The 57671-nt window shown below is 49.0% G+C and carries 55 protein-coding genes, 3 tRNA genes and 1 pseudogene; 21 read left to right on the top strand and 38 right to left on the bottom strand.

Translation table 11 applies throughout. The features are described 5' to 3' along the window. From BUB38_RS13170 to BUB38_RS13195, 6 genes are all read right to left on the bottom strand, one after another. The coding region (locus BUB38_RS13170) for a GTP-binding protein (RefSeq protein ID WP_139258098.1) at positions 1–95 on the bottom strand (95 nt) is incomplete at its 3' end. Between the two features lie 22 nt (positions 96–117). Then, positions 118–189: transfer RNA gene (locus tag BUB38_RS13175), tRNA-Thr, on the bottom strand. 51 nt (positions 190–240) lie between these two features. After that, positions 241–323 (bottom strand) — tRNA-Tyr (locus tag BUB38_RS13180). 8 nt (positions 324–331) lie between these two features. Next, positions 332–404, bottom strand: a tRNA-Thr gene (locus BUB38_RS13185). A gap of 298 nt (positions 405–702) precedes the next feature. Beyond that, positions 703–1377 (bottom strand): hypothetical protein, encoded by a 675-nt coding sequence (locus BUB38_RS13190; RefSeq protein WP_073161205.1) that lies wholly within the window; start codon positions 1375–1377, stop codon positions 703–705. Positions 1378–1386: 9 nt separating this feature from the next. Then, on the bottom strand, positions 1387–2235 hold the full coding sequence (locus BUB38_RS13195) for a TIGR02147 family protein (protein ID WP_073161206.1): 849 nt from the start codon (positions 2233–2235) through the stop codon (positions 1387–1389). A 1043-nt stretch (positions 2236–3278) separates the two neighbouring features. Here BUB38_RS13195 and BUB38_RS13200 point away from each other — a divergent pair. Together BUB38_RS13200 and BUB38_RS13205 are read left to right on the top strand one after the other, a co-directional pair. Further along, positions 3279–3674: an acyl-CoA thioesterase gene (locus tag BUB38_RS13200; RefSeq protein ID WP_073161207.1), complete on the top strand. Its 396-nt coding sequence runs from the start codon at positions 3279–3281 to the stop codon at positions 3672–3674. Between the two features lie 33 nt (positions 3675–3707). Further along, positions 3708–5042, top strand: a complete 1335-nt coding sequence (locus BUB38_RS13205; protein ID WP_073161208.1) for a replication-associated recombination protein A — start codon at positions 3708–3710, stop codon at positions 5040–5042. Between the two features lie 83 nt (positions 5043–5125). Here BUB38_RS13205 and BUB38_RS13210 read toward each other — a convergent pair whose 3' ends face one another. The 7 genes from BUB38_RS13210 to BUB38_RS13240 all read right to left on the bottom strand — a co-directional run bounded on the left by BUB38_RS13210 (position 5126) and on the right by BUB38_RS13240 (position 9989). After that, positions 5126–6199, bottom strand: a complete 1074-nt coding sequence (locus tag BUB38_RS13210; protein WP_073161209.1) for a M48 family metallopeptidase — start codon at positions 6197–6199, stop codon at positions 5126–5128. A gap of 79 nt (positions 6200–6278) precedes the next feature. Further along, positions 6279–6839: a LemA family protein gene (locus BUB38_RS13215; protein ID WP_073161210.1), complete on the bottom strand. Its 561-nt coding sequence runs from the start codon at positions 6837–6839 to the stop codon at positions 6279–6281. Between the two features lie 93 nt (positions 6840–6932). After that, positions 6933–7412 carry a nuclease-related domain-containing protein gene (locus BUB38_RS13220; RefSeq protein ID WP_083542198.1) on the bottom strand — a complete coding sequence of 160 codons (480 nt, stop codon included), beginning with the start codon at positions 7410–7412 and terminating at the stop codon, positions 6933–6935. Then, a complete protein-coding gene (locus BUB38_RS13225) occupies positions 7331–7744 on the bottom strand; it encodes a hypothetical protein (RefSeq protein WP_073161212.1) in 414 nt (137 codons plus the stop codon). The genes BUB38_RS13220 and BUB38_RS13225 overlap by 82 nt, the downstream gene beginning before the upstream one ends. Positions 7745–7750: 6 nt before the next feature. Next, a complete protein-coding gene (locus tag BUB38_RS13230) occupies positions 7751–8554 on the bottom strand; it encodes a YggS family pyridoxal phosphate-dependent enzyme (protein ID WP_073161213.1) in 804 nt (267 codons plus the stop codon). Positions 8555–8670: 116 nt separating this feature from the next. Further along, on the bottom strand, positions 8671–9381 hold the full coding sequence (locus BUB38_RS13235; RefSeq protein WP_073161214.1) for a fibrobacter succinogenes major paralogous domain-containing protein: 711 nt from the start codon (positions 9379–9381) through the stop codon (positions 8671–8673). An 89-nt stretch (positions 9382–9470) separates the two neighbouring features. Continuing rightward, complete coding sequence (locus BUB38_RS13240; RefSeq protein WP_139258454.1) at positions 9471–9989, bottom strand: hypothetical protein; 519 nt, start codon at positions 9987–9989, stop codon at positions 9471–9473. 212 nt (positions 9990–10201) lie between these two features. Between BUB38_RS13240 and BUB38_RS13245 the strand changes: the two genes are divergently transcribed. Further along, entirely contained in the window at positions 10202–10726 is a 525-nt protein-coding gene (locus BUB38_RS13245) for a phospholipase D-like domain-containing protein (protein ID WP_073161216.1), read from the top strand. A 2-nt stretch (positions 10727–10728) separates the two neighbouring features. Here BUB38_RS13245 and BUB38_RS13250 read toward each other — a convergent pair whose 3' ends face one another. From BUB38_RS13250 to BUB38_RS13260, 3 genes are all read right to left on the bottom strand, one after another. After that, positions 10729–11385, bottom strand: coding sequence for a fibrobacter succinogenes major paralogous domain-containing protein (locus BUB38_RS13250; protein WP_083539823.1), 657 nt, complete (start codon positions 11383–11385; stop codon positions 10729–10731). Positions 11386–11505: 120 nt separating this feature from the next. Beyond that, positions 11506–12414 (bottom strand): hypothetical protein, encoded by a 909-nt coding sequence (locus BUB38_RS13255; protein ID WP_139258455.1) that lies wholly within the window; start codon positions 12412–12414, stop codon positions 11506–11508. Between the two features lie 725 nt (positions 12415–13139). Continuing rightward, positions 13140–14459, bottom strand: coding sequence for an aspartate kinase (locus tag BUB38_RS13260; protein WP_073161218.1), 1320 nt, complete (start codon positions 14457–14459; stop codon positions 13140–13142). A 241-nt stretch (positions 14460–14700) separates the two neighbouring features. Here BUB38_RS13260 and BUB38_RS13265 point away from each other — a divergent pair, with 241 nt between their 5' ends. Beyond that, positions 14701–15669, top strand: coding sequence for a sigma 54-interacting transcriptional regulator (locus BUB38_RS13265; RefSeq protein ID WP_249269393.1), 969 nt, complete (start codon positions 14701–14703; stop codon positions 15667–15669). Here BUB38_RS13265 and BUB38_RS13270 read toward each other — a convergent pair. After that, complete coding sequence (locus BUB38_RS13270) at positions 15658–16584, bottom strand: PorV/PorQ family protein (protein WP_073161220.1); 927 nt, start codon at positions 16582–16584, stop codon at positions 15658–15660. The genes BUB38_RS13265 and BUB38_RS13270 overlap by 12 nt on opposite strands. 115 nt (positions 16585–16699) lie before the next feature. Then, positions 16700–18238 carry a phosphomannomutase gene (locus BUB38_RS13275; RefSeq protein ID WP_073161221.1) on the bottom strand — a complete coding sequence of 513 codons (1539 nt, stop codon included), beginning with the start codon at positions 18236–18238 and terminating at the stop codon, positions 16700–16702. A gap of 58 nt (positions 18239–18296) precedes the next feature. On the opposite strand from BUB38_RS13275, the gene BUB38_RS13280 reads away from it, so the two are divergent. Genes BUB38_RS13280 through rsmA form a run of 3 tightly spaced genes read left to right on the top strand, consistent with a single transcriptional unit; the run spans position 18297 to position 21691 of the window. Further along, on the top strand, positions 18297–20003 hold the full coding sequence (locus BUB38_RS13280; RefSeq protein ID WP_073161222.1) for a hypothetical protein: 1707 nt from the start codon (positions 18297–18299) through the stop codon (positions 20001–20003). A 36-nt stretch (positions 20004–20039) separates the two neighbouring features. Further along, positions 20040–20909, top strand: a complete 870-nt coding sequence (locus BUB38_RS13285) for a patatin-like phospholipase family protein (RefSeq protein ID WP_073161223.1) — start codon at positions 20040–20042, stop codon at positions 20907–20909. Between the two features lie 2 nt (positions 20910–20911). Beyond that, positions 20912–21691 (top strand): 16S rRNA (adenine(1518)-N(6)/adenine(1519)-N(6))-dimethyltransferase RsmA, encoded by a 780-nt coding sequence (rsmA, locus tag BUB38_RS13290; protein WP_073161224.1) that lies wholly within the window; start codon positions 20912–20914, stop codon positions 21689–21691. Between the two features lie 13 nt (positions 21692–21704). Here the strand turns inward: rsmA and BUB38_RS13295 are convergent, their stop codons facing one another. Next, positions 21705–22790 (bottom strand): glycoside hydrolase family 5 protein, encoded by a 1086-nt coding sequence (locus BUB38_RS13295; RefSeq protein WP_073161225.1) that lies wholly within the window; start codon positions 22788–22790, stop codon positions 21705–21707. Positions 22791–22938: 148 nt separating this feature from the next. Between BUB38_RS13295 and BUB38_RS13300 the strand changes: the two genes are divergently transcribed. Both BUB38_RS13300 and BUB38_RS13305 read left to right on the top strand, forming a co-directional pair. Next, positions 22939–24516 carry a ribonuclease E domain-containing protein gene (locus tag BUB38_RS13300; protein ID WP_139258456.1) on the top strand — a complete coding sequence of 526 codons (1578 nt, stop codon included), beginning with the start codon at positions 22939–22941 and terminating at the stop codon, positions 24514–24516. Positions 24517–24614: 98 nt separating this feature from the next. Beyond that, entirely contained in the window at positions 24615–25175 is a 561-nt protein-coding gene (locus BUB38_RS13305; RefSeq protein ID WP_073161227.1) for a flavin reductase family protein, read from the top strand. Here BUB38_RS13305 and BUB38_RS13310 read toward each other — a convergent pair. Continuing rightward, a complete protein-coding gene (locus tag BUB38_RS13310) occupies positions 25168–25761 on the bottom strand; it encodes a hypothetical protein (protein ID WP_249269395.1) in 594 nt (197 codons plus the stop codon). The two genes, BUB38_RS13305 and BUB38_RS13310, sit on opposite strands and share 8 nt — an antisense overlap. Positions 25762–25793: 32 nt before the next feature. After that, positions 25794–26633: a metallophosphoesterase gene (locus BUB38_RS13315; RefSeq protein WP_073161229.1), complete on the bottom strand. Its 840-nt coding sequence runs from the start codon at positions 26631–26633 to the stop codon at positions 25794–25796. Between the two features lie 44 nt (positions 26634–26677). Between BUB38_RS13315 and BUB38_RS13320 the strand changes: the two genes are divergently transcribed. Further along, the gene (locus BUB38_RS13320) at positions 26678–27250 is read left to right on the top strand and encodes a GNAT family N-acetyltransferase (RefSeq protein WP_199505719.1); all 573 of its coding nucleotides are present in this window, start codon (positions 26678–26680) and stop codon (positions 27248–27250) included. 3 nt (positions 27251–27253) lie between these two features. Continuing rightward, positions 27254–29140 carry a hypothetical protein gene (locus BUB38_RS13325; protein WP_073161230.1) on the top strand — a complete coding sequence of 629 codons (1887 nt, stop codon included), beginning with the start codon at positions 27254–27256 and terminating at the stop codon, positions 29138–29140. 3 nt (positions 29141–29143) lie between these two features. Here BUB38_RS13325 and BUB38_RS13330 read toward each other — a convergent pair whose 3' ends face one another. From BUB38_RS13330 to BUB38_RS13350, 5 genes are all read right to left on the bottom strand, one after another. Next, positions 29144–30226 (bottom strand): PDDEXK nuclease domain-containing protein, encoded by a 1083-nt coding sequence (locus tag BUB38_RS13330; RefSeq protein ID WP_073161231.1) that lies wholly within the window; start codon positions 30224–30226, stop codon positions 29144–29146. A gap of 155 nt (positions 30227–30381) precedes the next feature. Then, positions 30382–31041, bottom strand: a complete 660-nt coding sequence (locus BUB38_RS13335) for an HAD family hydrolase (protein WP_073161232.1) — start codon at positions 31039–31041, stop codon at positions 30382–30384. An 18-nt stretch (positions 31042–31059) separates the two neighbouring features. Then, positions 31060–32082, bottom strand: coding sequence for a polysaccharide lyase (locus BUB38_RS13340; RefSeq protein ID WP_139258457.1), 1023 nt, complete (start codon positions 32080–32082; stop codon positions 31060–31062). Positions 32083–32168: 86 nt separating this feature from the next. Then, positions 32169–33347, bottom strand: a complete 1179-nt coding sequence (locus tag BUB38_RS13345) for a hypothetical protein (RefSeq protein ID WP_073161234.1) — start codon at positions 33345–33347, stop codon at positions 32169–32171. Next, positions 33344–34174 (bottom strand): TIGR02147 family protein, encoded by an 831-nt coding sequence (locus BUB38_RS13350; protein ID WP_346348721.1) that lies wholly within the window; start codon positions 34172–34174, stop codon positions 33344–33346. Before BUB38_RS13350 ends, BUB38_RS13345 begins: the two co-directional genes overlap by 4 nt. A 238-nt stretch (positions 34175–34412) precedes the next feature. Here BUB38_RS13350 and BUB38_RS17050 point away from each other — a divergent pair. The 5 genes and pseudogenes from BUB38_RS17050 to BUB38_RS13380 all read left to right on the top strand — a co-directional run. Then, a pseudogene (locus tag BUB38_RS17050) lies at positions 34413–34517 on the top strand (DUF763 domain-containing protein); the annotation flags it as partial. A gap of 618 nt (positions 34518–35135) precedes the next feature. Then, the gene (locus BUB38_RS13365; RefSeq protein WP_139258458.1) at positions 35136–35795 is read left to right on the top strand and encodes a hypothetical protein; all 660 of its coding nucleotides are present in this window, start codon (positions 35136–35138) and stop codon (positions 35793–35795) included. Between the two features lie 98 nt (positions 35796–35893). Continuing rightward, positions 35894–36466, top strand: coding sequence for a S41 family peptidase (locus BUB38_RS13370; protein ID WP_256382243.1), 573 nt, complete (start codon positions 35894–35896; stop codon positions 36464–36466). A gap of 286 nt (positions 36467–36752) precedes the next feature. After that, on the top strand, positions 36753–37760 hold the full coding sequence (locus tag BUB38_RS13375; RefSeq protein ID WP_073161239.1) for a virulence RhuM family protein: 1008 nt from the start codon (positions 36753–36755) through the stop codon (positions 37758–37760). Between the two features lie 41 nt (positions 37761–37801). Further along, positions 37802–39091, top strand: a complete 1290-nt coding sequence (locus BUB38_RS13380) for a DUF763 domain-containing protein (protein WP_073161240.1) — start codon at positions 37802–37804, stop codon at positions 39089–39091. A gap of 3 nt (positions 39092–39094) precedes the next feature. Here BUB38_RS13380 and BUB38_RS13385 read toward each other — a convergent pair whose 3' ends face one another. The 5 genes from BUB38_RS13385 to BUB38_RS16805 form a co-directional block, all read right to left on the bottom strand. Further along, positions 39095–39310 (bottom strand): BrnA antitoxin family protein, encoded by a 216-nt coding sequence (locus tag BUB38_RS13385; protein ID WP_073161241.1) that lies wholly within the window; start codon positions 39308–39310, stop codon positions 39095–39097. Then, a complete protein-coding gene (locus BUB38_RS13390; protein ID WP_199505716.1) occupies positions 39307–39621 on the bottom strand; it encodes a BrnT family toxin in 315 nt (104 codons plus the stop codon). The genes BUB38_RS13385 and BUB38_RS13390 overlap by 4 nt, the downstream gene beginning before the upstream one ends. 272 nt (positions 39622–39893) lie before the next feature. Then, positions 39894–40505 (bottom strand): DUF1349 domain-containing protein, encoded by a 612-nt coding sequence (locus BUB38_RS13395; protein ID WP_073161243.1) that lies wholly within the window; start codon positions 40503–40505, stop codon positions 39894–39896. Further along, the gene (locus BUB38_RS13400; protein ID WP_073161244.1) at positions 40505–41092 is read right to left on the bottom strand and encodes a fibrobacter succinogenes major paralogous domain-containing protein; all 588 of its coding nucleotides are present in this window, start codon (positions 41090–41092) and stop codon (positions 40505–40507) included. The genes BUB38_RS13395 and BUB38_RS13400 overlap by 1 nt, the downstream gene beginning before the upstream one ends. A gap of 113 nt (positions 41093–41205) precedes the next feature. Next, positions 41206–42771: a sialate O-acetylesterase gene (locus tag BUB38_RS16805; RefSeq protein WP_254794963.1), complete on the bottom strand. Its 1566-nt coding sequence runs from the start codon at positions 42769–42771 to the stop codon at positions 41206–41208. Positions 42772–42903: 132 nt separating this feature from the next. On the opposite strand from BUB38_RS16805, the gene BUB38_RS13410 reads away from it, so the two are divergent. Beyond that, on the top strand, positions 42904–43809 hold the full coding sequence (locus tag BUB38_RS13410; protein ID WP_073161246.1) for an MBL fold metallo-hydrolase: 906 nt from the start codon (positions 42904–42906) through the stop codon (positions 43807–43809). A gap of 92 nt (positions 43810–43901) precedes the next feature. Continuing rightward, positions 43902–45320 (top strand): Na+/H+ antiporter NhaC family protein, encoded by a 1419-nt coding sequence (locus tag BUB38_RS13415; protein WP_073161247.1) that lies wholly within the window; start codon positions 43902–43904, stop codon positions 45318–45320. A 506-nt stretch (positions 45321–45826) separates the two neighbouring features. On the opposite strand, the gene BUB38_RS13420 is transcribed toward BUB38_RS13415, so the two are convergent. After that, entirely contained in the window at positions 45827–46828 is a 1002-nt protein-coding gene (locus BUB38_RS13420; protein WP_249506461.1) for a hypothetical protein, read from the bottom strand. 125 nt (positions 46829–46953) lie between these two features. On the opposite strand from BUB38_RS13420, the gene BUB38_RS13425 reads away from it, so the two are divergent. Further along, on the top strand, positions 46954–47985 hold the full coding sequence (locus tag BUB38_RS13425) for a hypothetical protein (RefSeq protein ID WP_073161248.1): 1032 nt from the start codon (positions 46954–46956) through the stop codon (positions 47983–47985). Positions 47986–48055: 70 nt separating this feature from the next. Here the strand turns inward: BUB38_RS13425 and BUB38_RS13430 are convergent, their stop codons facing one another. Next, positions 48056–48610 carry a M48 family metalloprotease gene (locus tag BUB38_RS13430; protein ID WP_073161249.1) on the bottom strand — a complete coding sequence of 185 codons (555 nt, stop codon included), beginning with the start codon at positions 48608–48610 and terminating at the stop codon, positions 48056–48058. A gap of 3 nt (positions 48611–48613) precedes the next feature. Further along, complete coding sequence (locus tag BUB38_RS13435) at positions 48614–50488, bottom strand: DUF4954 family protein (protein WP_254794964.1); 1875 nt, start codon at positions 50486–50488, stop codon at positions 48614–48616. 40 nt (positions 50489–50528) lie between these two features. Between BUB38_RS13435 and BUB38_RS13440 the strand changes: the two genes are divergently transcribed. Continuing rightward, positions 50529–51008, top strand: a complete 480-nt coding sequence (locus tag BUB38_RS13440) for a hypothetical protein (RefSeq protein WP_073161251.1) — start codon at positions 50529–50531, stop codon at positions 51006–51008. Position 51009: 1 nt separating this feature from the next. After that, positions 51010–52221: a glycosyltransferase gene (locus BUB38_RS13445; RefSeq protein ID WP_073161252.1), complete on the top strand. Its 1212-nt coding sequence runs from the start codon at positions 51010–51012 to the stop codon at positions 52219–52221. A 10-nt stretch (positions 52222–52231) separates the two neighbouring features. Here BUB38_RS13445 and BUB38_RS13450 read toward each other — a convergent pair whose 3' ends face one another. From BUB38_RS13450 to BUB38_RS13465, 4 genes are all read right to left on the bottom strand, one after another. Further along, on the bottom strand, positions 52232–54403 hold the full coding sequence (locus BUB38_RS13450; protein ID WP_083539816.1) for an ATP-binding protein: 2172 nt from the start codon (positions 54401–54403) through the stop codon (positions 52232–52234). A gap of 96 nt (positions 54404–54499) precedes the next feature. Beyond that, a complete protein-coding gene (locus BUB38_RS13455; protein WP_073161254.1) occupies positions 54500–55114 on the bottom strand; it encodes a chromate transporter in 615 nt (204 codons plus the stop codon). Next, complete coding sequence (locus tag BUB38_RS13460) at positions 55111–55731, bottom strand: chromate transporter (protein WP_083538281.1); 621 nt, start codon at positions 55729–55731, stop codon at positions 55111–55113. The genes BUB38_RS13455 and BUB38_RS13460 overlap by 4 nt, the downstream gene beginning before the upstream one ends. A gap of 18 nt (positions 55732–55749) precedes the next feature. Beyond that, positions 55750–57531 (bottom strand): AAA family ATPase, encoded by a 1782-nt coding sequence (locus tag BUB38_RS13465; protein ID WP_073161255.1) that lies wholly within the window; start codon positions 57529–57531, stop codon positions 55750–55752. Positions 57532–57671 lie beyond the last annotated feature (140 nt).

Here is a 57671-nt window from a genome sequence, read left to right on the forward strand (position 1 = left end):
ATAGCAGCGGTCAGAGTGGTCTTACCGTGGTCAACGTGGCCGATGGTGCCGATGTTGCAGTGCGGCTTACTTCTGTCAAAATGTTCTTTTGCCATGATTCTATCTCCATTTAGTGAGAGCCCAGATCGGGAGTCGGACCCGAGACCTCTTCCTTACCAAGGAAGTGCTCTACCACTGAGCTACCTGGGCATACAAGCCGCATGGAACAATCCATGCTCCATGCGGCTATCTTTTTCATAGTGGGCCGTCGTGGTTTCGAACCACGGTAGGCGTAAGCCAACGGATTTACAGTCCGTCCCCTTTAACCACTCGGGCAACGACCCATATGTCGAGCCAAAGATAGGAATCGAACCTACGACCGGCTGATTACAAATCAGCTGCTCTACCAGCTGAGCTACTTTGGCATTCTTTCATCCGTACTAGGGATGTTAGAGTGAGCCAAATTTAACAAGAATATTGACACTTGTCAACGAAAAACGCGCATTTTTCTAAAAAAAATTAATTTTTTCATGAAAATTTCAAAAAAAGCAGCGAAAAGATTGTTAATAAACTGTGAATACGCTATTTCCCTGTCAATAAAGGAGTTAGACGACACCTTCACTCCGGCATAAAAAAAAGAAGTGGCCCTATTTTTCAATAGGACCACCCCCTCCTAACCATTTCGATTTTAATTGAGTACCACCGCAAAAGCGAAATCGATCTTTACTGAAGGACCTCCTTCACCCAATTAATCTTGCTAATGTTGAAGGAGCCCTCCAAATCCTTATCGCTTTCAAACACAAAGTAGATCGACTCTGCCACGCTACCATTCATACGGCTATAAACAGAGCACCCTTCCCGCATTTCTTCAGACGCGCGAAGCTTGAGAGCGAACCCAACGTCATCACCGAAATCAGTAACAATCTTCAACGCCGCCGAGGATGAATACTCTACACAGAGCTTCGTTTGCACTTCATCTTGCGAAGAAAAATTCAGGCCTTCTATACTAAACCCAATCCCAACGCGCGGTTTTTCCCCTGAGGAGTCCGTTTTCAAGCGGAATTTGCCACAGATTCCCTGGCAATGATCGATAACCGGATTTAGCAGCGTTTCTTCCGTGGAACCAAGAGATACGGGCCACGAAATTTCAGCGACACCGCCCTCGCCAGCTTCTTCAAAATAACGCCAGACCCCCGCGGAACCCGACTGCTCCGCGCCAGAAACCGCCACTCGGTATTGTTTTGCAGAAGCGCTCCACGCCAAAAGAGTGTTTGCATTCAAGGAATCAAATCTACCATCAGCTTCCTCCGTTACACCAGCGGATTTATCAGAAGAGCATGCGGTAAACACGTTCATGGCAGCAAAAGCGACCAACGACAACTTGGTTATTTTTTTCATAGGATCCTCCTAACCTTTTTCAGTGAAATCTTCATTATTCTTTTTCAACTTTTGCGACATGGGAAACAGCTGCATATTCAAGCGGTAAACCCGATCCACGTTCTTACCTGAAGAAACGATAGACATGATGCGACGCCTGCATTCCGCAAGTTCAGCAACAATTCGCCCGTAATCTTCTTCCGAAACTCCCATGGTAAGTCCCGTAAACTTGCGTTCGTCCTGAGGGACATTCTCAATGGATTCCAAGGCAAAGGTGCCCATCTGTTTGTGCATGTTCCGAACGGCCAGAGGAACAAAGTCGGCAGAACCCGAAGAAAGGATCTTTTCAGCAAGCCTGTATCTTCCATTTTTGTCTTTTTTCAAAAGTCTAGCATTCGTCAAAAATTCCAACGCGTCCGATACTTCCGTCAAAGAAATCGGCCTGCAGCAGGCATCCGCAATATCCTGCAAACTGGCGCCAGGCATAGCGACAGCCAATTCACGAATGACGGGGTATTTCCAGGAATTGAAATACGTGAATTCATCAATGCCCATGATTCGCGTCTTGTTCGCATCAGCCACGGCCTCCATGTCAGCAAAGGCGGACTGTTTTTCAGAATCATTCTTAGCCTGATCATAGCGGACCATGGCCCTGAAGTAAACCAGTTCAAACCCAGTCAACGACATGGCGTTAGCCACGCGTTCCACCGCAACGGGGCTTAAGTTCTTTTTCCCTTCGCTCACATACTTTAAAAAAACAGGCGAACTGAACCCCGACTGGGCTGCGAAATCACGCCAAGTAAAACCCAGCGCCTTACGTTCTTCATAATACGCCTGGATATATATGCGATAGTTTTTGTATTCTATAATTGAATTCATGGAATACAATATAACATCTTGTATTCCAAAAGTCAATATGTTAGAATACAAAAAAATTTTTCGTCTACCAGGACTTTTATTGGCTCTAATGAACCAATAAAAAAAGGTGATTTTGCATACATTAACGTTCAGTATATTAAAATTGTCAAATTAATAGATAAGGCGAGCTAAACTGTATATACGAGTTTGTGAAATGAAAGACCAAGACAATGAAGATTTGAATGAAGCATCCAATTCATCAGAATCAGAATCTGTAGAAGAAAAAAATCAACCTCCATGGGACTGACTTTATTTGAAAAGTCATTTGAATTAGCACTAAAAATTCCTGGCCCATTCGTGAACTGAAACCGTATGATCTGGTTAATGAAAAAATTCTGGATACAATTGCTGATGCGGCCATAAAAAATCATACTCTCGCAGTGACTGCATTGTCCGCCGCGTCTGGAGCACCGTCAAATCCTTATTTAGCATTGGGCTTGGCTGCGACAGATATGAGTCAGTATTTTGCACAAGTTTTGATACTTTCACAAAAGATCGCCTACATTTACGGTTTCCCTGACTTGATGGACGAATCAGAAAATTCGAGTTACCTTACAGGCTTTGGCTAAGGGTAAACTTGCATCTATTGCGTGCCATGCGATTCCCTTTTTAGGAATTCCCATCAGCGGCGGTTTTACCTTTTTGTCTTTTAGGAAAGCGGCAAAACATTTAAAGACCGAATGCAAGGCTCAAATGCGCCTGTTTAAGGAGTCTCAAAATGACCTTTTAGAATCATGCTAGATGGTCAAAAACAATTTTAGCGAACATACTTACTATGCAATCGTCATTTTTAGTCTGTATTCGGCTTTAGCACCGCAGCCTTCTAGTTGCAGCTAAACAGTCAACATTCAGAAATACAACCTGGCTTGACTTCGCTCGGTCAAAAATCGCAGCGGAAATAGCGACTTTAAACAGCGACTACGCAATTTTGGCCTGGCCGTGTGTTCCGGCTTGACAGAGTCCGGCAACGTAGTTACATTTTGTGCAGTAAATTAGAGGTTTTTATGGAAAGCAGCCAGGAACGCACACGGATCGAAGTCCGTTACGCCGAAACCGACCAGATGGGTATCGTACACCATTCCGTTTATGCGGTATGGTTCGAGCAGGCCCGCACCCAGTTCTTTAGGGACCGCGGCGCCGACTATGCCGAAATGGAAAAGCAGGGTTTCGCCTGCCCCGTGCTGGAACTGGGCGTGCAGTACAAGAGTGCCACCCACTACGGTGAATTCGTAGAGATCGAGACCTCTGCGGTCCAGGTGGACAAGCTGCGTTTTAGACTGGACTACAAGCTGTTCGTGAACAATAAGCTGTGTACCACCGGCTTTACGGTCCACTGCCTTCTGAAAGACGGGCGCCCTACTAGGGATATGCCGGAATCCTTCGTCAAACTTTTTGAATAAACATCCTGGATTATTCCGCAGGAAACATTTTAGATGGACCAGCCCTTAGCCGAACGTTTACGCCCGCAGAACCTGGATGAATTCCTGGGCCAGAACAAGATTCTTGGCGAGCAGAGTTTGCTGCGCAAGAGTCTCGAAAATGACAAGGTTCCCAGTATGATTTTCTGGGGGCCGCCGGGTTGCGGCAAGACTAGCCTCGCCCACGTGATCCAGCAACAGACCCGCAAGCGCTTTATCGCCCTTTCCGCAGTTTCTAGCGGAGTGAAGGAAGTAAAGGATGTGCTGACAGAAGCCAAGAAGTTGAAGGCCATGTTCAGTGACACGATTCTGTTCATCGACGAAATTCACCGCTTTAACAAGGGCCAGCAGGACGCATTGCTGGGCGCCGTGGAAGACGGCACCGTGACGCTCATAGGCGCCACCACGGAAAATCCGGGATTTGAAGTGAACGGCGCCTTGCTTAGCCGCTGCCAGCTGATTCTTTTTGCGCCCCTGAGCAAGGAAGACTTGCGCACCCTGATTTTTAGCGCCCTTCGCGACCATCCTCGAGGACTCCAGCTGAAAAATGTGGAAGTGGACGAGGCGGTGGTCGACAAGTTGATCGCCCAGTCCGAAGGGGACGCCCGATTCCTGCTGAATCAGCTGGAATGGATTGGCGGAAACCTGGGCGACCGCAAGGTGATCGACGAAAAGTTGCTGGAGGAATTCCAGTACAAGAAGCCCTTGCGTTACGACAAGAGCGGCGAGGAACATTACAACCTGATTTCTGCACTGCACAAGTCCATTCGCGGAAGCGACCCGGATGCGGCCATCTACTGGCTGCACCGAATGCTGCAGGGTGGCGAGGATCCGCGGTACCTGTTGCGCAGAATGATCCGCATGAGCATGGAAGACGTGGGCCTTGCAGATCCTAACGCCTTGCTGTTGGCAACCAGTGCGCGGGAAGCGTTTGACTTTCTGGGAAATCCCGAAGGCCTTATCGCATTGGACGAACTGGCAGTCTACCTGGCGCTGGCACCCAAGAGCAACAGTCTCGAAGTGGCAGGCTTTGCGGCGGATGACGTAATTCGCCAGACGGGAACGTTACCTGTTCCGCGGGCATTCCGAAACTCCGTGACCCGCGTGGGAAAACAGCTGGGATATGGCAACGGTTATGAATACGACCACGACTCCCCCGGCGGCTACTCGGCCCAGGAACATCTGCCAAAGCAGCTGGAAGGTCTGGAACTTTACAAGCCCAAGCAGATCGGAAAGGAAAAACTTTTTGCGGAACGCCTGGAACAGCTGAAGGCCATCAAGAAGCAGAAGAACGGAAAGCCCGACGAACCTGCCAGCGGCGAAAAAGACGTTCCTGCCGGCGAAAAATAACGAACCCTTTATATTCAAAATGCCGCGGTTTTAACCGTGGCATTTTTTATAGTTAGCGGGACCTGCCCTATGTCCACCCATAATCAGAACTGTTCCAGGATCTGGATTCGTTCGGGGGTGTCGGGATGGGTCCAGAAAATGGAATCCACCTTCTTGGCGATGCTTCGGAAAACGCCGTTGTCTTCCTCTTCTTCGGGATGGATGATGTAGAGCTGGGCCACGTCGTTTCGCTGGACGTTCACAAGGCCCGGGGTCTCGGAGATTTTGCGGAGGGCGCTTGCCAAGGCCAGTGGGTCGCCGCAGAGTTCCGCCGCACCGGCGTCGGCCACGTATTCGCGCTTGCGGGAAATGGCCAGGCGGTTGATGAAGCTGAAGAAATAGGCGATCGAGGTAATGACCACGCCTACCAGCGCAAAGAAGATGATGATTATGGCTCCGCCATCGCCCTTCCTTCGGCCACGGGAACGCCTGGAGCCGCGGACCATGCCCTTGAGGATTTCGATAAAGACGGTCTGCATCAGCGAAACCATGCCCACAAAGACAATGCACACCACCATCAGTCGGGTGTCACGGTTTTTGATGTGGGTCAGTTCGTGGGCCACGACGGCGGATAGTTCCTCGTCGTTCAGCTTTTCAACGATGCCGGTGGTCAGGGTGATGGTGAATGTCTTTACGTCGATGCCGCTGGCGAACGCGTTCAGGCCGGGGTCTTCCACAATGTTGATTTGCGGCATTTCGATACCGCCCGCAATGCAGAGGTTTTCGACGATGTTGTAGACGCGGACGTTTTCCTTGCGTTCCAGGGGGCGGGCGCGGGTAATGCGGCGGATGATGGAAACGTTACTGCTGTAGGCCAGGGCAAACCAGGTGGTGACAACGATCGCCACCGCAGGCAGAGCCTTTAAGAAGCAGAACCACACCACAGGCCAGCGGGTGCCATAGGACATGGGATTTTCGCGGCAGACATCGCCAATGGTGGTTATGGGCGATCCGCTGATGAGGGCGTCAGGCGTAAAACTGCAGAACACCCCGAAATAGTCCATCACAAAGACAAAGGCCCAGAACATGGCAAAAATGATAATAGGGTACATAAACAACAGGATGACGGTGTTCCTGTTGTTCCGCCAGATCTGGGTTTGCATTCCAACGTATTTCATAGAGCCATGAGCCGTGAGTAGCGAGCTGTGAGCAATGAGTAGTAAAATTTTCTCGTAGCTCAAAACTCAAAGCGTGTCGCTAGAATTTGACTTCGGGAGCCTTGTTCAGGGTATCGCGACTTTCGGTAACTTCGTACATGGCGGCGCGGCGGAAGCCGAACATGCCAGCGAAAATATTGTTGGGGAAAACTTCGCAGGCGTTGTTGAATTCCTTGGTGGCGGAATTGAAGAAGCGACGGGCTGCGGCCAGCTTGTTCTCGATGTCGGAAAGTTCGTTCTGGAGCTGCAGGAAGTTAGTGTTGGCCTTCAGTTCCGGGTAAGCTTCCAATGTGACCTTGAGGCCGGCGAGGGCACCGGACATGGCCTTGTCGGCGGCAACCTTTTCGTCGATGGTGGAGGCGCTCATGGCGGAATTACGGGCGGCGATGACCTTTTCCAGAGTTTCCTTTTCGTGGGAGGCATAACCCTTGACGGAAGATACCAGCTGGGGCACCAGATCGTAGCGCTGCTTCAGCTGGACGTCGATATTTGCAAATGCGTTTTCGCGGTTGTTGCGAAGTTTGACCAGGCCGTTGTAAATGCCAGCCACGATGATGACCAGAACAACGATAACGCCAACGGCGGCGAGTGCGATTGCCATAAAATTCTCCTTGATAGCTTTTTTACAAATGTATATAAAAAAGTTTGAATATGAAAAAAGCGGGAATAAAATCCGCTAACTTTTTATAGTTCATTAATTGTGATGATGCAGCCTTTGAATAGACTCTGCATGCGATTTTTTTACAGATTCATCAACATTTACACAAGATTGCAGTTCTTTCCACCAAGTTTCAAGTTGCCTTGAATGATAAATAGAAGGCCGTTTCATCATAGACTCCTTAAGAACACCTTTCAACTCACTCAAATGCAGCAAACGCCAGCAATCATCACCCCGTCCAAAAGTTCCACTTACAGGGGCAAGACGTAATGTACAGCGATCACTAAAGACAATAAAAGAATAAATCGGAGTTTTCTCAAGCCTTACATGCAATTTATGCAAAAGAGCTCGCATATGTCCCATATTCTGCAACACAGGATTATAGAAGGAATGGGAAGCACGACTATTGACAATCTGACTCCACTGCTTCTGTTCTATGCTACCAGAAATGGCTCCAGAAATATTTTTCGTTTCAAAAACATAGATTCCAGTCTCATGCAGAAGAACAGTATCAATTTCAGTGAATCCCGAATGAGTCGAAACATAAACATTTTTCCATGTTTGTCATCTGCAAGACTGGCATCAATTTTTTCGGCATTCTTTGGATCGATAAAAGCCTCTTTCTCATTTCGATATTTGACATTTTGGGATTTCCAAAACGCCTTCTCATCAAAAGGTTTTGTCTGCGAAAAATCTTTATGTGGTGGATTGTATCGTATTTTCGTTTTTTGGAATTTTTGTCGTTGAACGAAATCACGTCGTTTAACCCGCTCTCGTTTTTCTTGTTTTGGAGAGACAAGCAACAACAGGACGCCAAAAACAACTATCGCAATTAACACAAAATACATTTCTAATTACACAGGATCGTTAACGGGCTTGCTGTAGTCGCGTTCGCCGAAGAGGGCTGTGCCTACGCGGATCATGGTGGAGCCTTCTTCAATGGCGACTTCCAGGTCGCCGGTCATGCCCATAGACAGCTGATCGAATGCAGCGAATACGCCGCCGCGAGCCAGGTACTTCTGCTGGAGATTGCGGAGGAAGGCGAAACATTCGCGGGAATCTTCGGCTACGCCGGTGTTCTTGCCGATGGTCATGAGACCGCGGAATCTCAGGTGGGGGAATTTTTCGCTCTTGCCGTCAGGGCCACAGGCGCCCGCGACTTTTTCAAGTTCTGCCAGGAAAGCATCCGCATTGGCAACGTCCAGACCGCTCTTGGTTTCTTCTTCGCCGGCATTCACCTGGAAGAGAATTTCCAGAGTTTTGCCTTCGGGGTGGGCGGCATCGGCGAGACCAGCACAAACCTTCTCCAACTTTTCAACGGCTTCCATGTTTGCGATGGAGTGAATGCAGTCGGCAACGATGGCGGCCTTCTTCAGTTTGTTGCTCTGCACAGGTCCAATCACATGGCACTGCACGGTCGAGCCGTCGAGAGCCACGCGGCGTTCGCTGAACTTGGTTTCGGCTTCCTGCACGCGGTTTTCGCCAAAGACCTTTGCGCCCAGGGCAATTGCGTTTTCTACAGCTTCGGCCGGATGGAACTTGCTCACCCAAACCAGAAGCACGGATTCACGGGAACGTCCAGCCTTTTCGCAAGCGGCAGAAATTCTCGTTTCTAATTTGGCCAGCTGGCCACGCATTTCTTCAAGAGTGAATTCCATTTTCCAAATTCCTGTTAAACAGTTTGCGGGACCTTTATGACATCAAGCCCCTTTTTATCAAAAATAAAAAAACGACAACGAAATGACGTGCCCACCGAAATAATCCGCCAGGAGAATCAGTTATTGACGCAGCGGACGGAGCGGGCCGAATTCTTGTCGAAGGATTTCATTTCGGCGGCAGGGCTGCTGAAATCCAAAAAGAGATAATGGGCGAAGGCGGGTTCAACCGCATCCAGGGTGGAGCTCCAGAAATAGGCGTAGCCACCGATGCCGTCAAACTTGCCCACTGCGGGTTGATTGCTATCGGATTGATTATCGGAGGATTCTGCCGCTGCCATGTAGCCTGCGGGAAGAGCGGCGAAACCTACAGCGTCTGTACCATTGCCATTCTTGAACCAGCCGCTGGTGGATTTCAGCAGTTTACCGACAGTTGTAATGTTGGTTGCCTGAGCCATGGCGGCGCCACGAGTATCCGTTGCGGCAACAGCCAGAAACATGGCGTTAAATTCATCGGCGGTGGGCAGGCGCCAACCTGCGGGGCATGCGTTCTGCGCCGCATTCCATGTGTAGAGGCGACCGTACTTTTTGCAGTTGCGATTGTCGCCCTCGGGGCAGAAACTTTCTGCTGCAATAGTTTTGTCGAAGGCATCGCCAGCCGCGTCGCCAGCGAAGTTCAAGTTCTCAGCCATCCAGAGTTGAGAACCGATTTGCACCACGCCGTAGCTCTGCCCGTCACGATCATCGGTAATGGACTGGCCGCAAGAAGTAATGGCGCAAAAAAGCACTCCGTAAAAACAGCACGCCACAAGGGCCCCAAGAAATTTCATCCGTTTCATTTTTTCCAGTTTGCGTTAATAAATCTGACAACCAAATAAATAGAAAAACCCGCCAACCCTGCGGGTCAAAATCAAGGGTTTTAGAACACCTCCACCCTCTTGCCATTATTTTTCGCCCGGTTGTAAATGGACTGCACAAGGCCACCCTCTTTCATAGACCAGATGGCAAGACTGCTTGAATACCTGTCGGCAAGCTGGGCACAATAGCGGGCCGTGGCATAGGAATGATGTTCGCGATTAAAACAGGAGACCATCAGCAGGCGGCCTTTTCGAATGGCACCCTTGCAAAAGTTGGGCAGTTCCGCAGGGAGCGCACACCCCATAAGCCACACCGCCGACCCGCCAAATTTCAGCACATGGTAAAGAATCTCACATTCCCCCGGAGAATGAAATGTACCGATGATGCAACAGCGCTTGCGCCCCTTGGACATGGCCCACTGTTCCCGAAGTATCCCCATGGCCGGATCCGTAGAACGCGAGGCGAATACCCCGACGCGTTTCCAGGGCAAAGTCAAGAGCGTGGGGTCTCCAATGTAATTGCCGCCGACCATTTCCAATTTTTCAAAGCGCACCGGATGAGGGAGCAAAGCTTCTTTCATTTTCTTGCGATTCATTTTACCACCTTTTCTGTTTCAGCCACTGCAACCATTTTAGCCGCGAACGATTCAGCAATCCGCGAACGTTTTAAAAACAAAAAAGACCGCCCCTGCGGTCCGCCGGCAAAATCCGGTTTCTGGCAGGATAGCGATCTATTAATTATTTTTTGTGTTACGTCAATATAGTAAAAGCTACCTGTTTTGAGAAAGAAAAGATGGCAGAAATTTTCACCAAGTACATCGCCAACGAAGAGCATTACAGCGAAGTCATCGAACGCATCGCAAAAGTTCGTGACACCCTGTGGATCGGTACCGCCGACATCAAGGACTTGTACGTAAAGCAGAACGGCGAGGCCATTCCTTTGCTGGGGCAGATTGCAGGACTCTTGAAGCGCGGAGTTGGAGTGCGTCTTATTCACGCCAAGGAACCGGGCCCAAATTTTCGCGAGGACTTCGACCGATTCCCAATTTTGGCGACGGACCTGGAACGCGTGCTTTGCCCCCGCGTCCATTTCAAGATGGTGATTTTTGATCTGGAAGTGGCCTACATCGGAAGTGCCAACTTGACAGGTGCCGGCATCGGCATGAAAAGCGCATTAAAGCGTAACTTCGAGGCAGGCATTCTCACCAACGACCCGCAAATCGTCGAAGCCGCCATCAACCAATTTGACACCCTATGGATGGGCGCCCACTGCAAGAACTGCGGCAGAAAAGAATATTGCGGGGATAGGATTAAGTAAGGTTAGGGATTTTTGACACAACGAACCGAGTAGCCGAGATCCTTACCGTAGTTGTACACGTAGGCGCGCTCGTCGTAGTAGTACAAATACAGGCTGTACGCATCGTTACTATTGTACTCCGAAGAAGACCAGAAGAGCGCGTAGTCGCCCTCGAAGTAGAAGGAGTCGCGGTCGCTGTAGTAGTAGCCAGCGGGCAACACCCCAAAGCCGAGGCCGTCGGTACCGTTTCCACTCTTGCCGTCATATTCATTCCAATTCCAGCCAGTACTAGACTTCAACACGGTTCCTGCCGTGTCAATATCACCAGCCTTTTGACCGGCCGTTATTTTCAAATCTTCAAGTTCCTGCTTATTAGGCAGGTGCCAGCCCTCGGGGCAAGCGGTAACGGCTTCACTCCAAACATAAAGGCGGCCATACTTGTCGCAGTTTTCGGGTTTGTTGTCGTAACACTTGCTTTCGCCGGTCTGATAGTTCAGGTTTTCCGCCATCCAGACCTTGTCACCGATTTTCACGGTCTTGTAGGTCTTGCCATCGCGAGAGTCAACCATTTTTGCATCGGCATAAGGATTCGTTCCAGAATCTTCGCCGCAGCCACTCAAGGCCATAACCGTTCCAAGAGCCAGCAGAACAGCACCAATCTTTGCAATAAAGTTCTTCATAGGATTTCCTTTCACTTGTACAAGGTAATTATAGAAAATTTATCTAAAATTCCATCGTCGCTTCATAATTTCTACAAAAAAACATGCTGACTACTTTCAACATAGTTTGATCCAAAAACATTACAGCAAATATTTCCTCGCCAGCGCCTCCACGGTGGCGGGGTTCAGCGGGCGTTCCTGATTTTCCATGGTGAAGATGAGGGTTTCGCCGGGGAAGATTCCGTTGGCGATGTAGGTCTCGAATTTTCCCAGAGTTTCTGCGATGTATTCGGAATCGTCCATTCGCCCGAAATGCTCCCAGATGAATTCGCGACGGGTGCGGAGATTGAGGCAGGTGAAATCCGGATGGAACGCTACAGTGCGGCGAGAGCTATCGTGTTTACGCGAGTTGTCTTGCCTGCAGAAGTTTTCGGATGGACTGCCTTGCAGATTGCGAGATCCGTCACCTTGCCTGCAGAAGTTTTCGGGTTGACGGCTCTGCATGCGGATGTCGTCGGACGGATTGACCTGCGGGTTGCGTAATGCGGCGCCAGCAGGGTCTATTGCCGCAGCGACACCTCGCCCGCAGCTGTTTCTGCGGACTTTCAGCTGGTGCGGAAATTCATAGCGGTAAGGAATTTTCAGGCGGTCGAGGGTATCCGCGATGATGACCTCCGACTTGGAGCGGACCCGCTCCCCGCGGGAGGTTTCCAGCAGGGGCGCGTCAGCAGCCATCCCCTTCCCGCTGTACTTTACCGCAAGCCACTGCTCCGCATATTCCTCGTCGGGGAGATGCACTGGCTGTACAAAATGCTGACGTTCTGGAGCAAGATTGCTGTAAACCGCATTGAGACGCTCCGGCTGATATTCCTTAAGAAACTTGTCAATTACGAAAAGTTCCCGCTGCAGTTCCTTGAGAGCGCATTTATCATAATCCTTCTGCGCCAAAGCTTTGATGGTCGCCACATCTGATTGAGGAATATAATCGCCAACAATATCGGCAGAACTTTTTACATGAAAGTAATGTACTAATTTTTTGCGACGGGCCATACGGAGACGCCCCTCTATTGATTTCCTCAAACGCTTATCAATTGTGGTAATTGCAGCAAGTAGCTCTTCCGCTTTTGCCTGAACAACAGACACCAGCTTATCCGGCGAAATCAATTCTTTAAATTGCATCTGCACTCCTTTTTTAGGGCATAAAAAAAGACCGCCTCTGCGGTCCGCCGGCAAATTCCGGTTTTATGCAGGATGGCGATCTATGAACTATGCCTCAAATATACAAATAATTGATGGTTCGGCCAATTTTGTTGCCATGCAAAAGGACATTTTTGTCAAAATGGGTTACTAAATGAGTAATATAAAGGCATCTAGTAACCCGATTATTACTTTGTACGTAAACGAAAGTCTCAAAAAAGGAACGTCTTCTTAATTACCCATATCCCAAAGGTTACTAAAACATGATTTTTCGGTTAGTTAGTAACCTGATTTCTAACTTAACCATGTTTTCGCAATTAGTTTGTTTGTAAAACAGGTTACTAAAAAGATGTTTTTTACCCGTTTAGTAACCTAATTTCGTGTTTCAGCCCCATCCAGCGACCAAATTTTCCCATCCAGCGACCAAAAAAAGGCATACAAAAAGCCCGCAGCGTTGAACTGCGGGCTTTTTTGCGACTTTCGACACGCTCGGGGCCTTTGCTAGATCCTTCGCGCCACTGGCGCTCAGGATGACACGCTGCGAGCGCCCCCCCCTCGGCAATCCCGAGGGTTTCACCTTACTTTGTGAAGGCGTCGTAGATGGCCTTGATGGCCTTGTTCATGTCATCTTCATCCACACCGGTGATGATGTTGATCTGGGAAGAACCCTGGTCGATGATTCGGACGTTGACGCTGTTTTCTGCAAGGGCGGTGAAGAGCTTTGCAGCGACACCGATCTTGTTGGTCATGCCATGGCCAACGGTAGCAATGAGGCTGATGCCCTTGAAGATCTTGATGCGGTCCGGATGCATCTGCTGAGTGATGTCTTCCATGACCACGTGTTCAACAGCTTCCAGCTTCTTGGTATCCACAACGATGCTCATGGAGTCGATGGCGCTGGGGCACAGTTCGTAGGAAAGGCCTTCGCTTTCCAGAACGGCAAGCACGCGGCGACCGAAACCAACTTCCTTGTTCATCATGGACTTTTCGATGTAGATCATGGAGAAGCCCTTACGGCCGGCAACGCCGGTGATGGGAAGCTTGGTGGATTCCGGAGTGGGGCCGATGATGGTACCGGCATCTTCCGGGCGGTTGGTGTTGCGGATATTGATAGGAATCTTCTTGGCGCGGCAAGGAGCGATGGATTCATCGTGGAGCACGCTTGCACCGGAGTAGGCCAGTTCGCGGATTTCGCGGTAGGACACGTATTCGATGGGCAGCGGGTTTTCAACGATGCGGGGGTCAGCCATCAGCATGCCGGAAACGTCGGTCCAGTTTTCGTACTTTTCAGCGTCGATGGCGTGAGCGAGAATTGCGCCGGTAATGTCGGAGCCGCCGCGGCTGAAGGTCTTCAGTTCGCCACGGGTGTTGGAACCGTAGAAGCCCGGAAGCACATAGAGCTTGTTTTCGTCGGAAAGGGCCTTGGCGATGGTTTCGTAGCTGGAGGGAAGAATGCGGTACTTTTCATCGAAAGTGATGATGGGGAAAGTATCCACGAATTCAGCGCCCAGATAGACGGACATGACGCGGGCGCTCAGGTATTCACCGCGGCTCACCAGGTAATCGGTGGTGATGGATTCAACGTCGTCGCGGAGCTGCTTTTCCAGGATGTCCAGGTCTTCGGCAACCTTGGGTTCGATACCCAGGTCGGAACAAATTTCGAGATAGCGGTTGCGGATCAGGTTCCAGGGCTGAGAGAAATCCAGGTGCTTGGAAGCCAGATCATAGGTGCTGTAGAGAAGGTCGGTCAGCTTGGTTTCCTTGGGATTGCGCTTGCCCGGAGCAGAAACCACAACCACTTTGCGCTTTGCATCGGAGGAAACGATGTTCTTGATTTTCTTGAACTGACCAGCGTCGGCAACGGAGCTGCCGCCGAACTTACATACGATTCTAGACATTTTTATCCTTTGGACCACCAGACCTCTCGCCTTCGAACAGAACCGCTCAATCACGATTCACACCCCACCCGGGATGCCGCTCAAGACTACCCACCTGGCCAGCCCTATTTGTTTGTCTTTATGTGATGCGCCTCTACAAAATCAGCCGTATTTTCTGCGACTTTTGTAAAAAAATCAGCGCGGGCGTAAAAATAGTAATAAAGAGGGGTGCGTAAAAGGGAAAAACACGTGTATATCAATTATGAAGTACAAAAATTTGATGCTCATCGCCGCAAAATCCAACATGTCCGTACTCCTGCAAGGTGAATCCGGAGCCGGAAAGGAAGTTGCCGCCCGTTACATACACGACAACAGCCACCGAAAATCAGGCCCCTTTGTGGCCCTGAACTGTGGCGCCATCGCCAGGAATCTGGCCGAAAGCATTCTTGAAGGAGCTCGAAAGGGAGCCTTCACCGGAGCCACCGACCAACAGGGCGTCGTCCGCGCCGCCGAAGGGGGAACCCTGTTCCTAGATGAAATTGGGGAGATGCCGCTGGACACACAATGCAAACTGTTAAGAGTCCTGCAAGAAAGATCCGTTCTGCCCCTGGGGCAAACCCAGAGCATACCGGTAAACTTCAGGCTAATCTGCGCCACCAACCGCGACCTGAAAACTGAAGTGGCCGCCGGGCGTTTCCGTGAAGACCTTTATTTTAGGCTGAACGTTTTCCCGGTAAAAATTCCAGCCCTTAGAGAAAGGGATGACATCAGGGAGTTATCGCAAACCTTATGGGCTGACGCCCTAAAAGAAATATACCCCATCGAGAACGCCTATCACACCCATAATTCAAACGCCGAAGATGAACTGCTCTGCTCCCTGAACGAACAGGAACTACGGATTATTTCTCAAAAGCGTTGGCCCGGGAACGTCCGTCAGCTGAAAAACGTACTGCAACGCTACGCCCTGCTGAAACCCCACGGAATAACCTTATACGAAATCATCACCGATGAATACGACAACCAGGGATCCCTGCAAGATTCCGGGAAGAGTTTCACAACTCCAGTTCCCATTGCAAGCACAAGGCCATACGCCACAGCCCCCAATTGGGGCACCATCTTCACGGAACTGCAAAACACCGGATGGAACAAATCCGTTGCCGCCAAGAACCTAGGAATCAGCCGCGGCTGCCTGGCCTATCAAATCAAGAAAAACGGAGGCCTAGAACTTTAGACCCACGGTAATGTAATGCTGGCCGCCTTCAAATGCCGGGCGGGGGCTGTAGCCGTAATCAAACACGATCATCCCGAAATTCAGGCCCAGACCGCAACTGATACCATCTTCGGTATCGGGACGGATGGCATAACCCATACGAAAACCCAGAATGTCGGCGTAATTAATTTCGCCGCCAAAAAGCCAATAAGGGTCCGTATCCGCACGACGGTATGCATCGGCAGAAGCATGGATATTCCAGTTTTCGGTAATGGGCAAAATACCGGTAATGCCAGCCTGCAACGCCATAGGAGCAGCCTCATCTTCGCCGTCATAATCGCCCATGTAGCCAAAGTTGGTCAAGGTCGCTGCAAAAGCCAGATACTTATTCACGCGGTAGGATCCGCCAATATCTCCAAGGAAGGCCACAGCGGATTCATCGTCAATGGTCTGGGTCGCAAAGCGGGCGGACGCAGCCCAGTTGAAAACCTTACCGCGGCTACCGAGACCTGCCTGAATGCTCCAGGCGTAGGCTCCATAGCTAGAGGTTTCGTTGCCAAACTCATCACGCCCTTCGATATCCTCGTAACCCAGAAAATCCACCGTCATGGAGTAGGTCAAGGGCATCGTGCCAAAACTAAAAGGCAGACCATAATAAGCCGATACAAAGTTGTCGGCGGAATTATCGTCAAACACCAGCTGGTTCACGCCGAACTCCGCATTTTCTACAGAGCTCATAGCCAGGGGATTGCGGCTCACTTCGGCCGCACGGGAAGCGTCGGCAACACCGGCACCAGACATAGCCGCACTGCGGGCAGACACCTGCATCGAAAGATACTTCATAGAAACACCGCCCAAATCCACATTCCAATGTTCGCCGGCAAAGACGGTGACAACTGTAGATAGGGTAAGCGTAGCAAGAAGTTTCTTCATCATGAGATTTAAGATACAAAAAAATGAGGAGGGCCGCAGGACAGAACCGCCAAACGATCAAAAGAATAAAGGTCAACTTAAACCTTTATCCTTTTATCTTTACCCTTTAACCTTTATGTTATTTACGCCAGCCTTCCATGACCTTGAGGCAGTCAGCCAGAAGTTCAGCGGAACGTTCCTTGCCTTCGGTTTCCACGTAGCAGCGGAATTCCGGGGCGTTGCCACTGGGACGCAGGTGAACGATGTCACCGGAATCAAATTCCATACGGTAGCCGTCCACTTCGTTAAGGGAGACCATCTTTCCGTGGAAGGGTGCGCCCTTGTTGAACTTGCTGGGCTTGGCGGCGAACTTGCCGAACAACTTTTCACCCAGCTTCTGTTCGCGGATTTCTGCAAGCTTGGCCTTGGAAATTTCGGTGGGGAATTCCTTGAGGCGGTCGCTGACAGTAAAGCGCTTGGGAAGCTTGCGGAGAAGATCTACCACGCACATCTTCTGTTCGCGAACCATGACCATGACAGCAATCATGGGGAGCAATGCATCGCGAGTGGGCAGAGCCTTCAGAGTGCGGGTAACGCCATCATAGGCGGTGCGCTTCAGATCGGTCTGCAGCAGGAAACCGCCGTTGGCTTCGTAACCGGCGACGGACACGCCGGCGGCAGCACTTGCTGCGGCGTCACCTTCCATAAGGCTTTCCATGCCGGCAATGACATAGGGGGAGCCGATGCGGGTACGGCAAATCTTTTCGAAGCTTTCGGACTTTTCGAGGGAGGTGTTGCAGCTGACGGGAGTAGCGATGCGCTTGATGCCCAGAGCCTGGGATGCCAAAATACCCAGCACGTCACCGCGGAGCCACATGCCCACATCATCAGCCAGAAGCGGGCGGTCGCTATCGCCATCGGTACTGAACACGGCGTCCACATAATCCTTGTGGGTAAATTCGCGGGCCAGTTCTTCATCTTCGGGGCGGATCGCTTCGGTATCCACCGGAACAAAAACGTCACTGCGGCCGAAGGGCTTTACGCAGGCGCCCAGGCTTTCGAGAACGCGGACCACAATGTCGCGGCCAACAGCGGAATGCTGATAGACGCCGATGGTCAAGCCCTGCAAAGCCTTTTCACCAAAGAATTCGGGATAACGCTTGCAGTAATTTTCTTCGGCTTCGGTTTCAACAGCGGGAAGTTCCGGAGCATTCTTCAACATGCCGGCAGCATCGAACAAAGCTTCGTCAAAATCAACAGACTGAGAAACAATGCCCTGTTCGTCGGCCTTTGTAATTTCGCCGTTGGGGTGGTTAAACTTGATACCGTTACGGTCGGCAGGAATGTGGGATCCTGTCACCATGATGGTGGGCAAGCTCTTATCAAGACCATAAAGTGCAATGGCAGGAGAAGGAATGCGACCGCAATAAGTCACCTTCCAGCCAGCATCCTGGCCGGCCTTCACCAGAGCCTGCAAAATGCGACCAGTACTTGGGCGAAGGTCTCCAGCAATAGCGATATTCTTTTCGCACTTGTAGCTAGCTTCGCAGTACTTGATAAAGGAGCGTGCATAAACATAGCACACACGGTCGGTCATTGCAGAAACCAGGCCGCGAGCACCACTGGTACCAAAGGCCACACCGGACTGTTTCATTACATCTTGCATTGCAACGGACATAAAAACCTCAATGGAAATTATACTTCCTAAAAAAACCTTTTAACCAAAAATAGAAAAAATGATTAAGTTTATCTTCATGAACATCAGTAAGAAAATTTTTCTAGCCGCAATCAGCTTGTCATCAGCAACAATCTGGGCTCAAAATGCACCCGTTTTAACGCAGCAACCCTCTCAGGATAATTCAGCAGAAACCATCTTGCAATCGATGGACGGAGAATCTATCCAGCCCGCGGCACCGCAGGACTCCGAAATTCCTGCCCCCATCGTCTCCAGCGATACGTCAAATACATTTGCACCCATTGAAAGTTCCGAAATGGAGAATAATGCCGTTGCGGAACCTGCCCCTGAATATGTGGATCCCAACGCCCCCGTTCCTGTTAGCGAAAGTGCGGAACTTCTCCAGCCTATGCCCAAACCCGAGCCTATGCCCATGGAAGAGCCCAGCTATGTGGAGCCGGCAGGCATTTCCTTTATACCTACCGATTCGGCAGCAACCCAGACAGCACTTCAGCCCGTCGAAGAAATCCCTGCAGCCGAAAATCCAGAGTTAGACCAAACTGCAGAAAGTATCTGGGATACGACACCTGCCATGCCCCTGACACAACAGGAAGCAGAAAGTATCGCCGAGCAACCAGTCCAGGCAACTGCCGAAAAACACGTTCTGGATATTTTCCACGGCAGGGCCTACAACGCCGTCGGCAATGAAGCCGCAGCCGCCAACGTCGCCAGTGAAATTTCGACGCCCCACAAAATGCACAACCGCAAGTTCGTCTACATCGAACCTGTAGACGGATACGGTGTTGTAAGTTTCGGAGAAGGCAGCACATTCTTCCTGGCCTTTGACAACAACAAGACCAATGCCGCCAACTACAGCGAACTGGGCCTTGTTACCTTGGGCTACGCCGGGCAAAACTTCGGTTTCAGCCTAGAGGCCGCAACAGGGAAATCCTGGAGCTACATCGATAACGACATCGATTCCTCCAGCACGACATACAAGATTACCAATCCCGGCACTCAGTTCGGTGGAACAGCATCTGCAAATCTGGCCAACATCGACCTTGCATTAGGAGTGACCTACGCCAACCCCAACGGTTCCTATTTCATCAGCGAATTTGGCGAAGAACACGAAAAGGACGAATGGGCCCTGGGAGGAAAGCTAACCGTAGCTCATACCACAAGCAATGCCTTGTCCTGGTCCGTTAACCTGAACTTCCTTAGGTACAAAGCCAGCACTAGCAGCAAAACCGAATCCATATTCACAGAAAACGGCGAAACCTATAAGGCGACCTACAAGTCGACCGTTACCGATACCACGACCCGTGTAGAAGTCATTCCCGAATTTAATGTGGGCGCCCCCATTCTGCAGAACCAGAAAGCCCGCGTATTCCTTGGTCTGAATACAGCCGTTCCCCTGATTGCGTACGACCGAATCGATGGCGTTGTCAGCAGACATAACGAATATGGTTTGACCTTGACACCCAACGTCCTGGCAGAAGTGGCCCTGGGCCAGTACGTCATGGCATTCGGCAGCGTCAGCTATTGCTGGGACGTAGCAGACTATCGTGATTCCTACATCAACAACGTTTCTGTAAAGGCACTGGAAATGGAATCCGGAGAAACCACAGCCATTCTCGGCATGCGTCTCCAGTATGAATTTGCCGCCCTCGAAATGGCATTTACCAAACAGTTCCTGCAGAACCCCTTCGGCAGCTTCTCGGATCATGATGAAATTGCCATGTCCATTGGCGCATTCGTGAACTTCTAATCTTTTATGGAACCGATCCAGGATTCAGAAAAAGGAATGTTTAAAGTATTCTTGAAAGACACCGCCTTGGTACTGGAAGGTGGCGGTATGCGTGGAGCTTACTCCGCCGGCGTTCTTGACGCGTTGCTAGATGAAGGTTTAAAGTTTGGCGGCTACGCCGGAACCTCGGCAGGGGCAACCCACCTTTGCAATTACCTTTCGGAACAGCGGGATAGAAACTTCCGACTGGATACAGTCCATTCCAAGGACAAGCGCTACATGAGCTTCGGAAACTGGATTCGTACCGGCAACTACTTTGACCTGGAATTCTGCTACCATACAGTACCCGAAGTCATCGATCCTTTCGACTTTGGCACCTTCAAGAAGAATGCCGCCGAATCAAAATTCTATGTGGCCGCAAGCAACGTGGAAACTGGTGGCGCCGAATACTTCCAGGTTCACGACTTGCGCCAGGATATGGATGCCATCCGTTCATCCTCTTCGCTGCCGCTCATGAGCAGCCTGGTTCATTACCAGGGCAAGAAAATGTTTGACGGAAATATCGCCGACAGCATCCCCTTTGAATTCATGGACCGCACCGGCTATAAAAAGCAGGTTGTCATCACCACACGACACAAGGGTTACCAAAAAGAGGCGAACAGTTTTCTTCCCGTATACAAGATCGTCTACCGCAAGTATCCTAACTTCGTAAAGGCCGTTGGCGATCGACATATCCGTTACAACAAGAGCCTCGAAACTCTGGCCCAATGGGAAGCCAATGGAAAGGCTTTCGTTTTCCGCCCCGAAACAGACTTGAAAATCAGCCGCGTCGAAAAGGACACTTCAAAACTTGTAGCCCTTTATGAATTGGGTCTGAAAGACGGCCGCGAAAGAATGGCCGACCTGAAGGAATTTCTATCTTTATAGACATGGATAGAGCTCGTCGTCGTAAATTTGGCCAGAACTTTCTGGATGTTCCCACCGCCATCGCCATCGCAGGTGACCTGCCTGCCGAAAAGGGTGAAGCCGTTCTCGAAATCGGCCCCGGCCATGGCGCCCTGACAGAACACCTGCTGAACCGCGGCGTGGAACTGACAGCCGTCGAAATCGACGAACAGTGCGTGGCCGTGTTGAACGAAAAGTTCGGCGACCGCGAAAACTTCCATATCACCAACATCGACTTCTTGAAATTCGACTTGCAGGCCTTTCTGGATGCACACGAAAAGCCCTGGGTCACCGGCAACCTGCCCTACAATGTTTCTACGGCAATTATCGCAGGGCTCATGCCCCGACTGCATCTGACCAAGGGCTTTATGGGAATGGTGCAGCTGGAAGTTGCCGAACGCATTTGCGCTTCGCCCTGCAGCAGCAATTACGGCAGCCTTTCTGTTCTGGTATCCGCTTTCGCCAACACCCAGATTTTACGCAAGATCGGTCCCGAGCATTTTACACCGAAGCCCAACGTAGACAGCGCCACCATGCTGCTCACCCCCCGCGCAGACGCATTGCAGGCTCCCGAGGGATTCTTCGATTTCGTTCGTGCCGCCTTTACCCAGAAGCGTAAGACCTTGGCCAATTCCTTCGGTCGCGCCTACGACAAGAAGAAAATCCAGGAAGCCATCGAACTCCTGGATTATCCTACCACTGTCCGTGCCGAGGAACTTTCCCCCGAACAGTTCATGGAATTTTATAAAGTGATTGTCGGATAGCTTTTCCTAAAGCTTACTTTGCCTTGCAGGCCTTGTAAGAATCGGGATTTGCAGATAGATATCCCTTCACCAATTCACCGGATACCGTATACACAAGAGAGTCTACTCGGCTCTCCTGCGCAAATGCTGCAGTACCTTCGTTAATCATGGAAGCGGACCAGTTGGCGGATGAAAGCTTGCGTTCATCCATCCATTCCTGCCATTGATCATTGCGGTCTGCATCAGGCACGCCCTTTCCACTTGCATTTGCAGTACCCCATTCGCTAACAAACAGGGACAACCCCGCATTCATCGCTTCTTCGGCATTCCGTCCTTCGAGCTTGATGCTGTGGCTATTAGCGTAGTAATGGAATGTGTAGGCAATATTATGAAGTGAATCGGCGATCTCTTTTCCTATAGCCCAATTGGGCGACTGGTCCCACATGGGGTTACCCACAAGAATCAAATTGTCAGAATGCTTTCGAATGGTCGCGACGACGGTATCGCCATAAGCCTTCACCTGCTCCCAGACAATTCTGGTAGGCTCATTAAAAATTTCAAAAATCACATTGTTATACTGGCCGTATTTTTGAGCCATTTCGTCGAAGAAGGCGATAGCATCACTCAACTGCTTATGCGCACTATGGGAATGCCAGTCGATAATTACATAGATGTCATTCTTTATGGCCGCCTTAACAGCCTGATCGATCAATTCGCGCTGAGCATCCGGATCCAGCAAAAATCCCAATGTCCCGCCCCAATTTTCTTCGGTACCAATGGCGGCACGAATCACTTCGATTTTCATGTCGTTCACCATGGTCGTAATGCCGGTATCGGAATAAAACTTTGTAGCGGGTTTCAAAAGGCTCCAGTAAAGGCTCATGCCTCGTACCTGAACTTCGTTACCATCAGACACGCCCTTGCAACTGCCGTATATTCGGCCCTTGCCCTCGGAATTCACTCCGGCAATCAGCCTTCCATACTGACTGACAGGGCCGATTCTTTCGCCAATAGGTTCATCCAGCTTTTCATAGGAGACTTCAGTAACGTTCTCTCCGTTACAGCCCCATAAAGTCAGAATTCCAGCTAAAAACAGCCCTGATAAGCGCAGTAGTGACATTAATTTACTCCGTCGTTTTTTCCAAAGTTAAACTTCTCCTCTCGATTATGCACCAAAATTCTTGAAGTTTTTGTATACGCCTGTTCCCAAAAAAATGATTTATTCTTAATAAGGTTCGTCATGATTTGTTTATGTTGAAGACATGAATATGAAAATGTCTCTTCTTATCGCCACTTTAGGCACCGTTGTAAATCTTTACGCCCAGGAAGCCACTCCTAGCGCAACCGTATCTGACACAACAGCAGCACCTGCCGCTGAACAAAATGCAGCCGCCATCGCGGAAGCTCCCGCCTCTAGCGAAGCCCCCGCTGCAGCAGAAGCAGCCCCCGCAGAAGAGGTCAAGGCAGAAGAAACCGCTGCCGTAAACCCTGAAAAGAGTGCCGAAGAAACGGCCACGGCAGAAACCTCCACTCCCGCAACAAACGAGACTGCCCCTGCCGCAAATGAGACAACCCCCGCAGAAGCCGCTGACGAAACTGCTCGCGAAACTGCTCGCGAAACTGCAGAAAATGTACCCGCAGCCGAAACCACCCCAGAGCAGGTCGCTGTAGCCGACACCGCAACCACCAGCGATTCCGTGGCAGTCCCCCAGGATTCCACCGCTCCCATTCAGGAACCTGCACAAACCGCAGAAAAGCCCACCAAGGGCCCCCTGGATGTCTTGCATGCCAATATTTATAATGCTGTAGGTAACGAAGCCGCAGCCGCAACCATCGGCGGAAATATAGCCGCACCCCGCAAGATGTACGGAATCAAGGGACTGTACCTTGAACCCACCAACGAAAGGGCTGCACTGGCCTTCGGAAATACCACCACATACTTCCTCGCCTTCGACAATTCCCAGAGCATGGGATTACTCACCGCCGGTGTGGCATTCCAGAAGTTCGGCGTTTCCGTTGACGGATCCTTCGGCAAACAGTGGAACGATGCAGAATATCCCATTACCGAACAAAATGAAAAAATCACCTATGGCGGCTCCAGCATCGGCGCAACAGCCTCATTGCAGGTCGGTTCCTTCGACATCGTCGCAAGCGGCCACTACGTAAAACCCGAATCCGAAGGATACAGCGCAGACCCCTTCAATAAATGGGAACAGAACATCTGGGACGCTACCGGAAAGCTAGCCCTTTCTTACTCCGGTGAAGAAGTCTTCTGGACTTTCGGAGTGGAAGGTTTGCGCCATAGCTTTACCACCGACACCAAGGTCACCGTGGAAGAAGTCATCAAGGGCGAAAAGAATCACGTCATTACCAAGAGCTCCGTCTCCGATACCTCTTCACGAATCGAGTTCAAGCCTACATTCAACATTGGCGCAGCTGTCCTCAAGGCTGAAGATGCCCGCATCTATCTTGGCGTCAACACCCGATTCCCCTTCGCCATCTACGATGAAATCGAAAACATCATGGATAGCCATACAAGATTCAGCGCATTCGTCACACCTAACATTTTTGGCGAAGTCGCATTGAATCAGCATATGATGATTTTCGGCGGCGCAAATCTTGACTGGAACGTATTCTCCTACGAAAAGTACGAACTGGCTGATTTTGTCGCAACCAGCAGAACCACATTCGCCAACACGACCACAGTCAACCTGGGCTCCCGTTTTGAATATGGCCGTGTTGCCGCAGAACTTGCATTCACAAAGCAGTTCCTGCAGAACCCCTTCGGCAGCTTCTCTACCACCGACGGGTTCGCTGTTGACCTAGGCCTATTCGTTAACTTCTAGTGAAATTTTCTCCCATCATGAAAGTCTGCAGAAATGCAGGCTTTTTTTGTTGTAATTGAAAATCTTTTTATTATTTTCAATGGAAAGAGGAAATTTCTATGCGTAAAAATCTTGGTGCCAAACCCTATCTTTATCCCCAGCCCGTATTGGTTATCGGAACCTACAACGAAGACGGTACGCCCAACGCCATGGTGGCTGCATGGGGTTCCGTCAGCGACATGAACCAGGTCGCCATCTACGTAGCCAACAGCCATAAGACCATGGACAACATCAAGGCACGCAAGTGCTTTACCGTTAGCATGGCCACCGCCGAAAACATCAAGGAAATTGATTTCCTTGGACTTAACTCCGGCCACAAAGTTGCAGACAAGTTTGAAAAATCCGGACTTACCGCCGTCAAGAGCAAGAACGTCGACGCGCCCCTCATTGCAGAACTGCCCCTCACCCTGGAATGCAAGATGGTAAGCTACGCCGAAGAACCGGAACTGCTTTTAGGCGAAGTGGTGAACGTTACCGCTGACGAATCCATCCTCGACGCCGAAGAAAAAATCGACATCAAAAAACTGAACCCCATCTGCTACGATACGGCAGGACATGGTTACTATGCCATCGGCGAAAAGGTTGGCAACGCCTTCTCCGACGGAAAAAACATCAAGTAATCATTTCGCAGGCGAATAAAATTCCGGCCAGCGGCACGATAAAAATCCACACGCCCCGGAAATAATTTTTTAGGTCCGCGTCACTCATGGTAGAATGATCTACCAGCGAAACAAACAGATACCAAAGCCCTATATAGCCCCACCAAGTGTGGGGCGTTTTTATGATATACTGCAAAAGGAAATAGCCAACGGTAAATCCTACCACAGTAGGAGCCACCGCAATCAAGGCATGCTGAACCATCTGCATGGGGAACGGCCCCCGGGCACAATAACTCACATGCCCTAGGCAACCATCCTTGTTTTCGAACATGCATACATCCGTCACCTTGGCCCCGGTAACGACCGCCAAAATCAAGTGCGACGTCTCATGAATAAAAGTCCCCGGGAAGGTCACGAAATTCACAAAGGCATACGCAAAATTCACGCTGATCATTCCGAGCAATTTTATCTGGAGACGCTCCAAGGCATATAAGGCAAAACCCGCAACAACCGGCACAAAGATAATGGCAACCGCCACCATAAAGCTGACTGCGGCGACGGCACCCGCCTCGTGGCCCCAGCCAAACCAGGAAATAATTTGATGCATCGAGGGTACGTTAAACATAAAAAACCGGAAGCCTAAATATCCAACAGGAAATCTTCCCTATGCAAATTGTTTTCGCGATACGGTTCTTCATCAGGGTAGCCAACAGGATTGCAAAGCAGCAAATGATTTTTTCCGAGGCTGTCCCGAACTACCTTCTTGATGGCGGAATGGGTGTGTCCCGCCTGCCAGATGGAACCATCATCCAGATTACTCAAGAATTTTTCACCTTGAAAATAGAAGTAGGTCGACAGCGGATCCTTCAGATACATTTCGGCCATGCCGAATTCCATGGGCAAAAAATGACTCATCATCACCTTCGGGCGGGCAGCCGTCAAACTGTCCATAATTCCCGCATAATGATTCCAGAGGGCCTCCGTATCATTGCCTTTGTAATTCCAATGGCGACCGTCAAACCAGCGGGTAGACCAGATCATCTTATACTCTTCTACAGAAGCATCGGGAACATGCTTGTAGGTAAAATCGCACATGCCCATGCACCCGGCAAAAACATCTACCGTCAAATTTTCCAGCAGGTGAAGGTTTGGAATTTTCGCAGCCTCTTCCAGGTAAAAGGTAATCTTACTTTCGGACGTAGGGAAATCTCGATCCGAACCGAAAACGCCCTCACGTTCACAAATGACATCGTGATTTCCCAGGCATACAAAAACCCGGCTGTACTTCGTCGCGATAAACTTCAGAAATTCGACGTAGGTAAAATAATTGTTGGCAATGTCCCCTGCGATACAGCAAACATCCGCCGGCAAAAAATTCCTGTCGAAAAATTCCTGAAAATAGCGATGCAGTAAAGATACGGTCCGTGTTAGGGGCGCGTAAAAATCAATATGCAAATCGCTAACGAAGAAACATTTCATAGGTGCAAATTTACATTTAAAAATTTTTCCTGTTAAGTTGCTTTTTGTTAGATTTCCTGGTCACCATGATCAAGATCCGTTCCGCAAGAATCGAAGACGCCGCCGCGCTACAGGCCATCTACAAACCCTACGTAGAAGACACCGCCATTACCTTTGAGTATGACGCCCCCACCGTAGAAGAATTTGCAGCAAGGATTGGGGGAACGCTGGAAAAGTACCCCTACCTGGTAATAGAACGAGCAGGAGCCGCCACGGGTTCCGACGAGAACAGCACAGAAATTCTAGGCTATTGCTACGCGGGAGTTTTCAAGGGACGAGCCGCCTACAATCGCAGCGTAGAAACATCCATCTACGTAAAGCTTGGCGAACATGGGAAAGGCTATGGCCGAGCCCTGTACAGCGAACTGAATCGCGAACTAAAATCTCGCGGGATTCTAAACGCCTACGCCTGCATCGCAAGCCCCAAACCAGGCAGCACCCGCCTAGATAACAGCAGCCAGAAATTTCACGAAAAGCTAGGCTACACCCTAGTAGGAACCTTCCACGATTGCGCCTACAAATTCGGGCAATGGTACAACATGATCTGGATGGAAAAGATGCTGGGGGAACATTTGTAGATTATGTTCAAGTTGGGAGGACCTATGAGGATTTTATATGCAATATTGTTATTGTGCATCAGCGGGATTGCACGCAACCTACTTGAAAATGACTTATCAACCATCGGTTTCTGCTGTTTTGGAGATTGCAAACCTGAACCAAATCAAGAAGACGTCATTGATTCCCTGGTTCCAAGCATATTCAAAAGCTTGCCCACCGTTCAAGAAAAACTGGATCACCCCAAAAACAAATTCACTCCGGTCATCGGGGTTGTCAATCACATAGAAGTGGTAGCACACTCCAGCAAGTGGAACGCCTATTCTTCCCGTTGGGACGACAACCCAGTCCTATGCATTTTTGACGACCCAGATTGGCGATCAAACCGGTCGATTGTCGTAAGCAATGTGGACAACGAAATAGCGGAGCAATTCACCGCATGGGACAACTGGCTAGATTCCACTCAAAGTGTTCTAGAACGGAGGGCTACCTTAGACCAACTGCATTCATTTTCTGATTTAAGATTTATCCGTGACTCACGCGAGGTATTAACCCAACTAATCAAAGTTGGTATAAAAGCCACCTATTCCTACGACACCAATTCTCGTTCATGGAAGGAAGCCGATACAACGGTTTACCTTTACCTGCCCGTCATCACCACCCCCTACTACGTCCCTGCAAAAAACGGGATAGAAAATTCCGTCGATTTACTTAAAAGCCTGATTCATATACCACGAAATTCAAAGAGAGTATTTTTTGGAGACGGATTTTCTCAGCAGGTTTCAACTAATCAGCCCGAGGAATTAGACCCCAACCAACTCAAGGTTCTTCCATACAAATATTCCTTCCGCATCCCGAGAAATCCCATTCCAAAATTGCATCAAGAAATCGGACACCTTATCCGGGAAAAACGCTTCAGCGAAATTTCCAAAGCTATGGATAAAATCATCAATGCAGCAGATTCCACCTACCCCATCTTTGGCTCAGCCCTTACCGATGAAGATTACAAGTGGTTGAATCTTCTTTCTGGAAACGGAATCCGATTGACTCCCTACGATACCTTAAAGTACAGGGAATCTCATAGAAGCCTCCAAGGAGTAGCGAGTAGAGCAATCTCAATACCAGAAATTTATTCCTGGTTAGATAGCGATGGTGCCTACAATGACATCCTAAAAATTGAAGATGACTTTAGCCGTATAATCGCGTTGAATGAATACGCTTTCAAAAAGCGTTCATCAGAAAATCAAAAAGAAAAAATGGCAGTTCTTATAGAAGAGAATTTGGACAAAATCCCCAATCAAGATTTAAGACATTACCTGGTGAAGCGTTACTGGAATCGAGAAGAATATGGCGGTTATTTTTCCTTTGGCATAGGGCCTGCACTTGATTTCCCCCTTGGAGGTCTATCTTCATATATCGACCCCGGAATAGGCGTATCTATGTTCATAGGCGGTGGGTATAAGCAATTTGGTGCCGAGTTCCTTATGCAAATTTTCCCCGATAAGGAGTTAAAAAAACGTCCTGAGCAAATTTCCGAAAATACAAACGACTATATCTACGACAGCTTCGTCATCGGTCTAGATCTTCACTACCGCTATCTCAATACAAAGTATTGGGAAGCCGACGCATACATCGGTCCCACCGTAAATATCAGCAGAATCATAAATATTGATTCCAACGAAAAAGATTGGCCCGTCGATCAAACGTCTGTAGGTCTAGATTTTGGCGGAACTCTAAGCTATTTTGAACTAGGTCATGTATTTGGGCTGAGGCTTCGCCTAGGCGCATCTACCGAAAACGCAACAAAAGCCTTTGATACATTTTCTCTGAAGCCCTATACCGCCCTAGAAATCATCGTCAAATACAACGCAAAAAATAAGGTTGATTTTGACTGGAGCAAGTACGGGGAATAAAATTTATCCACCTAACTGATCTTCCAGTTCCTTGATAGAGGGCAGGCAACTCTTGAAATCCTTCGGGTAAATTTTCAACAATTCAAATTCTGAGATGGCGATGGGATTGACCGAGCCCTCCAAGGAATACTGCGCAAGAACTTCGTCCTTGTCCTTGCACACCAAAATACCAAGCGTAGGCTTGTCTTCTGCGCTTTTCAACAAATGATTCACGGCCACCACGTAAGTGCTAAGCTGTCCAATGTACGCAGGTTCAAACTTCCCTGTTTTCACTTCAACAACCACATAGCAGTGCAACTTGGTGTTGTAAAAAAGCATATCAAGAAATTGTTCCGTTTCACCGACCTGCAAACGATATTCTCGCCCCATGTAGGCAAAACCGCGTCCAAGTTCCATCAGGAACATTTCAATATTCTTGAGCAGAGCGTCTTTCAATTCCCGTTCCTCAAAATCGCTACGAACTTCCACAAAGTCAAAGCAATACGGGTCTCGAGTCAATTCACGAGCCAGGTCCCCCTGCTCCTTGGGTAAAGTCGTACGGAAATTAGTAACGGCTCTACCTTCACGCTCATACAGGTCTGTATCAAGAAACGTGAGCAACATGGAACGGGACCAGTTGTTTTCAATGGTCTTTTTTACGAAGAAAAGAGCCTTTTTAGGGGAATTTTTACAAGAATCAATAATAAAGCGATGATGTCCCCAAGGGATTTTCTTCAAATCGTCCACAAGTTGTGGACGATTTCGGTTGTTCAAATCGTCAGCAAGTTGCTGACGATTTTGTCCTTCTACATAATCCTTGTACAAATCGTAGAAATACACGGCGTATTTCAGAGTCGTTGGCGAAAAACCCTTGGCATTTGGGATTTCACGGCGTAAATCATCGCTGAGCTTTTTATAGAACCCGCTGCCATAAGTATTTTGGAATTTTTTCTGCTGAATGTCGCGACCCAAGCTATAATAAAAGCCTATCAACTCGCCGTTGATAGCAATGGAAGCCTTGATTTGCGACTGGGCATAACGCTTCTTGAGTTCAGAAATCCAAGTAGCGTAAGTCTGTGGCAGATTATTTGGATTTTTTCTGGGCATAGTATCTCCTTTTTTTGAAAAAAAATTTTTTCTACAAAACAGAAAAACACCTGATTTTTTATCAGGTGTTCAGGAGACTTTTCGTAACGCTCGGGATGAACAATAGCTTTTATATAAAAATTGGCAAGGGTTACTTTGTTAAAGATTTGTAAATTCTAGAAAAGTTTTTCCAAAACTCCCGGCAGCTCGCTAAAGTCGTGAAGAACCGCAGCGGGATTCTTTGCTGAGCCGAAACCGTAGGCGGCATGGATAAAGGGAATGCCCGCAAAGTTTGCAGCAGTTTCATCGCCGAGAGTGTCGCCGATGTAGACGCAAGTTTGCGCAAATTTTTCCTGAAGGTTTCGCGCGGAACTCAGCCCATTTCGTTCACAGATAGCCTTGATGTTTTCGCCCTTGCTTTTGCCAGTGCGTCCAGACATTTCAAAGTCCTTGAAGTACTTCTGCAAATGGCAGGATTCCAGAAAAGCTTCGATGTACCCGCAGGGGCAATTGCTGACGATGAACAGTTCATATTTTTCAGCAAGCTGTTCCATGAACTTCTTTTCAAAAAATAGCGGGGCGCCATGTTCCTTTAAGTAAGCGCAATGAGCCACCGCGCACTGGCTGAAAATATCGGCGCGACGTTCTTCTGCCATGTCAGGGAAATAGATGCGACCTATTTCCTGAAGGTTCTTGCCCATCACATTTCGAAGGTCATCTTCAGAAATCACCTTGCCCGTACCGTTCTTCTGGAACACCTGATTCCATATGAGAGTCAAGGGAGCGACTGTATCCCAGAGGGTTCCATCCAAGTCAAAAATTAGGGCATTAGGCATGGCCGCAAATTTAGAAATTTATAATTGCTGCCCGATGGCGTTAAAGTCTTTGTCGTTCTTGAAAAATTTGGAATTTTCGCTTGGACGCAGACTGCTACGCTTGCCGCTACGGCTGCTGGGGAAAGCAGGCTTAATCGCCGAAGTGCCTTCGTCAGAAGAACCAGGCTTCACAGATTTCACATTGATAGAATCCGTGGAAACTACAAAGTTATCATAGCGCACGAACACATCTGTGGAGGGCGCCCAGGTGTCATCGTCTCCGCCATGGAATGTAGAGAGATAGAACTCGTCTATTTTCTGGTCCTGGAAATCACGCAAACGCAAGGTATCCAAATCTAAAGCAAGTTCTCCGTCAAACCAACTTTGCACAATACCGTTCTTGTCGCCCTTGCCTTCTGTAGTTACGGAATTCAAAACTACGCGGGTGACGACGCGATGCCATGTTCCCGGTATAAACTGCTTCTGTTTTTGAGTTCCATTCAAGTTCCATTTGGCGTCATCGCCATAGGTACTCGCCTGATCCACAAAGTACAGATACTGCACCACAGCTCCATTTGCACGCCACATGATGCGGGCGCTCCAGCCGTCACCTACAGAGGGGCGATTTCCGCCAGTATAACATTCACCGCCACAAAGTCCCGGCAGCTTTCCACCTTTCACAAATTCAAAACCAGGCTCGAACTGAATATCGTACGCCACCCACATTTCTTCTGCAGAAACGTTGAGCGGCTGCTTCACCTGCCCGGCGCAGGCGGGGCGCTCGCCCTCGTCATTGGGCCCTACGCAACCCTTTGGGTACTTCAGCTGCAGAACCATCCCGTGCTCTTCATCGTCCTGCACAATCTTTGCATTCTGGCCCCCATTCTGCTCCATGGCATACCAACTGGAAACGCCCGCCTTTTTAGGGAAGTCCTCCTGGGCCATCTTATTGGTGTACAGGCCGACAGCACGATTTTCAAAATCCGCAGAAAACACCACATCGGCAAGAACTGACGTAGCGAAAGACAAGATAAATAGACTGATTCCACTGACAAATCTCATAACGCATCTCTATTGCGAAGACTCACTCCCCTGAAAATACAATCTTTTCGAGGGAAGTGATCCCGCAGATTCAATGAAGCGCAATGCTACTTCGTCAAATATTCTGCAAAATTGAAGCTGTTCAACGAATCAAGCATTATTCCTTCGGGATAATCCTCCATGTTGAACCTCTTCAGCTCCTCCCGGCAAACTCCTGCAAATTCCTGGGCCAGATTATTAAGAATCTTTTCCGCCTTTGCTACAGGCACCACACCCGCACACTCATAATTCATGAAGAAGTCTTCGGATTTGGCGAAAGTTTCAGTTGCCCTGGCTACAGAGCAATCCCCTTCAGACACCATCTCGCCACCAATCCCTTCGCATTTTTCCTGGAAGAAAAGACTATCCCGCTGGCAATGATCCTCGAACAACTCCATGGTCTCGTATACACTGACACCGAGGTAGACCAATTCCGGATTTTTCACATCATTCACAAATTCTTCATTCTCTGTATACAGAAAGTTTACGGATACGGAAAACTGCAACTCGCCTCGACCTATACCGGCGTTATGGTAGTCCAGCCAATAGTTGTTGAGACCAGGAACTTCAATAAACTCCAGTCGCTTATGGGGAAACACGTCAGCCGGACTTCCAACAAAGCACACCTTCAAATCGCCCAAACTAAAACCATACACACCCACCAGGGTATCCATACCCGCTTCGTAACTCTCCTGGAACGAACGACATCCATCCACATACTGCTTGCGATAGGCGTTCCATACAGCGGCCGTATCTATCATGTCCAGCTTCAAAATGCAGGCATGTTCCTGTTCATGGAATTGACCATGCCTGGTTTCGCAATCCTTGCCGAATTCCTCATGATATCCCGAGGTCGTGTCCAAAGAGCCTCCAGATTCCAATTCGTAGATTCGCTCCACAACAAACCAGTTCTTATCCTTTTTCACAAGTTGCATAGACTTGTCACTATAACCCTGCCCGTGAATTTCAATCTGGAGAACTTCCTTATACTCCCCATCGCTAAAATTGCGGACCTCACAAGAACCCACGCGACTTACAAAATTATAAAGGACTTCGTATTCCGGACCATCATGCCTAATGCAGGGGAACGAATCCGCGTCTCCTTCAAAATACTCCTTTTCAGCATCATCCATCTCCACAAAGGAATACTTATCGGCATTTGGAAGTTCGGCGGATCCACCCGCCACTTTTTCGCTGGAACAGGCACAGAGCATAGACAACAGAGCGCCATAGATATACTTCTTCATTTTTCACCTCCTATTGTATTGCGGGTCAGCGGAAAAAACTGCAGGTTCAAATGATAGACCTGTTCAGCAGAATTCTTCTCGGTGGCAATGGCCACCACCTTTCTCCGCAATTCCTCTATTTCACCAACAATTTTTTCGTAGTCCTCTCGGTCGATACCCACGGTGACACCCGAAATATTGCGTTCTTCAACAGAGACCTTGTCCATGGACTCCTTGGCAAAGTCACTCATTTGCTTATGCATGGAGCGCACCAGCATAGGTAGGGCCGCAGCCGATGCTGCCACAGACTTGTTGGTCTGGCGATAACCTTCCCCATCCTTCTCCAAGAACCCCGCTTTAACCAGGAAACTCAAAGTCTCGCTAACCTCGGCGGCTGTGATGGACGGTATGCACATTTTGGCCATTTCCAAAGGCTTCGCCCCTGGCATCATGGGAGCCAGTTCCCGGATCACGGTATTTTTCCAGGATTCATAAAATGCGTAAGCCTCCCCTTCCAGCAGGCGCACCCTATGGGCTCCAGCGATATCGCACATTTCCTTGTAGGCATTCTTTTTATCGGAATCCTTCTTGGCTTGGCTGAACATCACCAGGGAACGGAAGTACACACGTTCAATCCCTACGAAACCCATGACGGATGCCACACGCTCCACACTGAGGGGAGAAAGACCGCTCTTACCTTCGCACACCAGCTTGATGAAATTCGGCGAACTGAAACCAGCCCGCTTGGCAAATTCCCGCCAGGTGAAAGCGCCGGTCCTTTTGCGGTCTTCGTAGAAGTCCTGCATGTACTGACGGTAGTCCTCGTATTCAATTATGGATTTCAGCATGACGATAAATTAACTTCGTTATTTTACCTCGTCAATAAAAAAATTATACAAAATTAGTCTTTTTACACAAAATTCACGCTTTTTATAGCTTCTATACAAAAAATTAAAGTTTTACTATACAACAGTATTCACCATATAGGTGTTCAAGGCAAGCTCAATGCCCTTTTGAGTTTGACAAGCCGTTTTAAATTTGAGTACCTTTGAGAAATGCCTAAACGTACTGGTGTAGCAGACCTGCCTCTGCGCCAAGGTGGACAACACTGCCGTACAGGATGGGTTCCAGCTTTACCAGCATAATTTCATTGTGACCGATGAAGGCGACTGGGCGGTGGTTCAGCAGGGCTATTGCGAAAATTCCACAAGCAAGGTTCATAAGGTCCCTCAACAAGAAATGTGGACTCTATTGAAAATATATTTTTGGACCATGGCGTGATTTAATAAGAGGATAAATCATGCTTTCATATTCATTGTTAAATGATTTCCAAACCGAGTGTCGCAAAAACATGTTTACATGTTTTTATGACCGAGGTGCAGAATCAAAATGACGAAGTCATTTCATTCCAGAATCGAGGAAAAAACAATGTCTAGAGTCCATTACAATGAAGAAATGAAGCTGCAAACGGTCAAACTCGTCCTGAAAGGCGAAAAGTCTACAAGCCGAGAGTCGCGACAAAGAATCGTGAATTGGAACGGAAACTTAAACAACGTGAAAAGGAACTTGCCGAAGAAAAGTCCGCAAGTCGAATATCATAAAATAAACTTTTTTCATTAATTCACCTCCTAATGGTCATTGAATACAAACTATTTTTTCTTATTCAACAACAAAAAACATCGTTTGGCGCGCAAATATAAAAACATTTTTAATTGCATACAACTTAAAAAAAGATCGTTTTATTCATGATGCTTCAAAAGCGTTAGACAATTTGTTATCTTTTCACGAAAATCAAACATGCCATCTATTATGAAAAATCTTCTTTCAGTTGTCCTTATTCTTCTCACACATACTATTGCGCAGGCCGGATCTATCAGGAATGCCGATATTACAATCTGCGAAGTCATTAGTCATGCAGGTTTCGCAATAGTTGACGAAAAAACATTCAATGAAGCATTCAGTTATCTAAAAGATTCGTCCTTTACACAACTGAGTTTCACAGTAAATGTAAGTGGAATGATAGACTCTGTATACGAAAAGTATGATCGTGTACATGATATGAACAACACAACTACATCTGTTCCTATAATAGGAATCGTTGATCACAAAGTCACAACCGTAAAGGCTGTAAAACTGAAGAATAGCAAGCTAACCTTGCCCAAAGGCAACGATTCAACAATGGTAAGGCGATTTAAGTCGGACCTTGTCTTTATTCCCAGTAAAATATCCGTTACGCCAGGTGACATCATTGATATTAAAAATTACGGCGCTCTACTGAACGACACTTGTTACGTAGGAGAAACAACACAGCAAAAGGCGCTCGTTTACGGAGAATACTCTCTATCGTCCACACCATCTTCCCTACCAGCCAACAGTCATAAAAAAACAGCTAAGGTTATTTTGCATCACAATCGTGACGCCCAAGGCAAATTTTCAAAAAACGACTCCAAGTATTCAGTAAAGTTTTAACACCATTTTTTAGGAGGATAAATGATCAATGTAAGTAAAATAATTGCCACCTTTTTTTCGCAATTGGCGTAGCTGTCGCATCCGAAAGTTTTGGCGGCATCGGCATTTCGTTTCAAAAAGAGAATGACGGCATCAAAATAGTTGACATTATTCCCAATACACCTGCAGCAGAAAGCAATCTCCAGGTCAGCGACCGGATTATAGCCATTGATGGAATTTCCTTAAAGGGAAAATCCAGCGAAGAAGCAAAACTTATGCTTCGCGGTCCCAAGAACAAGCCCATTGAAGTGACCTATGTCAATAACGGTGAAACCTACTCTACAGTTCTCTCTCGCATTCAAATTACCGTCAAGCCACTGAAAAACATTGAAGACTGGTACGACGGAAAAGAACAATTCAGCACCCACGAAGTCAAGGCCTTTGCTTCCTCTACGGAAAATGACAAGGAACTCCTGGCAGTCCTAAAGAAAGGATCGGTACTCCAGACGGAGGAATCAACTTCTGCAGACAATTTAGATGGCGTATACATCGAAAAGGCCCCAAAAGACGCACCTAAAAACAACAGAAGCGATATAACTAGGCCAGCAGCAAATAGAACTCAAACGCAACACTATCGCAACATCAACGGCGAAATTGTGAAAAAAGAGACTAAGCACTCCGTAAAGTTTTAATTCCCCGAGAGATTATTTCCAGCGGGAATAGCGTTCTCAACACAAAAAGAGCTAGGCTTCTTGGCTTAGCTCTTTTCATACAGTTTCGTCGGGTTAGTTGCGGACGCAACGGACGGAATAACCGTAGTCCTGTGGAGAGGTGGCATCAAGGGTCAGTTCAAGTGCAAATTCTCCCAAAACCGTCTAAATGTAAACTTGGGGCAACATTTGGGTAGGATTTAAACATTGAGGGTAAACAAAGTCAATTGGCTTGACACAGCCCCTTCTTTAGTGTACATTTGTATATATGAAAGAAGTCCGTCCTGAAGACAATTCCATATTGCTGTACAAAGATGAAAACGGCAAGACAAATGTATCTGTCCGTTTTGCAGATGAAGATGTCTGGGTGACTCAGGTCCAGCTTGCGGAGCTCTACGAGACGACGCAACAAAACGTTAGTCTCCATATCGACAATATTTATAAGGACGGCGAATTGCCTCGCGAGTCAACTCACAAGGATTTCTTGTTAGTTCGGCAAGAAGGCAAGCGGAATGTTCAACGCGAAATTGCACACTACAATCTCGATATCATCATTGCCATCGGTTACCGCGTGCAATCTCCAGTGGCGACTCGATTCAGGACATGGGCCACAACGCGTCTGCACGAATTTATCCAAAAGGGTTTTGCGCTAGATGACGAACGATTGAAAAATGGCCGCAACCGCTATTTCAAGGAACTACTCCAGCGCATTCGCGACATCCGTTCCTCTGAACGAAATTTTTATCAGCAGGTGACAGACATTTACGCCACCGCCGTAGACTATGATCCCCGTAAAAAGATCACGCTGGATTTTTTTGCAACCGTGCAGAACAAATTGCACTATGCCGTTCACGAGCATACAGCCGCAGAACTGATTTACGAACGTGTGGATAGCGAAAAACCGTTTGTCGGCATGACTAACTTCAAGGGAAATTACGTTACCGAAGAAGATGTAAAAATCGCCAAGAATTATTTATCTGAAAAAGAATTACAACGTTTGAACCTGATGGTTTCTCAGTTCCTGGATTTTGCAGAATTGCAGGCCCTTGACGAAAAGCAAATGCGCATGCAGGACTGGATAGACGCCCTGGACAACCAGATTGTCATGAGCCAGAGAAAATTACTCGAGGGCAATGGTAAGATTTCTCACGAAGATGCCATGGAAAAAGCTGAACGCGAATACAAGCTCTTCAAGCGAAAGGAACTTGCAAATCTGAAAAGCGACTTTGACAACTTTTTGGAACTTCGCGAAAAGATTGCCTCTTATAAAGCATAGGAAACTTTAGCAGCACACAACCCAAACCTCAATAACTTATCATGCCTAAGCGTACTGGTGTTGCAGACTTGCCTTTGCATACGGGGACTGTTCCCCGTTGGCTCGCAGACCGTATGCGTGATTTGGGCAGACTCATTGCCGAATCCATTGTGGAGAATTACGGCAAGAAGGAATTCCTGGTTCGCCTAAGTGACCCGCTGTGGTTTCAGTCCTTCGGGGCGGTCATGGGAATGGACTGGCATTCCTCGGGAATTACCACCAGCGTGATGTACGCCCTGAAGCGTGGGCTGAACCCGATTGCAAGGGATCTTGGGATTTATGTGTGCGGCGGCCGCGGAAAGTTTTCGCGGGAGACTCCTACGGAACTGCTGCAGATTGCAGACCAGACCGGCGTGGACGGGAATTACCTGAAGCGCACCAGCTGTCTTTGCGCCAAGGTGGACAACACCGCGGTGCAAGACGGATTCCAGCTTTATCAGCATAATTTTATCGTGACGGATGAGGGCGACTGGGCGGTGGTTCAGCAGGGCATGAATACGGACGCCCGGGCTGCAAGACGTTACCACTGGTGTTCTTCTAACTTGCGTTCTTTTGTAGAAGAACCCCACGCAGGCGTGGTGGGCGAAAACCGCGGGCAGATTCTGAACTTGACTCATCAGGAAGCAGGCATTACCCGCAACTCCATTCTGGAACTGACTCACGAAAATCCCGACAGGATGATGCGCGAAATTCGTCAGATGGTAACCCCTAGCTCTTCTATGGTGGTGTCGCCACAGATGGATTTATTTGCGCCCATTGTCGCGCCGGATGGTACGCCGGTCCGCCTCGGTTCCCGAGATCCCATTATCGCAAATTCTTCCCGGGATTGCATTATGCCCAACCGCCATGAAGTCCGCGCAGAAGATGTGGACCTGAAGCGCCTTGGGGGCGTACTTGCAACCGCCTACGAATCCGACCCCAAGGATTTTGAAAGTCTGCTGTTAACACCGGGACTTGGCCCCCGCACTTTGCAATCCCTCACTCTCGTCAGCGAAGTGATTAACGGAACTCCTTCCCGCTTTAGGGACCCTGCCCGCTATTCCTTCGCCCACGGTGGCAAGGATGGGCACCCCTTCCCTGTTCCCACCCGCGTTTACGACGAATCCATTCGCGTTCTGAAAGGCGCTATTGAAAAGGCGAAAATCGGCGATCGAGATAAAATGGATTGCCTCAACCGCCTTCACGCCACCCAGCTGGCCATCGAAAAAGACTGCGAACCCCTCGCCGACTTCGATAAAACTCTGGAGCATGAAAAATCCCACTCGCAAGAGTGGGGCGGAAGAACGGTTTAAGGCCTATTTCCATTCAATTGAAATCTTTCTCTTTTTGACAGCACAATCTGTCAAATAAGAATCAATCAAAGTCTGATAAGGAATGCCCTGATCCTTTGACATTTTCTTGAAATACTCAATGGTTGAAGAATTCAACCGAATGGTAATTTGTTTTTTTAATGCAGCCGCATAAGGATTTCTTACAGCCTTCATTTTTTCAAAATCATACTCTTTCTTCATGGTTCATCTCCTTTACGCGCATTCCAATAATACTGAAACTCTTTCTTCGTCGCTTTCCGGGCACTAATGATGCGATTGACAATCAAATCATCATCACCATTAACACGTTCCGTATAGACAACAATCAAGGTTCTTAGTTCAGAAGACAATCCTATAAGAATAGAACGATCTTCATCTTTTGAATGTTCTACATCAAAGAAAACTCTAGCATGATCATCTTCAAAGCAACTCTTGGCTTCTTCAAAAGATACGCCATGCTTTTTCCGATTTATCTCATTCTTCTTTTCATCCCACTCGAAATCTATTTCCATAATAGACCTCGATGTATAACTACAATATAATTACATTCAAAAATAAACGCAAGTGCCTGCAATGCGATTGCGGACGCATTTAACTCAATTCTGAGTATTTTCACTTTTTTCCTGAAGAACGCATTTCCCTTTGAGATTGATCTCTTGTGCCCTTGTCGAGGACGGACAGCACTTAGGAATTTATTCCTTAGTGCGCATGATCCCCTTTAGGGGAGATATAAAAAAAGATCCCACTCCCAAGAGTGGGGCGGAAGAACGGTTTAAGGAGCGTTCTAGATTTTTTCGTCAGGGGCTTGTCCGTCGTGGGCAAGCCATTTGCATTCCGTCAATTCCATATCCGTAAAGGTCGCCTTGAAGGAAGAATCCTCGGGACTGCAAGCGTAAATGCCAAACTGAATTTCATCGGTTGCCTTCCACATGTGGCAAATTCTCATTTGCGTGAAGTTGGAGCCGTCTTCGGAACATTCAATGCAGAAATCATTTTCGCGACGGCTGAAGCGATACCACATGGACTTGATATCGGCACGGATCGCAGTTGTAGCCCAGTCCGAATATCCCATGTTGGTAGCAACACTTCCAAGATGCTGAAACTTTTCATTCTCGTATTCGATGGAAGCCTTCAACCAGTTTTCGCTATCCAGATACATGGCCACGCCGCACTGATCAAAGCGACGCTTGCTTTCAAACGAAGTTTTAACCACAAAGGAAAAGAACTTTTCCGCTGTCTTTATTTGAAGAACCGGAGCGTTGTCATTACGGAAATGATAATACGTTCTCTGCCATAAATCCGTGTGCGGTTCCGTAACGATTTCGACGGAATCGTCGGTAATGATAAATTTTTTCGGAGCCCGAGTCCAGAACCAATCCTTGGCATTAATTTTCATTATTCATCCTTCACACAGCGAACGGATAGTCCGAAGTTCTTTGCATAAGGATAAACGGAAGCATCCTTGCGGCCAGCCATCATGTGGACGCCGATTGCTTTTTTGCTGGGCGCGGCATCACCATCCTGCAAGTTTGTGCCATCCTGCGACACACCCTCTTCCGTGGCGCTCCACAGATAAGCGTACATTGTCTGGCGATCGAAGCGACCGCGGTAATCGCGGAAACCCGAGGGCGTTGCGTTAAAGCAGTACTCGTCGGAACCGTTGCCGTAATGGCTCCAGCCTTCAGCGGATTTCAACTTGACGCCTGCGGAGTCCCGACCGCCTACGTCTGCGAAAAGCTGTTCAAATTCTGCGGCCGTGGGCAGGTGCCAACCGGCGGGGCAGACGTTCTTCGCCACATCCCAAGTATAAAAACGACCGTACTTGCGACAGTCGTAATTGAAACGTGTATAGCACCAACTTTCTTCCGCGGCAAAGCTCAGGTTCTCCGCCATCCAAACCTGGGAACCAATTTTTACCGTCCTGTATTCCTGATTATCTCGGGAATCTTTTAAGATGTCCTGCGCAAATACTTGCAAACTCATCAGAAGGAATACAAATATGCCAAAGCGAAATTTTATCATCAGATATTAAAATAAAAAAAGCCGATGCCGATTTTCATCGGCATGACTTCAATCATCAGGAACATGAGCTTTTATCAACGATTCAATCGGACCGTTCGCCTAATTCCATCAGCGGATTGCAGCAGGTAAACGCCCTTGTTATACCCAGCAGTCTTTAGGCTCGTTTCAAAAGCGGCGCCATCCACGCGGACACTGCCAAGGACCTTGCCCATCAAATCAAAGACTCGGTAATTCTTGGAAGCAGCATTCATTGCATAGCTACGGATAATTCCAACACTGGAATCAGGAGGAGTGATGGGGTCACCGGATACAGCGAACGTAATATAATCAATATCCATCCAGCTTCCCGTTACCGTGAATCGCAAGACATGTTCACCTTCGCTGAGATTCACGCCACTGGCCGCGTTAACATTATTGAAATCATCGTAGTTGTCTTTGCCCTCATTCTTGGGGACCGCAATGGATTCCGTAATGTCCTTGCCATCCATGGAAAGCTTGAAACTGGAAGTATTGTTGGCGGAAGCTACGGAAGCAAATACATCGTACTTGCCGGTTTCTGCAACCTTCACCGTGTATTCCAGCCATTCCCCTTCCTGGTTGTAGCCCACCACAACCTTGTCGCCTTTCTTATAAAGGTCAACGCCAGTATCCTTGCGGTAACCGCTGTCGCCGTGATTTTCAGAATCGTTATCCTTGTAGGAATCGTTACCGGAACCTACGCCGGGAATGTCAAAATCTTCCGCCTGGATTCTTCCGGGAATAGTCGCCGCCACACCTTTAAACGGCTGCTGAGGCATTGGCTCGACAGGAGCACGGTTCATATGTTCCAGCATCACCTTAGCGTAACGCTTGCCAAATTCAATGTAACCGTCGCGGTTAAAATGATAGCTATCGCCAGCGCTTCCAAGACCAGATGAAGAAACCGGCCAGGCATTATCCATCACCTTGGTAATACGCTGCACCTGGCTTGTGCTAAAGCCCCTGCAGCAACCATCTTCACGCATTTCGCCAGCCAGCAGCGGCACGGTGTCGGAACTGAGTCCAAGATCGGTCAGCATATCGTCGCGAATTTTCTTGAGGTCTTCGGCCCAATGGTTATTGTTCCAGTCCGATTCGCCCTGATGTACAATAATGCCCTTGATGACACCATCCTTCTGGGCAATCTTTGCAAGGTCGATAATTCGCTTGTACAAATTGCTATCGTAAGCCTTGGCCCAGTTAATAATCCAGTTTTCCTTTTGACGATCAGGATCTTCGAGATAAGCTTGCCAATTGTCCTTATCGAACAACTTAAGCGCAGTGCCACCCACAGCAACCGAAATAATGCCAACGGTTACGTCGGGCAGGGAATCCACCAAGGTGCGGCCAAAATAATCTGCAACAGAAATGCTGGGAGGGTTATCGCAGTTTGCCAACTGGGAAGTTGCATCGGTCCAGACACCCATGGTGCGACCCTTTGCGGGGCAATCCATAGAAGGCAAAAGTTTAAATCGCGGATAAGGCTTTGTTTCTGGTTCTGCAGCGCCTGCGGCACCCGCCATATTGGACTGGCCAAAGGCAATGTAGATGTGGAAATTCGGATCGGGTGCAGCGCTCGCCAAAGTGGCCGCCGCAGCCAAGGACAAAATCAATTTTTTCATATTGGTACCCATACAATCTTAAGATACCCTTTTGCGCCACAAAAAAGCCCATATATACGGAACTTCTCCTGGACAAATTATCCACGAGGTCCGGCACTTTTTCAAGGGACATATTTTTTATCATTGTGCAGGATGAAAATTTCAGTTCTTATAGACAATCGTAAATTTTCGGGAAATCCAGGTGCCAAAACCGAAGTCTGTTCCTGCGACGCATTGACGCCGGAATGGGGACTCTCCGCATTCATTGAATTCAATGGTCATCGAATTCTTTTGGATACCGGAGCGTCAGCAAACTTTGCAGAAAACGCAACTGCACTGGGAGTAGATTTAAGCACCGTTGACGCAGGCGTTCTAAGCCACGCCCATTATGACCACGCCGGTGGCATGGAAGATTTTTTCAAGGCAAATGACCACGCCTGTTTTTACCTGCGGGAAGGTGCCGGCGAAAACTGCTACAGCAGGCATAAATTCCTCAAGCTGTTTTCCTATCAGAAATACATCGGCATACACCGCGGCTGGCTCAAGCGCTACGCAGACCGCATCAAGTTCGTTGGCAGTTCCTCTCGCGAAGCCGCGAGTAGTCCCACGGAAATCCTGCCGGGCGTTTTTCTGATAGGTCACAACGACACAATATTCAGCGCAGAAAGCCGCGCCGCAATCGCCGCCCGCAACGGCCTTTCCATCAAGCTGAACGGCAAGTACCTTCCCGACAGTTTTGACCACGAGCAAAGCCTCGTCTTTGACACCCCCGCAGGATTGTTCATCATGAACAGCTGCAGCCACGGCGGTGCCGACAACATCGTCAAGGAAATCCAGCTGGCCTTCCCCAACAAAAAGATTTACGCCATCCTGGGCGGGTTCCATCTTTACAAGACTCCCGATTCCCGCGTACGCGACTTTGCCAACCGCCTCCGTGAACTGGATGTCCAGAAAATTTATACAGGCCACTGCACTGGCGATCGCGCCTACGAAATTTTAAAGGGCGTTCTCGGAGACCGCGCAGAGCAAATGTACACGGGTTTGGAAATAGAAATTTAGCCTTTCGGCTACACTCAAGGATATGGATCCTTCACTACGTTCAGGATGACGATTTTAAACAAGTAATCAAAAACAATACTATCTTATTGAACATGAAAAACGAAAGTATTTCCCTCGAAAATCTTGAAAACATCAAGGGCAATCCCAAGGCCCTTTTGCCTATCGCCATCTTCCTAGTGCTTTATCTTGGACTTGGCATCACCTTTGAATACGTCCTGAAGGTCCCCATGGGCTTCTACAACATCCCCATTGTAGCAGCGTTCCTCATTGCCATTTTTGTGGCTTGCATTCAGAACCGCAAGTTGAATTTTGACAAGAAGATGAACGTGATGGCAGGCGCTTTAGGCGACCGCAACATTTTCCTCATGATTCTGGTGTTCCTGTGCGCCGGTATCTTCGCAGGAATTCTTGGGCGTTCCAGCGCCAGCGCGGCAGCTTACTTGCTTTTGGATTTCATTCCTGCGCAATTTGCAGTCGTCGTCCTATTCGTGGTAGCAGCATTCGTCTCTACCGCCATGGGAACGTCCGTCGGCACCATCGCAGTGGTCTCCCCCATCGCCATTGAAGTGGCAGGAGCCGCAGGATTCGGCATTCCCTTCTGTGTGGCGTCCGTCATTGGCGGCGCCATGTTCGGCGATAACTTGAGCTTTATTTCTGACACCACCATCGCAGCCACCTCCACACAGGGCTGCAAGATGAAGGATAAGTTCAAGGTGAATTTCTGGATCGCCTTGCCTGCCGCCTTGGCAGCCATCGTGATTATTACAGCCATCTCCTTCGCCACCGACGCCAAGGAAGTTGTTTCCGCAGACTACAAGCTGATCCAGCTGATGCCCTACGTTCTTGTTCTGGCATTGGCTTTGACTGGCATCAACGTGTTTGCTGTTTTGCTGGTGGGCATCGTCGCCGCAGCCGCCATTATGGTAGGTAGTGGTAACCTGAATTTCGTAGGTCTGCTAGGTAACATCGGCAATGGAATTTCCGGCATGTACGAAACCATCATGGTAGCCGTTTTGGTCAGCGCCCTCTGCGGACTTATCCGCATTCACGGTGGCTTTGCCGCATTGCTGGATTTCATTCACAAGGTATTTAAGGGTCACAAAAGCGGTCAGCTGGGCGTCGGCCTTCTGGTAAGCGCCATGGACGTAGCCACTGCCAACAACACCGTAGCCATCGTCATGGCGGCTCCCATCGCCAAGCAGATGAGCGACGAATACAGAATCTCCCCGCAAAAGACCGCCTCCCTCCTGGACATTTTCGGATGCATTTTGCAAGGTCTGCTCCCCTACGGTGCCCAGATGCTGGTAGCCCTTTCCGCCATCGCATCGGCAGCAACCGCAAATACCGCAGCCGGCGCAGTGGTCAACGGTGTCGAAGCAGTGGTCAACGGTGTCGAAGCGGTGAACGTCAGCGCCTTCGACATCATCCCCTACATGTTCTATCCCTTCCTGCTCTTGATCAGTGTGCTGGCCTTTATCGCCATCTCCCCCAAGAGAAAGAAGAATGTCTAAGGCCGCTTTTCGCGCGATCCTGGCAATTCCACATTGGAATAGCGATTTGCAGCACTCCCCCTTGCGTCCACGAACATTCTGCCGTATATTATAGACATAGACCGGATGTTAACCGGAACGCGGGGCCTGCGGGACCTGCTGAGATAGAAACGAGTCGGCCCTTCGGCGCCGACCGTTTTTTTTGGGACTTTTTTCAAAAATAGGTTACTAAACAAGCGTTTTAATACGATTTAGTAACCCCAATTTTAGTTTATTCAAAATGAGAACCACATTCACGAGCTATTTTACAAGGTGCACAGGTTACTACTATCTATTTTTTATCCTTTTTAGTAACCCCAAAAACGTATTTTTCCTCATCAAAGTAGATAAAATAATTAATTTATACAAAATAAAGGTTACTAAATGAACTTTTCTTGCCCATTTAGTAACCTCAAAATGAAAATCTGACTTTTTAAAATCGCTTTTCGAATTTAGCGAATGGCACGAAGCCTTGTTCCCTCGCGGGGCTATTTCTTCTTGGACTTTTTCTTGGCGGCCTTCACATTGGCGAGAGCGGCTTTCAAGGCTTCCTTTTCGGCCTGCTGTTCTTCGGGAGTGGGCTTGGTATCTTCAACCAGACGGTCGGCCCATTCATCCCAGAAGCGGCAACGTTCGCCGTCCAATTTCATCTTGGCGAATTTGACGGGTTCCGTTTCTACAGCCAGAGTTACAACAGATTCCTTGTAAGCCTGCGGGAGGCCAGAAACGTGAGCCATGCGCTGCTTCAGTTCCGCCACAGTAGCGTCAAGAATTTCTACGCCAAAGCGACGTTCAATGTAACGGCGGGTAATGAAGCCCATAGACATAAAGTAGTCGCCCTGGTTTCCTTCGGCAAGGTAATTGCGAACGCGAAGTTCCTTGAGAGCCAAGACCGCTTCTTCGTAAGGCGGCAGACGGGGAGCCGCACCCTGCTTGCGTAATTTCTTGTGCAGGAGCCAGCCAGCCACCACCAGCAAGATGGCACCAAGTACACCCAGCAAAATATACAGCCACTGAGGCAGGCGGGGGTCAGCCATGGGGTCTTCCACTTCCAGGATGTCCTCTTCTTCGCCGGTGGTGCGGGGAGCAACCTTCACGGCCACGGGGTCTGTATTGGTGCGCACGGTATCGCTACCCACAACAGCCAACACCTGCTGGGGAGCGATCATGAAATCGCCGCCGACAAAAGTGTTCAACGTTGCAAGCCAGGTAAATTTTGCAGTGCCCTTGGGCATACCCTCGGTAATACGTTCATTCTTCATTTCCTTCACTTCGAAGCTACCGAGATTTCCTACGAAGCTGGGCAAATCCACAATGGCGTTTTCGGGAGCGGTCACGGAGATTTCGTAATTGAACATATCACCGATAAACACCTGGGCGTTATCCACGTTGGCCTTGACACTTACATCGAAGGCGAAACTCCAGGAAGCCACAAGACATACCAGCAGGGCAATCAGCGAAAAACGACGTACCAAAATAATGTTCTTCATAAAAATTAGCGTTCCAAAACTGCGATTTCAATATTCTTCAAGGAATATACAAAATTTCGACTATGGCAAGCCAACCCCAAAATGTGGACTCGGGAAAGAAAAAGCTAGATTGAAAGAACTACGTTATGAATGGATCCGTTTTCAAGAAGCTGGCAATTGCGCTATTGGGCTGCACCCTTTTTTGGGGAGTGCCCGCCTGCGCGCAGACAGATTCTACGCAAACGGATTCCGCCCAAACAGCCACGGTCCAGACCGAGGCGGCCATTGACTCTAGCTTTCGAACCAGCGTAAACCACAACTTTACCTGGGCAGCCTTTGTACTGACTCACAAGGCGCTCCGCAATTCGGAATCCCTGCACAATTGGCCGTTCTTCCCGCTGGCAACCCCCATTGCCTGGAACAGCGATTTCCGTGCCGAAAAGGATCTGGGCAAACTGCTGACTTTGAAAGGAATGGTGGGTTCAAACCTGAGCATCATGGACCTGGGATTCAACAGCGACATTACCCTGGAAGCGATCCACTTGTTGGAGCTGGGCATATCCGCAAACATCCATTCCTCCTTCAACTACGGAAGTTACGCCACCTTCATGGGCGTATACAATGCTGAGGAAGGTGCGTTTGACAGGGATATGTTCATGACGGCTTTTTCCTACGGAATCAAATACCGAGTGGGCGCCACCATTCCCTTGATTGCCTTTTTGCCCAGGAGCAAATGGACCAGGATTGTATTGAGGCCAAACGCCAACTGGACCTTTACCAAGTACACCAATGCCGAAGAGGGTGAAATCTGGAAATGCGGTTCGGAGTATTCTGCAAACGGATACCGCTACCGGTATGGAGGAACATTAATTTATATGTTGCCATTCCAGCGATTCCCCATGCTCATGGTCAACGCCGGTGTAGGCGGATTTTTAAGGTCCACCAAATTTGACGAAGTTTACGATGGTTATGATCCCTACTTCAAGACCTTTAGCATCATGCCCATGCTGAGCATAAAGGTTAACGAAAAATGGAATGGCATGATCATGGCAAACTTCTCCAGGGATCGCAAATACAGGAATTACCATTACGAAGTCACTGAGGAACTTCTACAGGAAAGAATCGGAAGCGAGTGGGGCACAAAAGTCATCATGGCGACTTTTTCCCGAAAGTTCTAGGGGATCGACTAAACGCAAGCGGCCAAGCGATTTGGAATCTCACCTAGGCGAGACTTTGGCAGCCCGACGTTTAACGGCCCAGCAGTCTTTTCTTCCGCAACGCTGCAGACGGATGTTCACGATAAATTAACGAAAAAAGAACCGTATGCGGAATCTCGCAAGAGGCAAGTTCGCGCAGCGCCTTTTTAGCCACCTGCTTGTCAGTCGCTTCCAGAGCATACTTGTCGCATTCGTATTCCTGATTCCAGCAATAGAAATGGAACAGCACGCGGCCAGGAACCGCCACCACATGGAGCCAGAGGATAGCCGCCCACAGAGGCAAACCGTAGCGTCCCATCAGCATGGCCAACAGACCCACCGCAAGCATAAGCACCGCCACCTTGAAAAGGTTCCGCAAAACACTGTGGTGATAAACACCGTGAGCTTCTTCATGGAACTTCACGAAGTTCCCGACCAGAGGTTCCTTGCGGCTTTCGGGCAATGGTACAATATCGTTCACCAGAGGAATCAGGCGAAGCACCCCAAAGGCGCCAGCCTTCACCTGCGTCAGGCGGGCTTCACGCACTTCGAGAACAGCACGGGCCACCACCTCCACGGCAAGCAAAATCCAGAGGGCCACCATCATGGGCTAGACCTCAAGTTTTGAAACTTTAGCCACAGAGGTAAGCTTACGCAGCTTCTCTTCGACGCGGGCCTTTTCCCATTCCGTAAAGCCCTTGTCCACAGGATGGGCATCGTCGTAGTCGTCAAAGATTTCGCGACCGCGTTCGTTATCCTTGTCAAGACCGTGAGACACGCGTTCGAACCAGTCCTTTTCTAGCTGGCGGTAACGCTTCAGAAGATCTTCCAGAGTTTCGGGCAGGGGCACCACACGGACAACATCCTTGTTGGTTTCAGTTTCCGTCATAATCAGGCGGCGCAGTTCCTTGACCGGCTGCATCTGCAAATTGGCATCGCCCGCCACAAAGTTGATGATGGCATCCAGGACGTAACGTTCCAGATATTCCGCATAAGTATGCAGAGCCTGCTGACGTACTCGTTCACGCAAAAAGTTTTCGCCAAGGCCATCGATATGTTCCTTGGTGTAGACATCGCGAATAGTGGACACCTGCAAACGGCAATAGGCATCGTAAACATAGCGCACCGTTTCGGGGCTAAAGATGCTATAGAATCCGACAGGAATAATACCCTTGCCGCGAACGGAATACTTATAGGCATTACGGTCCAGGGCGTAGGCATTGCGGGCATAGTTCCAGCCCGGTACAATTTCGTTCAGGCGTGCAGGCACACCCATAAGCTGCGGATCGCCGGGGCGCACCAGGGAGAAGGGGAACTTCAAACGCTGGGGCATGGTGGTCACGCCGGTGGCAATCAACGAAAACGGTGACTCGCGATAGTTGGCGGGGAACTTGATGTTCACGCCCAGGCCAAAGAACATCCCCTGACCAGGCATCACTTCCTGATCGGGCATGCGGCCGGTATGGTTACTACCCACGTTGGCGCCATAACCCAGGTTGCCGCAACCATCGGGCCAGAGAGCAGCAATCAACAGGGAATGGTGATGCATCTGGGTCATGGGACCCATATAGGAACTGTTGACCTCACCCTCTTCGATATGGCAGCAGGGGGCGATAATAGAAGACTTGACGATGGCCTTGCAAGCCACCTTCACGCGGTTCATCAGAACGGATCCCTGAACTTCGGCACCGGTGTGGATGGTAACGCCCATCTGCACATTGGAGTTCTCAAGAATCACGGAGTCATAAACGTGGCTGGGATCTTCCAGAGAACTGAGCACCACAGAATTTCTGATCTTGGAAGCGCCTTCGATACGGGCGTGGGAACCAATCCAGCTGTTACGAATGATATTGGTATTGCTTACGACAGCACCCTTACCCACCAGACCAAAGGGAAGATCCATCTCTTCGCGGTAGGCGGCCAGCTGTTCGGCAAAGGCCTTATTCACTTCGGCATCGGCCTTGTGGAAAAGCTGGGCATCCACAAGGTCCATGGTAATTTCCGGGAACACCAGAACAGAGCGGCCACCCATCTCGTTACCCACAGACATGGACGAACCGATTTTATAGCTGATCTTTCCACTGCTAACAATGGAACCTACGTTGTGTATGACAGCGCTACTGCGAACAAGAACGTTACTAAGCATGGCCACCTTATAGATCAGCGCATTCTCGATAATGCAACCATGGACCATGCTGTCATAGACACCTGTCGGGAACGAAACGTCACCCGGGAGCAACAAAGTTCCAAAAAAGCGGGGCAGGTACACCTCACCTACAAAAATGGACCGATGAATACGACCGGCATCGAAATCCGGTTCCACCATCACCTTATCCCAAGATTCAGAACGGTTGCCGTTACCTTCCAGAATCTGAATTTCTTCGGGAGTCAACGGGCGATATTTGGAAGTGGCGGCCTTAATTGCCTTGAAGTTTTCAACGGCAGCAGCCAAAACACTATTCTTCAGCACTTTTTTCAATTTCAACAGTCGTTGCATGGCACAAAAATAGCCTAAATTTGTGCCGATGATGAAAGACCTGCTATTCAATTTGATTGGAAAACACAAATACGATATTTCTATCTACACAGAAGAAATTTTTGAAAGACGTTGCCAAGAAGAAATTATCCGTAGCGATGAGGATAACAGTTCTTTCGTGTATATCGAATTTGACTTCGAAACCGTTCGCAAGGAACTGGGCAGCGACGAAGCCAACGATAAATTCTGGGAAGTCTTCCTAGCCTCCCTGCACAAGAGCAATCGCGGAAGCGACATTATCGGTTTCCTGGAAATGGGATCCGGACTAGGCATGCTCTTGCTGGATTCTAAAATCGAAGGCTGGAACAGAGTGAGGGGCCGTATCGAACAGATGGGATCCACCATGGGTTTCAATCAGGTCAACAAGCTGCTGAACAGCGTCGTAAAGCCCATCGTTTACCCAACCTGCATCCAGGTTTCTGGCGACACGACCACCATGAATGTCGTCAACGCAGATATCACAGGTTAAGATGGTCCAGAAAGTTCTTGTCATCGGCTCAGTCTATCCCCGCTTTCATGAAGACGCCGAAGTCCCCTGGCTCCGAGCCTCTATCGCCCACTTGAAAGAAGCGGGCATCGACGTACAAGTACTTGCTCCTACATACAAAGGTCTGAAGAGCCACGAAATTGACGGCGTGCCGGTCAACCGATTCCGCTACGCCCCCAAGGACTGGGAAATGCTGACCCACGAAGAAGGCGCCCCCAGCAAGATGGCTTCCAAGCCCTGGCTGCAGCTTCTGGCAATTCCCTATATCATCAGCGGTTTCTTCCGCTGCATCAGCCTTTGCCGCAAGTGGAAACCGGACGTGATTCACGCCCACTGGCCCTTCCCCCACGCCTACATCGCCCTAGGCGCCGCCAAGCTTTTTAGGATTCCCCTGGTGCTGAACTTTCATGGTGCGGAACTCCTTCTGATCCGAAAGAAGAAATGGGTGAAGCCCCTATTGAAATTTGCAATCGGTCAAGCGCAAGCTGTTTTTGCCAACAGCAGTTTTACCGCAGGCAAGATCAAGGCCATCCGCAACGTGAACGTGGAATGGAGCCCCTACGGAACAACGCTTGGTTCAGACGAGAGGGACGGCAAGCCCGAGAATCAGATGCACCCAGTCAGCGGAAAGTTCAAGATTCTTTTCGTGGGTAGACATATTGAACGTAAAGGGATCTGCTACCTGATCGAGGCCGCCAAACACTTGCCTGCAGACAAGTTCGAAATCCGTATCGTCGGAGTAGGCGACCTGACCGAAGAACTGAAAAAGCAGGCGGCTCTGTTAGACGAGAGCGCAGGTCAACACTGCGACATCATTTTTACAGGTAAGCTTTCTCCTGCAGACCTGGAAGCGGAATACCGTAACGCCAATGTCTTTACCCTACCCGCCATCGTAGACCACAAGGGTGACACCGAAGGTTTGGGTGTGGTATTGATCGAAGCCATGGAACTGGGACTCCCTATCGTGGCAAGCAACGTAGGCGGAATTCCCGACGTAGTTGTAGACAACGTAAGTGGTCTGCTAGTTCCGGAAAAAGATCCGGTCGCCCTGGCCGACGCCTTCAAGCGACTGGCTGCCGAACCCGAACTGGTCCAGAAACTCCTTGCAGGTTCCCGCAAGCGAATCCAGGATTGCTTTACCTGGGACGGCATCATCCAGAGACAGATTGCCGTTTACAACAAAGTCATTAAATAATCAATAAAAGTTAGACGTAACAGGCCGGCTTTCTAAACCCTTCTGTCAAGTTCTTGATCAGGAGCTTCACGTCGATGGGCTTAGCCAGGTGACCATCCATACCAACCTCAAGAGCCTTCTTCTTGTCTTCTTCAAAGGCATTTGCAGTCATGGCATAAATGGGGATGTTGGCCTTCAGGCGGTTTTCCATATTCCTGATAACGCGGGTTGCCTTGTAGCCATCCATGTTGGGCATCTGGATATCCATGAGGATCAGGTCGTAGTAGCCCATTTCAGACTTACCCAGAGCATTGACACACTCGACACCGTCTTCCACATGATCCACCAGCAGGCCAAGGTCTTCGAGAATGGTCCTAGCGATTTCGGCGTTGAGTTCGTTATCTTCCGCCAGAAGGATTCGCTTACCCTTGAAGTCCATGTTATCTTCGTTCTGGCCAAGGCGCTTTTCCAGGAACTTTTCCGGAGAATCGATAATCTTGTGGGTGTTGATGACACGGAATGTGGTACCCTTTCCAAGTTCACTTTCCATCTCGATCTGGCCACCCATCAGGTCCACCAGCTTCTTCACGATAGACATGCCGAGACCCGTACCGGAAATACCGCAGTCCGTAGTGTTGCGTTCGCGGGTAAAGGAATCGTAAATCTTTTCCTGGAATTCCTTGGACATGCCGATACCGTTATCGCGGACGGTAGTCACATAGGTGCCGTAACCTTCGCGATCGCAGGGCAATTCTGTAAATTCAAGATGGATCTCGCCACCTTCACCGGTATACTTCACGGCGTTGCTGACCAGGTTCACCATGATCTGGCGAAGCTTGGCGGAATCCGCATACACATACCGGTGCTTGATATCCGATGTGGGATAAATCTTGATGTTCTTTCTCTTCAGCTCACCTTCGATAATGGCGTCGAAACTGTTGGAGGCATCCAGCACATCCATGAAGCCTTCGTCCAGCTGAACCTTTCCGCTATCGATACTGGCAAGATCCAAAACGTTGTTGATAATGGCCAGCAGGTATTCGCCAGAGAAGCGGATCTTCTTCAGGTAGTCCGCCACCACCACCGGATTGTTCACCACACCTTCCATCAGCCTTGCGAAACCAAGGACTGCATTCATGGGCGTACGGATGTCGTGGGACATGTTGCTCAGGAAGTTGGTCTTTGCGATGTTGGCCGCTTCAGCCCTTTCCAAGGCGTCCTTCAACTGCTTCTGTCTTGCGTTCTCGGCTGCCACTTCGGCATCGGTATTCACGTAGCCCACAGAAATTCTAGTGGGAGCTTCGTTGATGGCGTCAAACTTGATGACAATGAAGTTCACCCAGATGTAGTTGTGTTCCAGATCCAGGCAGCGGAACTTGGTAGAGAATCTCTTCTTGTCCTTCAGGCATTCCGTAATGTAATCCCTGCTGCTAAACTTGAGCATCTGTTCAAGATCTTCGGGATGGCAGAGGAACTGCATGGCGGTAACAAAACCATCGTAGAAGAGCGGGGTCCCCTGGCCGGTGAAATCCATAAATTCCTTGGAAGCTTTCTTACCGCCAATGTAAGCGTCAAACTGACCGGATTCCAGATCCACTACCATAAGCTGGTTGTATTCGCTGGCCAGACCGCCAATTGCAGAAATATCGTCTTCCAGCTGCTTTTCCAGAGCCTTCTCCTGCTTCTGGGCACGGGAGTACTGGATACCACGGAATATGGCGCTAGCAATAACGGAAAGAAGTATCAGGTGCTGGCTGTTCCTATGGGGGTTCTCCACAGACAATACGCCCACCACGCTATTCTTATATAGGAGGGGAGATACAACCAGGCGCTGAACGTTAGACTTGGAGAGAATGTCATAGGCTTCAGGACTTTCAGCACGGAAAGCCTCGTTGACTTCTACATAAAGACCGGTCTCATCCTTAAAATACTCATCCCACTTCCTGAAAGTGCTCTTTGCCGCGTTTCTAGGATTTTCCCTTACAGAAACGAGTCCTTCCTTACACCATTCATAGGTACTGATGGACACATCACTATTGCCGTCCACCTCGAAAATGCAGGTACGATCGGCATCGTAATGTTCATTCAAACGCTTCAAAAGGTCGTTAATGGTCACATTAACACCGTCAAAGCCGCTGAGCAGATACATAAACTCTTTTATTGCTGCAGCCTGTTCATCTAAAACGTTTGAAGATTTGTCCATAATCAATCACCTCGGCTTATGAAAATACAACTTTAAATTGTATTTATCAATATGCCATGTTGGAGTATGGGCGTTTTTGTGGTGCTACACAACAACTTACAGAAGAACTGCACCAATAATGGCGGCCAAGACAATCATTTTTATAGGGCTGACTTTTATTTTGTGATGTCCAACCGAAAAACCCTTGGTCAAGACAAAGGAAATCACAAAAAGGGCCACGGCCACGGCAAACTGCTTCGCCTGAAGGGGATCGCCACCAAAATCAGCAAAGGGATTGCCAAAGTTCTCGCCATTCATGAGCATCAGGGTCGCCGAAAGCAACAAACCTACCACTACCGGACGCAGTCCATCAAAAATGGATCGCACCTTGGGGTGATTGGCATACTTCATAAAGAAACGGCTGATCAGGAGCATCAGGATCAAGGAAGGCAGCACTAGGGAGAAGGTTGCCGCCAGGCTCCCCAGGAAGCATACCCAAGGGTCCGCCCCGGTATTCTGCAGAGCCGTATAGCCGGCGTAAGTGGCACAGTTGATTCCTACGGGGCCGGGGGTCATCTGGCTAATGGCCACGATGTCGGTAAAGTCGGCAGAACTCATCCAGGGGTGATTGACCACCACATCCTGCTGAATCAACGAGAGCATGCCGTAACCGCCACCGAACCCGAACAGGCCGATCTTAAAGAATGTAATGAACAGCTGGAGGAAGATCATTTCTTGCCTCCGCGGCCCAGGATGTAGCCCGCGATTCCTGCCGCGATAATGATCAGGATGGGAGAAACTCCCAACTGCCAAATCAGCAGGGCGCTCACAATGGGAACCCAGAAGGTGTAGCGGTTCAACTTCGCCTTCTTCGCCAGGTTGTAAGTGGGAACGGCAATCAGGGCGACCACCGCAGGACGAATGCCGCGGAATGCCGCCGCGATGATTTCATTATCCTTGAACTGATGGAAAAACAACGCGATCAGCAGAATGATAATGAAGGAGGGCAGCGCCGTGCCGATGCAACTTACAATGGCACCCTTCACGCGACGCAAACGGTAACCGATAAAGATGGCGATGTTTATGGCGAACACACCCGGACAGCTCTGGGCAATGGCCATCAGGTCCAGGAATTCTTCCTTGCCCACCCACTTCTTCTTCTCGATGATTTCCGCCTCGATCAGCGGAATCATGGCGTAACCGCCACCGATAGTAAACAGCCCTATCTTGAAGAAAGTCAGGAATGCGTCGAGATAGATGTTGCGGGAGACCGCGACGTCATTTGAGGCCTGTGCGGGATCCTGTGAAGGATGCTGCGCGGACTTTGACTGAGGCACTTTTTCGGGCATAGAACAAATTTAGCAAAACTAAAGTTCGCGCAAATATTCTTCCACATTCAAGTAATTAATACCATCAATCACCTGTGACGCGCCGCGGTAAACCACGTTCTTGCTTACAATGGTGCCGTAGCGGAACTCCGTATCGCGGCTCTTTTTTGCATCCTTCAAGTGGCGATACTGTTCTTTTGCCACAATTTCGGAATGCTTGATTTCATAGATTTCGCAGGTCGCATTTTCAGAATTTGCAACAACCATGTCGAACTCGCCGACCGCAAACTGCAACTTAAAAACATGGCAATCAGGTCGCGCCATTTTTGTTTCGAGCAGCACGATTTCTTCCATCATGCGGCCCTTGATTTCATTAAGAATACGTTCCGCAATAGACTTGCGCTCCACCAGGGAACAACTACGAAAGGCATCGTCCAGCAAAAGGGAATCAATCAGAGCCTTCGCCTGGGCATAGCGAAGTCCCGGCTGTGAAATCGTGGTCAATCGCTCCCGTTGATTGAAATTCCCAAAGTTTTCCACATCAATGTCAACCGTCAAATCCAGCAAGTCAAGGTATTCACGAATTTCCCGTACATGGTCCTGGGAAATAGCGACGCTCATTTCCTGACGATTTTTCACATCAAGATTCTTCATCAGGCGTGCAGTAACCTTCACCACATTCACTCGGTCCAAAATATCCGTAGGGTGAAACCTGTCTCTACGCAAATTCTTTGCCGACAAACTCAAATCACCGGAACGAAAATCACGAGTCAGCACATCCAAGGTAAAACGATGGTTGATGTCCTCTACAATGCGGTTGATGGCATTGGTCAGCTCACCCGCCTCGTACAGAGATTTCAACGAACGAAAGTGACCTTCGTACTGGTAGCATTTCAGGGAATGCTGAATATTCTTCGCGATGGCGCTGTCCACATACTCATTGGCGCTCTTCACATTCGCAAAGGTAAAACGGTCCTTATTGTATTCACGGCCGCCCATGCTCATGGTACCGCCATATTGAATGTACTCGTCAATACCATTCAAACCAAGAACACGCTCAAATTCGCGATACGGAATAAATGTGGTGTGCAACATTTCCGCACGGTCGTAAAGCTGTTCATCCTCGGAAAAAACAAAACCCAGAGAGTCTGTACCCGAAAGAACAATCTTCATGCCGCAGGAAGCGAACACATCTGCAAACAGGGCCGCCCCCTCGATGAAATCGGCAAGCATGGTCACCTCATCGATGAACACATACTTGAAGCCAGCACCCTCCAAAATTTTAAGATCAGCGTTCAAGTCCGCAAGACTGTTCCTTGAATTCACTTGGACAAAAGCCGCCTTCGCCAAGTCCCCAGGCGCCATCTCTCCAAACAGCTGGCGAATCAAAGTCGTCTTACCCGTGCGGCGAAGCCCATACAGAATGAAAACACGGTCATTGCCAGGGCCATAAATGTAACCACGCAGACGTTCAAAGCCATCGCGCTTTTTCCAGTTCAAAACATTGGCTGTAAAATTCGTGAGGGCAGCGCCAAGCTTCACATCCGTCTTGAACGACTGTCCAGCCGAGCCATTCGTCACGGCGACAAGAGCTCCACCAGCAAAATAAGCCGCCCCATTATCGCGAAGCAACAAGCCTTTCGTGAGCGACGCGGTAACCACCTTCGCCGCCTTGCGCTCTTCAATTTCCGCCAATAGCGTCGGCAGTTCCTCATCCTTCACGCGGCGGGAACGCTGCTTGCCATCTTCCATCCACTGGTAATACGCATAACGCTTACCGTTGATGGTCTTGTAAGTGATTCCGCCGATGCTCTTTGCCATAATGTTCCGCCCCTTTGCACTTCATCGCTTTTTAACTTAAAATTTAACTTATTAAGTTAAAAGAAGCAAGTAAGACAATAGAACTTCCAAAAAATTCAAATAAAACAACTCTCAAAGGGATTTTTTAATTTTCATTCAAT

The organism is Fibrobacter sp. UWH5 (genome assembly GCF_900142505.1).
Lineage (GTDB): Bacteria > Fibrobacterota > Fibrobacteria > Fibrobacterales > Fibrobacteraceae > Fibrobacter.

What these genes read in the sequence shown, in the direction of transcription:
- BUB38_RS13305 (WP_073161227.1), top strand. Translation starts at nt 24,615, where the DNA reads ATGCGTAAAAATCTTGGTGCCAAACCCTATCTTTATCCCCAGCCCGTA.
- BUB38_RS13210 (WP_073161209.1), bottom strand. Translation starts at nt 6,199, where the DNA reads ATGAAATACGTTGGAATGCAAACCCAGATCTGGCGGAACAACAGGAAC.
- BUB38_RS13465 (WP_073161255.1), bottom strand. Translation starts at nt 57,531, where the DNA reads ATGGCAAAGAGCATCGGCGGAATCACTTACAAGACCATCAACGGTAAG.
- BUB38_RS13270 (WP_073161220.1), bottom strand. Translation starts at nt 16,584, where the DNA reads ATGATGAAGAAACTTCTTGCTACGCTTACCCTATCTACAGTTGTCACC.
- BUB38_RS13450 (WP_083539816.1), bottom strand. Translation starts at nt 54,403, where the DNA reads ATGGACAAATCTTCAAACGTTTTAGATGAACAGGCTGCAGCAATAAAA.
- BUB38_RS13385 (WP_073161241.1), bottom strand. Translation starts at nt 39,310, where the DNA reads ATGAAGAAAGAGTATGATTTTGAAAAAATGAAGGCTGTAAGAAATCCT.
- BUB38_RS13415 (WP_073161247.1), top strand. Translation starts at nt 43,902, where the DNA reads ATGAAAAACGAAAGTATTTCCCTCGAAAATCTTGAAAACATCAAGGGC.
- BUB38_RS13265 (WP_249269393.1), top strand. Translation starts at nt 14,701, where the DNA reads ATGAAGTACAAAAATTTGATGCTCATCGCCGCAAAATCCAACATGTCC.
- BUB38_RS13250 (WP_083539823.1), bottom strand. Translation starts at nt 11,385, where the DNA reads ATGAAGAACTTTATTGCAAAGATTGGTGCTGTTCTGCTGGCTCTTGGA.
- BUB38_RS13350 (WP_346348721.1), bottom strand. Translation starts at nt 34,174, where the DNA reads ATGCTGAAATCCATAATTGAATACGAGGACTACCGTCAGTACATGCAG.
- BUB38_RS13315 (WP_073161229.1), bottom strand. Translation starts at nt 26,633, where the DNA reads ATGAAATGTTTCTTCGTTAGCGATTTGCATATTGATTTTTACGCGCCC.
- BUB38_RS13335 (WP_073161232.1), bottom strand. Translation starts at nt 31,041, where the DNA reads ATGCCTAATGCCCTAATTTTTGACTTGGATGGAACCCTCTGGGATACA.
- BUB38_RS13395 (WP_073161243.1), bottom strand. Translation starts at nt 40,505, where the DNA reads ATGAAAATTAATGCCAAGGATTGGTTCTGGACTCGGGCTCCGAAAAAA.
- BUB38_RS13390 (WP_199505716.1), bottom strand. Translation starts at nt 39,621, where the DNA reads ATGGAAATAGATTTCGAGTGGGATGAAAAGAAGAATGAGATAAATCGG.
- BUB38_RS13190 (WP_073161205.1), bottom strand. Translation starts at nt 1,377, where the DNA reads ATGAAAAAAATAACCAAGTTGTCGTTGGTCGCTTTTGCTGCCATGAAC.
- BUB38_RS13235 (WP_073161214.1), bottom strand. Translation starts at nt 9,381, where the DNA reads ATGAAATTTCTTGGGGCCCTTGTGGCGTGCTGTTTTTACGGAGTGCTT.
- BUB38_RS13230 (WP_073161213.1), bottom strand. Translation starts at nt 8,554, where the DNA reads ATGGAATTCACTCTTGAAGAAATGCGTGGCCAGCTGGCCAAATTAGAA.
- BUB38_RS13225 (WP_073161212.1), bottom strand. Translation starts at nt 7,744, where the DNA reads ATGTATTTTGTGTTAATTGCGATAGTTGTTTTTGGCGTCCTGTTGTTG.
- BUB38_RS13280 (WP_073161222.1), top strand. Translation starts at nt 18,297, where the DNA reads ATGATTAAGTTTATCTTCATGAACATCAGTAAGAAAATTTTTCTAGCC.
- BUB38_RS13260 (WP_073161218.1), bottom strand. Translation starts at nt 14,459, where the DNA reads ATGTCTAGAATCGTATGTAAGTTCGGCGGCAGCTCCGTTGCCGACGCT.
- BUB38_RS13460 (WP_083538281.1), bottom strand. Translation starts at nt 55,731, where the DNA reads ATGCCCGAAAAAGTGCCTCAGTCAAAGTCCGCGCAGCATCCTTCACAG.
- BUB38_RS13430 (WP_073161249.1), bottom strand. Translation starts at nt 48,610, where the DNA reads ATGATGGTGGCCCTCTGGATTTTGCTTGCCGTGGAGGTGGTGGCCCGT.
- BUB38_RS13455 (WP_073161254.1), bottom strand. Translation starts at nt 55,114, where the DNA reads ATGATCTTCCTCCAGCTGTTCATTACATTCTTTAAGATCGGCCTGTTC.
- BUB38_RS16805 (WP_254794963.1), bottom strand. Translation starts at nt 42,771, where the DNA reads ATGAAAAAATTGATTTTGTCCTTGGCTGCGGCGGCCACTTTGGCGAGC.
- BUB38_RS13285 (WP_073161223.1), top strand. Translation starts at nt 20,040, where the DNA reads ATGTTTAAAGTATTCTTGAAAGACACCGCCTTGGTACTGGAAGGTGGC.
- BUB38_RS13295 (WP_073161225.1), bottom strand. Translation starts at nt 22,790, where the DNA reads ATGTCACTACTGCGCTTATCAGGGCTGTTTTTAGCTGGAATTCTGACT.
- BUB38_RS13345 (WP_073161234.1), bottom strand. Translation starts at nt 33,347, where the DNA reads ATGAAGAAGTATATCTATGGCGCTCTGTTGTCTATGCTCTGTGCCTGT.
- BUB38_RS13245 (WP_073161216.1), top strand. Translation starts at nt 10,202, where the DNA reads ATGGCAGAAATTTTCACCAAGTACATCGCCAACGAAGAGCATTACAGC.
- BUB38_RS13420 (WP_249506461.1), bottom strand. Translation starts at nt 46,828, where the DNA reads ATGAAGAACATTATTTTGGTACGTCGTTTTTCGCTGATTGCCCTGCTG.
- BUB38_RS13200 (WP_073161207.1), top strand. Translation starts at nt 3,279, where the DNA reads ATGGAAAGCAGCCAGGAACGCACACGGATCGAAGTCCGTTACGCCGAA.
- BUB38_RS13205 (WP_073161208.1), top strand. Translation starts at nt 3,708, where the DNA reads ATGGACCAGCCCTTAGCCGAACGTTTACGCCCGCAGAACCTGGATGAA.
- BUB38_RS13215 (WP_073161210.1), bottom strand. Translation starts at nt 6,839, where the DNA reads ATGGCAATCGCACTCGCCGCCGTTGGCGTTATCGTTGTTCTGGTCATC.
- BUB38_RS13445 (WP_073161252.1), top strand. Translation starts at nt 51,010, where the DNA reads ATGGTCCAGAAAGTTCTTGTCATCGGCTCAGTCTATCCCCGCTTTCAT.
- BUB38_RS13255 (WP_139258455.1), bottom strand. Translation starts at nt 12,414, where the DNA reads ATGGCCCGTCGCAAAAAATTAGTACATTACTTTCATGTAAAAAGTTCT.
- BUB38_RS13410 (WP_073161246.1), top strand. Translation starts at nt 42,904, where the DNA reads ATGAAAATTTCAGTTCTTATAGACAATCGTAAATTTTCGGGAAATCCA.
- BUB38_RS13440 (WP_073161251.1), top strand. Translation starts at nt 50,529, where the DNA reads ATGATGAAAGACCTGCTATTCAATTTGATTGGAAAACACAAATACGAT.
- BUB38_RS13380 (WP_073161240.1), top strand. Translation starts at nt 37,802, where the DNA reads ATGCCTAAGCGTACTGGTGTTGCAGACTTGCCTTTGCATACGGGGACT.
- BUB38_RS13340 (WP_139258457.1), bottom strand. Translation starts at nt 32,082, where the DNA reads ATGAGATTTGTCAGTGGAATCAGTCTATTTATCTTGTCTTTCGCTACG.
- BUB38_RS13300 (WP_139258456.1), top strand. Translation starts at nt 22,939, where the DNA reads ATGAAAATGTCTCTTCTTATCGCCACTTTAGGCACCGTTGTAAATCTT.
- BUB38_RS13310 (WP_249269395.1), bottom strand. Translation starts at nt 25,761, where the DNA reads ATGCATCAAATTATTTCCTGGTTTGGCTGGGGCCACGAGGCGGGTGCC.
- BUB38_RS13365 (WP_139258458.1), top strand. Translation starts at nt 35,136, where the DNA reads ATGAAAAATCTTCTTTCAGTTGTCCTTATTCTTCTCACACATACTATT.
- BUB38_RS13400 (WP_073161244.1), bottom strand. Translation starts at nt 41,092, where the DNA reads ATGAGTTTGCAAGTATTTGCGCAGGACATCTTAAAAGATTCCCGAGAT.
- BUB38_RS13195 (WP_073161206.1), bottom strand. Translation starts at nt 2,235, where the DNA reads ATGAATTCAATTATAGAATACAAAAACTATCGCATATATATCCAGGCG.
- BUB38_RS13240 (WP_139258454.1), bottom strand. Translation starts at nt 9,989, where the DNA reads ATGAAAGAAGCTTTGCTCCCTCATCCGGTGCGCTTTGAAAAATTGGAA.
- rsmA (WP_073161224.1), top strand. Translation starts at nt 20,912, where the DNA reads ATGGATAGAGCTCGTCGTCGTAAATTTGGCCAGAACTTTCTGGATGTT.
- BUB38_RS13330 (WP_073161231.1), bottom strand. Translation starts at nt 30,226, where the DNA reads ATGCCCAGAAAAAATCCAAATAATCTGCCACAGACTTACGCTACTTGG.
- BUB38_RS13325 (WP_073161230.1), top strand. Translation starts at nt 27,254, where the DNA reads ATGTTCAAGTTGGGAGGACCTATGAGGATTTTATATGCAATATTGTTA.
- BUB38_RS13375 (WP_073161239.1), top strand. Translation starts at nt 36,753, where the DNA reads ATGAAAGAAGTCCGTCCTGAAGACAATTCCATATTGCTGTACAAAGAT.
- BUB38_RS13425 (WP_073161248.1), top strand. Translation starts at nt 46,954, where the DNA reads ATGAATGGATCCGTTTTCAAGAAGCTGGCAATTGCGCTATTGGGCTGC.
- BUB38_RS13275 (WP_073161221.1), bottom strand. Translation starts at nt 18,238, where the DNA reads ATGTCCGTTGCAATGCAAGATGTAATGAAACAGTCCGGTGTGGCCTTT.